The following is a 57,671-nucleotide window of genomic DNA, read 5'->3' on the forward strand; positions in this document are numbered from 1 at the left end:
GGAGTTTAGGGTACAGGCAGCATAATCGGTGCTTTTTCGTTGTCTCATTTTAATAGGTCAGTTCATATAAATCCAGTGCTGTTTTGCATTTAACTATTTCAAGAAGGCAGTAAATGTTTAAATTACTGTCACTTTTCCTTGTTGATCATTTAAAAGCTGAATCATACCTGCAAGCATTTCTTCCGTAAATTTCCCCTGGCTATAATTCACAATGGCTCTTAAAGGTACACTTTCCACCATCGCGTTATTCATTTTTGCTTCATCATCGTTTGCAGACGCATTTTGTTTCTCGCTAGTTTGGCTCAATTTTCCAACAAACTGTTTGGCAATTTCTGATAAAACAGGGTTAGCGAATATTTCTCCAAGGGTAGTATTTCGATCAACTGGCTTTTGAACAAGTACGGAAGATTGAACCTGGATCTTTTCAGATAAAACAATTTCTCGCGAGGACTTTCCGATTAGGACTTCAAATTCTCCCGTCTCGACATGCCAATCCCTCAAATGAACGTTATAGTAAGCAAATGACCGTTTATCTAACACGAAGGTAACCGTTTTTTGTTCTCCAGGTTGTAATTCAACTTTTTCAAATCCTTTTAACTCTTTTTCAGGCCTGCTCACTGTACTTGCTACGTCTTTTACATAAAGTTGAACAATCTCTTTTCCCGGTACACTGCCACTATTTTTTACGATTAGACTTACACTCACCTTTTCTGTATCTTTTAGTTCCTTTTTATCTAGAATAAGATTGCTATATTCAAAGTTTGTATAACTTAATCCATAACCAAATGGAAATAACGGCTCAATTTCTTTTTTGTCGTAGTAGCGGTATCCAACGAAAATACCTTCTTTATATTCAACTTTGTCCCCATCACCAGGAAAGTTTAAAAATGATGGGTTATCGCTTAACTTCTGCGGAAAAGTTTCCGCTAATTTTCCGCTTGGATTTGCATCGCCAAAAAGCAAATCGGCGATTGCCCCTCCTAGTGCCTGACCACCTAAATAGCCCTCAAGTAATCCTTTCACATGATTGATCCAAGGCATGATAACAGGAGCACCATTGCTTAATACAACTACTATGTTCTGATTGACTTTTGCAATCGCTTCTATTAATTGAACATGGTTTTCAGGTAGACGTAAATGCTCACGATCATATCCCTCAGATTCATAGCTTTCAGGAAGGCCAACAAAAAGTACGGCAGTATCTGCCCCTGCTGCCACTTCTTTTGCCTCGTTCATTAATTTTTCGTTTACTGTATCGCTGTCTAGATTATAACCTTGTGAATAGATTACATTCGCATTGCCAGAAATAGATTCAATTTCATCCAAAATATTATCCAGTTTTGTAGGGACGATATGCGAGCTGCCTCCACCCTGGAATCGAGGTTTCTTGACAAATTCTCCAATAACCGCAATGGTCCCTTCTCTTTTTAGCGGAAGAATATGGTCTTCATTTTTGAGAAGGACCATACTTTCTCTAGCAACTTCCCTTGCCAGGTGATGATGGGCTTCACGACTGTATGTCGCATTTTCTTTTTTATGATCAACTGCTTTAAAGATGATTGTAAGCAATCTCTCCACTGCTTTGTCCAATTCTTCTTCTGAAACTTGACCACTTTTTACAGCATTTACAATTTTTTGGTCACCTACACTGTTAGCAGGCATTTCAAGCTCTAGTCCGTTATTTAGGGCTTTTTCACGTTCGTTTACCGCTCCCCAATCCGAAACGACAATGCCTTCAAATCCCCATTCATCTTTTAAAATATCTTTTAATAGATACTCATTCTCTGAAGCGTATTCTCCATTCACCTTGTTGTAAGCAGCCATCAATGTCCATGGTTTTGCCTGCTTAACAGGGCCTTCAAAGCTTGCAAGATAAATTTCACGGAGTGTCCTTTCGTCAATAACAACATCTGTTGTCATTCTACGATATTCCTGGTTATTAGCTGCAAAGTGTTTCAAAGAAGTCCCTATGCCTTGACTCTGGACACCCTTAATATGATTAGCTGCCATTTCTGACGAAAGATATGGGTCTTCAGAGAAATATTCAAAGTTTCTTCCGCAAAGAGGAGACCGTTTAATGTTTGCACCAGGACCAAGAAGAATAGCTACATCTTCAGCCTGACATTCCTCACCTAGGGCAACACCAACTTTATTTATCAATTCCCTGTTCCAGGAACTAGCCATACCAGCAGCAGATGGGAAGCACGTGGCAGGCACGCTGTCATAGATTCCTAAATGGTCTGAACTCCCCTCTTGTTTACGGAGTCCGTGAGGGCCATCCGTAACCATAATGGACGGAATCCCCAGGCGTTCAATTCCTTGCAATCGCCAAAATTCAAGTCCTGAACATAAACTAGCCTTTTCCTCCAGTGTCATTTTGCCGATTATGTCGCTTATATTCCGATTCATTACACACGATCCCTTTCTATGCTTGTATTCGCAATCTACTACTCTCCATTTATTGGCCAACAGTATCTAATTCTCTCTCAAGTGCATTTAACTCATCCACAAGCGCATGTAATCGATCTTCCGTTAACTTCGATAGCGGATGGTACAATAGCTTTTGAATAGGCTCGGCTTTTAACCGGATTAGCTGCCCATGAGGATTAGAGATTCCGGGTACATACGTTTCTAAAATCTTCGTTGTTTCCTCCTGTGCAAGCAGGTCCATTAATCTAGTATTTGAAGAATAAATCGTCTTAAACCCACGTTTATTCTTGTAAGTGAAACGGTAGTTACCGGATCCTATAACAAGTGATACACCCTTCTCTGTCTGGTTAATATCAAAAATACCATCCGCTTTTGTTAAGCCTATACCGTTTTCTTTGACATCCCCTTTTTCTGCAAATGGCAAGATCACCTGTGCGGTCGTATTTACCGGAATTTCTATTTCTACGGTTACTTCCTCATGTGTGATATTCCACGCAGAGACAATACGTCCATACATCGATTCATGTGCGGTACTTGCATAAGTTAGTTCTTTACCACCTATCCTAGGTTGAATACGAATCCGTTTATAAGCCGGCTCAGACTCATCCATGTCTAACCCTGCCACTACTCTGTACATCCAGTCTCCAATGGCCCCATAGGCGTAATGATTGAACGAATTCATATCATCACTCCAGAATGACCCATCTTCTTTAATACCATCCCAATGCTCCCAGATGGTGGTTGCCCCCTTGGTAACAGAATATAACCATGATGGATAGGTTTCTTGCAAGAGTAACTTCACAGCCGTTTCATGATAGCCGTTATTCGAAAGAACCAGGTTTAAATAAGGTGTTCCAACAAATCCTGTTGTTAAATGATAGTCATTTTCTAGAACAAGTTTATTTAAGTCATAGGCTATTCTCTCTCTTATGTTTTCGTCTACAAGATCAAACATGAGGGTAAGCACATGCGCCGTTTGTGTTGTAATGGCCAATCTTCCTAACGGAGTGATAAACTCATCGTTAAAGTATTTTTTTATCCGTTTGAATAGTTCATCATACCGCTTTACATCGTCCCCTTTGTTTAGAACTTTTGCTGTGTCACGTAAAAGTCGGGTTGAGTGAGCATAAAAGGCAGTAGCGATTAGTTCATCCGGTGTAGCACCAAAATAACTGTCTTCTTTGGAGTCCAGCCCAAGCCAATCTCCGAAATGGAAGCCGGTATTCCAAGCAACCTCATTTTCCCCTTGGGCACGGATGTATTCTACCCAAGCTTGCATGCTAGGATATTGTTCTTCGAGAATCCTAGTATCACCATAAATAAGGTATACCGTCCAAGGACAAATAACAGCTGCATCTCCCCAAGCAGCAGATGAATCGCCATCAACCACATTTGGGATCACGGAAGGAACTCCCCCATTCGGGAGTTGGTCTGCCTTTAAATCAAGGAGCCATTTGGTGAAAAATGGGCCGCCATGATAATTGAACAATGCTGTACGAATGAATACTTGCGCATCCCCAGTCCAACCTAACCTCTCATCACGCTGTGGACAATCGGTCGGGACATCCACAAAGTTGCCTCGCTGTCCCCATTTAATATTCTGCTGCAGTTGATTGACCATGGGATTCGAAGTCTCAAAGTTACCTGTTTGCACCATGTCGGTATGAATGACTTCGCCAACAAAATGGGCGAGATCCAGGCCGTTATCCTGGCCAGGATAACCTTCTATTTTCACATAACGGAATCCTTGGAAGGTGAAAGCGGGTGCATAACTCTCCATCCCTTCGCCTTTCGTGATATACTCGACGGTTTGCTTGGCCGACCTAAGGTTGCCGAAGTAAATATTGCCATCCTTATCGAGTATTTCTGCATGCTTTAATATGATTTTGGTCCCCGCCGGTGCATTGACGGTAAATCGAATGCGGCCCACCATATTTTTGCCCATATCTAAAACGGTATCGCCTGCTGGTGTAGTTAACACTGCTTGCGGCTTAATTGTTTCTGTTACTCGTGTAGGATTGTTTTCCTGAGCAACCAAATTCTCCAATGGAAGATCAAGAAGATCCGAACCCTTCCATTTGGAATCATTGAAACCAGGTTTGCTCCAACCCATTTGTTCCAATCGTGCATCATATGTTTCTCCATGATATAGCTCGGAATACAGAATCGGACCTGTGGAAGTCTTCCAGGTTTGATCCGTTCCGATAACCTCTTCTGTTCCGTCGTCATATCGGATTTTCAATTGAAGTATTATTCCTCGCTTTGTGCCGTAATTATTTCGTGTGCAATCCCAAGAGAGATCTCCTTTGTACCAGCCGTCTGCTAACATGGCTCCGAATGCATTTGAACTGCTTGTAAGTAGGGATGTTACATCATAGGTTTGATATTGAATTCTTTTACTATAACTTGTCCAACCTGGTGTAAGTAAATCTTCTCCCACTCGCATTCCATTTAAATAAAGCTCGTATAGTCCGACACCTGTGACATAGATACGAGCTGATTCAATTCCATCTTTTAGATCAAATTCTTTCCTTAGCAGAAAGGCAGGTTCTGAATCTGGATCTAGCTCCTGTGGATTTGGTGTAATCCACTCCGCCTTCCACTCACTCCTTTCAAAAAGGGCGGTTTCCCACCAAGCAATATCACTCCAATTGGATTGTCGGCCAAAATGGTCCCAAACCTTTACACGGTAATAATATCTAGTACCGGATTTCAGCCCGGGTCCTTCGTAAACAATGTGAAGGGATTGCTCCGACTCTAAATATCCTGTATCCCATAAAGGTGTTTCAAAATCTAATTTTAAAGAAACTTGGAGCTGATAAGCCAGTTGAGTCGTTCCACGGCGGTCTGAATGAATTTTCCAGCTGAGTCGAGGTTTTTTCACATCCAAACCGAGTGGATTTTTTCTATATTCACAGGTTACATCATATATTTTCAATTCGTTCATTTGCATAGTTAAAATTCCCTGTCCTTTCCTATAGAAACATAATCTTTCAACAGCGTTTCAGGTATCTGGCTGATCAATTCATTCACAGTCCAAGGCTCATCTGCCTTTTTAATTTCTTTGATAATTTTAGGATCAGAATAAAGAGAAATTCGACCACCGCCAGTAACAGTGAATACCGCTCCGTTTACGTAGGAGGCCTGTTCTGTGCAGAGATATGCTAAGAAAGGAGCAACGTTTTCCGCGGGACCATGTTCCTTCTCGGATTCTTCCACACGATTATCGTTCGGATCCATCTTTATTCCATTTTCCTCCATCATCGTTCTGAGAGTTGCTTTGAAACTCATGTGACCGGGTGAAGCAGCCTGGGGGCAATAAGCGTTTACGGTAATGCCAAACCGATCAAGTTCCTTTGCAGTGGATTTAGTAAGTCCGACAATGCCGGCATTTGCAGCACTATAGGCACTGAGGTTGGCAATTCCCGTCCATGCGTCTGAGGCACAATTGAGAATTCGCCCAAAGCCCTGTTTTATCATATGGGGGATAGCATGGGACATCAGATTGTAAGCACCCTTGAGCTTGGAAACTGTCTGATAATCCCAATCGGATTCTTTCATCTCTACGAAAGGACCGAATCCCATCCCAGCCGCATTGTTAACTACGATGTCAATCCGACCATATTTTTCAATAGCTAGTTGGACCATTTTGCCAGCGGTTTCAAAATCAGAAACATCTCCATAGAAAGGAGTTGCTTCTCCACCTTCCATCATAATTTCCTGTGCAGTACTTTCTGCATCGCCTCTAAGTTCGAGTATCTTTTTCATTTCCTCCGCGTTAAACTCGGGAGTACCTTTTACACCTAGCGAACGAAATGTCTCGTTTACAGAAATGGTATTGGGACTTTTGGGTTTTCGATTATTCGTGATGACCTTAGCACCTTCACGTGCCATAAAAAGAGCAATGCCTCGACCGACTCCCTGTCCAGAACCAGTTACAATTGCGACTTTTCCTTCTAAAGATTTTGTCATGTTACCATCCTACTTTCAAAATATATTTAGTAAAATACCATTTGAATTATCGAACCAATTACCATGACTTGGTCTGATTGATTTATATTTCATTGAATAAACCTCTTACTACATTTGCTCTAACATATTAATATTTTTTCAAAAAACGAGATATTTGTATTTCAATTTTTTTGTTAATATTATAAAATCTTTACAATATTTATTTAGGTCTGTGGATTTCCTATCAACTACAGGGTAAGTAACTTCATACCTCTTAACATCTTCAGTGGAGAAGAAACATAAAAAAATCGTACAATTGGACAGTCCAAAAGTACGATTTGTCATATATTTTAATGTTTAATAAATATCATTATTGAAGCTATAAAGACCAAACAATATTCTTATCCAATTAGTTTTTGTAACAGATTGCATAAAAAAATCCACCATTCATTCAGAGTTTGGTGGATTTGACACACTAGTACACATTAAATCAGTCGCACTAGTGCTATGTAATTTTTAGAAAAAATACTGGTGACTTTTCACTCTTAAATCATAGGTTCAACTTTAAAAAAACACTTACAAAAATCAGCTGAAACCCTTGATATCATTGAGTTTGGTTGGCGGGACTGCGTGGGAATCGAACCCACCAGACCTGGCACGCAGGTCTCAAGCAGTTTTGAAGACTGTGGAGGACACACCTGACTTACACATCTCTAATAGTTCTGAAAATTTATACAGAACGAAATTAGATGAGTAGTTGTACGTCATGGGAAAGATAATTTCGTTTAAATGCAAATCTCCAACACACTAAAAATTGTAATTTATAAATTCTTTAAAATACTGCTCGCATTGTTTTTATATCGTAAACCTGCCTGAACGTAGCGATCAACCATCTCCCTGGTTTTATGACCTGTTTGTTTCATAATTGCAATCTCAGTCATCCCCATCATGGCTGCACTTGTCGACAGCCCACTTCTCAAACTATGTGCTGCAAAGTCCTTTACATCCATACCAAGTTCCCCGATATATTTCTTTAATATGAGTGCTACGGATTTATCACTCAACCTTTCCTTGATATTTCCATGCCGATCAATGGAACATTTGTGTAAGCGTTATAAACTGATGAGCGCGTTTTAATTGCCATTACAACCTCTTCAAGTGCAGCATTACCTGCACGTTCACCAATGCCATTAATCGTACATTCAACTTTATCTGCACCATTTTTAATTGCAGCTAAAGTATTAGCAGTTGCCATACCAAGATCATTATGACAATGGACACTTAAAAGAACTTTATCATTCAATTTTTTCAAACGATCATTTATTTTAAAGATTAATTCACCATACTCTTCCGGCTCGGCATATCCAACTGTATCGGGCACATTAATAATGGTAGCCCCTGCCTTTACAACAGCTTCAATCGTTGCCCATAAATATTCAAAATCGGAGCGAGTCGCATCCTCTAATGAATACTGTACATCTGATAGAAATTTTTTTGCATACTTTACTGCATCAACACCGATATCTAAAATTTGACTTTTTGATTTCCCAAATTTCTTATCCACATGAATGTCTGAAGCGCCTAAAACTATATGGATTAACGGTTTCTCAGCATATTTTATACTATTATAAACAGCATCGATATCAGCCTCTACTGCTCTTGCTAACGCAGTGATGATAATATCGTCTGTATTTCCTACTTTCATGGCAATTTCTTTCACAGCATTAAAATCACCCACTGAAGACGATGGAAAACCAGCTTCGATTATATCGACTTGCAGCTTCTTTAATTGGTGTGCAACTTCTAGTTTTTCATACAGGTTCAGCTTAGCCCCTGGAACTTGCTCGCCATCTCTTAATGTTGTGTCAAACATCCAAATTTTTCTTGTCATTTTCAAAAACACTCCTTTTTTATTAATGTATAAAAAAAGCCCCGTCTCTTTAGAAAATAGAGACGAGGCATTGCTCGCGGTACCACTCTAATTGATTAATCATTACATAATTAACCCACTCATTTTTTTCGGCAGCTATTACCACCTATCTACATAACGGTAGAAAACCGACATCCCCTACTTTTAATGTTCAGGGAGTAGCTCTTGGAAGAGTTCAAAGGCAATAACTACCGATTCTCACCAACCATCGGCTCTCTGAATAGCTTTTAAATCCTTTTACTATTTCCAATCATCGCATATTATTATTTAATTATTTATAATATAAAACCAGTCAATTCGATTTGTCAATTGAATTTTAAAAAAATAAAAAATATTTTGAATTTTGATGTTTCACAATCTAAACCCTTTTCTCCCAAAAGTTTGACGCTCCTGAAATTGATAACCTTTGAGGGTTCGGATCTCCCTTCGTTCTTTCTTGTCAAATACATAACTCAAAATACCATATAGTATCAATATATTTCACGATCGGTCTCCGACCTCACTTCGCCTCCCGCTATGGTCTATGTCCCCTAACTAAAATCAAACATAATATACATATTGACCATACTTTCAATATCTGATTATACATTCTATTATGTATGAAAAAAGAGGATCTACGCCCTTATTTGGATATAGTATCCTCTTCTAATAATAGTCTGTTTAAGTGTACTTTTACGAACGGAGGTACTACAGAAAAATACTGGTAATTTATAACACCCATTTTCCCTCTTCCTGAGAGCGTTACCAAAATTGTACAACAGAAAATACTGGTAATTTATAACACCCATTTTTTCTCTTCCTGAGAGCGAACGTTATGATCGGACTTATTATTGCAATCATCATATTTAATATCATTGCCTTTAAAACAAATAAGAACCTAACAGCCAACCAAATTATACATATTTGGCTATTTACAATAACATTACATCAGACTTTTGAAGTTTTTGTGGATTTAAAATTTCATGGTTATCCTTCTATCACTTTATCAGTTTACAGGGAAAATAAGAATAGCACCTACACACAGTGCAATAATACGGATCAGGTACATAGGTACTGAGAACAACCAGAACTGTGGAAGCTTATATTTACCCATACCTAAAATCATAGCAGGCATACCATCGATTGGCATGTACCCGCCGTTCCATCCAGATACTACAACTGCAACTGCGGCAGCAACAGGATTAAGTCCCAAACTAAGGCTGGTTGTAATAGCAATTGGCGCAAAGATGAATACAGAACCCATATTTGAACCAGTAAAAGTAGCACAGGTGCTAGTTAGAAGTGCGAAAATCAAGATAAGAATGAATGGACTGATATTCGTACCTAATGAATGCGCTACAACCTTTCCGATCATAGCTGTAAATCCAGAGTTAGCCAGAGCGTCAGCAACGCCGATAACACCAGCCATCATAAGGATGACAGGGGCACCCATATTATCACGAACTTCCTTGAAATCAAGTACGTTGATCATTAGTAGAATTGCTCCTGCAAGGCCAGGGATTACATAAGAAGCATTGCCCAATACGTTCATAAGCATCATACCGACAACACTAAGGGCAAATAAAGCGATGGTTAAGCTTTCTTTCCATGCAGGCATAGCCACAATCTCAGCCGTAGCTGCCACTTCATCCATTGCAGAAGATTCCGAAATTGGATGATCCGGCAGAAGACGATAAGCAACCAAACTCCATACTAAGAAACCAAGAGCCAGGATGAAATTCACTACAGCAAATTTCGTCATTGAAAGCCCGTCGTGATAACCTGCCGTTTCTAGTACGCTGACAGTAACACCATAGAAGAGTGCTACATTGAAAGGAATCAATGGGTGGTTAGTAGCAAATCCCAAAGGCATCATCAGTTTGGACGTAGGCATTTTTTTATTGTAAGGAATAGTAGATATCAAAGATAGAATAAGTACATAGTAACCAGTGGCACCGGCACCTGGTAAACTGGCACCAAGCATAACTACCACGAGCAAAAGAGCATAGCTCTTATAACCGCCCTTATTTACCAAAGCAAGCATTGAGGACTGGACCTTACCAATCAAGCTCGTCTTCATTAGTCCCGCCATAACAACCATAAAGCCAGCGATCATGATAACACTTGGGTTCACGAAGCCTGCGAAGGCCTCCTGAACAGTAGACAAACCGGTAACTACTAGCAGAAGACAGGCCAGGACTGGTGGTGCGCCGAAGGCCATCTTGTCTGACATAATCAATCCAATCATCAGGATCAAGATACCCAGGGCAAGAATCATATGCAATGTCATTTTTTACTTCTCCTCTCTTAATAACCAAGTTAACTGGACATTTTTTAACTTGGGTTTGATACCAAAGCCTATCAAACTATAATGATGTGATAAATTTAATATCTAACTTATTTCTCCAGATGTAGGATTGTAAACCCCTTCATTTTCACGTTTTTCACCATATATATCTTCAACTGAAAAACTATTATATTTTACACATATTCTATTCTTATATGCGTATACTAAATGTAAGCGTCCTTGGGCATCTTGATAAATAGTAGGATATTCAAATTGTGAATTATTCGTTTTATTCTCTGCTCCAATGAAACCTTCTGCGTGTTCAATAATTCGACCGATTGGCCAAGTATTTCCGCCATCTTCAGACACTGAAACCACTACGGGATTTCTTAATCCAGGCCATGCAACCTTACCTTTTTGTGGATTATTGGCAGCGTTCGCATTATAAGCAATAGCAATAGCACCGTTATCTAATTTGATTGCACTTATACTCGCATTATTATTTGGTAAGATTGTTGGCTCAGGCACTGTCCAAGAATCTCCAAAATCTTTTGACTCACTTCTATAAATATAATCCGCAAATCTACTTCTCATAAATGCAACTAAATGACCATCTTCTAATTCGATAACATTGGCATGTACTCGTCCGTTACTATCAGGCATGCGTACTTCTTTCCACGTTAGTCCTTCATCATCTGATACTTGAAATACGGTAGGATCGTTTGTAAGACCTAATTCTGAATCTTCACATACCCACGTGCTAAATATCCATCTTCCATTACTTAATACTTGAATAGCTTGTCGAACGAATGTACCAGGCTGGCTAAATAATACTTCCGGCTCTGTCCAATTTTCACCATTGTCGTATGTCTTCTGATATTTAATAATGGACGTAAACTGCATATTATCTTTACCTGGTTGTCGACCTTCCTGAGAAGTATAGATTAACCATATTGATTTATCAGGTGCTTGGAAGAATGATGGGTTTTGCTCACTACGAGTATCATCCTGCGAGACAATTGTCGGTTCATTCCACTCTTGAGTTTCATGATTAAATTTTGATAATACAATGGAAATATCTGGACTACCTTCAAATGAACCTGCAAACCATGCACATAATAAATCTCCATCTTCTAACTTAATAATAGTTGGTGCATGTGCGGTTGAAAAAGGACCAGATGGAATTAAAGAAAAATCAATATTTGTATAATCATCATGAACTAATTTACCGTTTGGAATCGACCTGTTAATGACTAATTTATTGTTACTCATACTAATCACCTAATCACCCTATCTTTCTCATTAAATTTCTATCTTAATTACCGCTTTCTTATATTTCGTCGCTTGATTTATATGTTTTAACGCTTTATGTCCATCGTGAGGCAGACAAATATAGGCCATACCTTTATTGATTTTCATGATTTCTTTCGGACTACCGTTTAATCGAACTACATCCTTTTCCGCATTATATTCTACATCTACTACTAATTGATTAATGGGGGTCCAGGCTACGTATTCCGATCCGTCCAAAACAATTTGAATATCCATATATTTTTTATGTGCTTCAAAGGTTCCTTCATCTATAGGATTCGTAGTTCCTTCCTGAAAGAACAAATAACCACCATCAAAATCAAATCGCTTAGTATAATCTATTTCGACTTCGTTTAATTTCTCTAAACCGTTGGCGAATTTTGGATTTAATGATCTATATTCATCTAAATTTTCTATTAAATCTATTATCACACAATTCACTTCGTTTCTTAATTAGCATTATTTGCTAGCTGTACCGCGTAATCAATTGCATTTTCAAGACTAAGTTCACTCGCAGTCATCTTACCTGCTTGGTCGAATGCTGTTCCATGATCAACTGAGGTTCGGATAATTGGTAATCCCAATGTAATATTTACTCCAGAAACCTCTTTCCATTTATTTTCTTCTTTATCAAATACAAACCCTAAAAGTTTTAATGGAATATGTCCTTGGTCATGGTACATTACCACAACGATATCATACATTCCACCACGAGCTTTTGAGAAAACAGTATCTGCAGGTAAAGGTCCGAATACATTAATCCCTTCACTTTTAGCTACTTCAATAGCAGGGATGATCTCATCAATTTCTTCCGTACCAAACAATCCGTTTTCTCCACAATGTGGATTTAATCCCGCCACAGCAATCCTTGGATTTTCGATACCCAAGTTTAAACAAGCATGATGAGCAATGTTTATTACATCTAATACTCTCTCTTTTTTAACTAAATCGCAGGCATGTCTTAAAGAAACATGCGTTGAAACGTGAACCACCCTTAAATCACCATCAGCTAACATCATAGAAAATTTATTCGTATTTGTAAGCTGTCCATAAATTTCAGTATGACCTGCAAAGTGATGTCCTGCTAAGTTTAACGCTTCTTTATTTAATGGATTCGTAACGGTGGCATCTACTTTCCCTTCAAGGGCTAATTGAATGACTTTTTCCACATAGAGATATGCCGCATTTCCAGCCTCTTTAGACACTTCACCAATCTGTAATTCATTTGCATCTACAGAAGCTAAGTCAATGACATCCATTGTTCCCCATTCATACAATCCATCTTCCGGTGTAGTAATGGCATTTACTTTCAAATTAATCTCTGGGAATTTCTCTAAATAGCTCTCGACAATACTTTTATCTCCAATTAGTAAGGGGTTACATTTTTCATATAAGCCTTTCTTTTGAAAAGCTTTGATTGAAATTTCAGGTCCGATACCTGCAGGGTCACCCATTGTTATCCCGATAATTTTTTTCATAATGTCCTCCTAACTACTTCATTCCTAATTCAATATTTTCATTTAATACTGATTTTAATGCTGTAATTCCTTCATCTGACACTTGATTAAATGGTGCACGGCACTTCCCTACCGGATAGCCTAGTAGTTCAACAGCCGTTTTTACCACAGTATTTGGATTCGCAAACTTAAAACAATCTCTGAAACTTCTGATAGAATCTTGATATTTACGAGCTTCTTCAATATGACCATTAATAAATTGATCGTATATTTGTGCCATAGTAAATGGATAAACATTAGAACATCCTGCAATTCCGCCAGTTCCCCCAGCAAGTAACGTCCATAATATTAATGAATCATTACCTGATAGCACAGAAAAATCTTCTCTATTTCTTGTTCTTTCAATATATTGAAGGATATTATCAAAGTTTCCACTGCTATCTTTGACACCAACAATATTGTCAATGTGACTTAGTTTTTCAACAGTCGCAGGTTGAATAGAATTACCCGTTCTAGCTGGAATATTGTATAAAACAATGGGCATATCCACCGCTTCAGCAACTGTTTTAAAATGATGATAAATCTCTTCTTGAGTGGCTGTTGCAAAATAGGGTGTAATGATTGATAAGTAGTCTACACCCACACGCTTTGCTTCTAGAGACAAGCGAATGGTATCTTGTGTTCCAACTAATCCTGTGGATGCATAAACTGGAACCCTTCCTGCCACTGTATCAACTACTGTTTCCATGATTTTCACTTTTTCTTCTTCACTTAAAATATAACCTTCACCATTCGTACCGAACGTAAAAATACCATGAACACCATTCTCAATAACTCGATTCACCTGATTTACGAGTTCTTCATAGTTAACTTCTTCATTGTCATACATGGGTGTAACAATTGGTGAAATAATTCCTTGTAATTTGTTTTGCACACTATTCACTCCTACATAATTTCTTGATAAATTTTACGAGCATCTTCTGGTGTTACTTCTCTCCTATTATTCACTAGTAATCTTTGAACTTCCATTCCAGCCTCGACTAATCCTTCAAGATCTTCCTCCGGCACATTGAAAGTTTTTAAGCTAGTTGGAATTTCAAGTGTTTTCACAATATTTTCTATTAAATCAATGATATATTTCGATTTTTCATTTACAGTTAATTCTTCATTATTTTCCTTAACCACTCGATCATAGGCTTTAGCTAAGAGGTCTTTAATAACTGGCTCATTAAACTTCATAACTGGTGTTAGAAGAATGGCGTTAGAAACACCATGAGCAATGTGATACTTTCCACCTAAAGGATAGGACAAGGCATGAACAGCGGTAGTCCCTGAAGATGTAATTGCTACCCCAGCATAGAAAGAACCTAATAACATATTACGCTTCGCTTCAAGTGCATCTGGATTTGTGCAAGCTTCAATAATGTTATTCATAATTAAATCTAATGCCTCTAGTGCAAAGGTATCACTGATTGGGTTCGCTTTTTTTGAAGTAAAACATTCAATAGCGTGTGCTAGAGCATCAATACCTGTTGCTGCTGCAATAGGCTTAGGTAAATTTTTTATCATGCTGCTATCTAAAATAACATGGTCCGCAATTAATTCACCATTTACAATACCAACCTTTAAATTCTTTTCAGGTACACCTACAATGCTATTAGGAGTTGCTTCTGATCCTGTACCAGCTGTGGTAGGAATCATTAATGTTGTCACTTGTTTTTTAGCTACTAACGGATCCTCTAGTAAATCTTTTACAGTATAATCATCAGTAGATAACACGGATGCTAATTTAGCGATATCCATAACACTTCCGCCACCAACTCCAATGATAAAATCAGAGTTCTGTGCTTTAAAATGTTCTACAACCTCTTGAGCTTCTATATAAGATGGCTCTGTTGGTATATCAGATAAGATTTCGTACTCGATATTATTCTTTTCTATAATACTAATGACTTCGTTTAGCAATCCAACTTTAAGTATGCCTTTATCTGTAAATATCGTGATTTTTGTCACACCATCTTTGATAATGGTATGGAGGTTTTGCATGGCATCTGAACCTGCAAATATATTTTTCGGCATTTTTAAATTATATTGATTTAACATAATGTGCATCCCCTTTGTCCTTAATCAAGGCATTTAATTTAATAAATAGGTCTTCATCACCAAATCCGCCAGATTTAGTAATGACATAATGTTTTTCATCCTTAAAATCAATATGTCCAAGAACAATTCCTGGGAATAATTCTTTCAGAGGTTTAATTTCAGTAATCCCCAATACTCTCATAGATTGATATAATGTATCTCCACCTGTAAATAATATCGTTCTTTTCATACCATTTGACATAAGATTCTTTACTAGGTATCCGAGTGACTGTCCTATCCTAAATCTTAGTTCATTTCCTTGATCAGGTAGTTGATCTACTTGATCGTTCGATACATTCCCAAATGTTTCAAACATGAAAGGTTGTTCCATTTTTAAATATTGATGGATATTTTCTTGCCCTTTTTCTGTTTCCCAATATTGTTTATCCCAAAGTTGCTCCAACGTTAAAGATATTCTTTCATAACCATTCACTTCCGCAAATACAACTTGCTTTTTTGTTACGGGATTTACACTTCCACATACAATCAATAATGGAAGTTCCATATCGTTTTTAGTGGTATCCCTTTTTTTATAGATTATATTTGCTAATGCTTTAGCAAACCCAGCGCACCCCACCGTTATCTTTAATGCATCATTCAATAACAGCTCATTCCCTTGAGATAACATCTCCTCATCAGATTGACTTTCTATTAACAAAATTCTTTCTTCCTTTGGAGGAATTTCATATTTCTTTGTAATATAAGTTTTTAAATCTGCTTCTTTAAGTAGAAGAGATGGGATATGGCTTTCTGTTACTGGTTCGTACGGATCTTGTCCAAAAACACTTCCATTTACTGGAATGGAATCAATAAGTAATATTCCTTCACAACTAAAGCGATTTTGTTCTGGATACGCCGGAATAAAAGGAATGGTTACATCCTCGAAAACATCACTCAAAGCTCTTAACTCAGAAGCAACATTTCCTCTTAATGCTGAATCAACTTTTTTAAATATATATGGAATATTTTCTTCTTTCGCTTTTAAGGAGATTTTCTTAATAACTTCATAGGCGTCACGTTTATTCAAATATCTTGTTTCAGTATTGAAGACAAGTACTTCTAATTGATCTGTAGTTTCACCAAATTCAAAATCCAAATCAGAGGTCACTAAAGTATTCACACCATAATTAGAGAATTGGACTCCAGTATCAAGTGCTCCCGTAAAATCGTCAGCCATTATAAGTACCCTTATCATTTGATCACCACCTACTTTATACTTGAATTATAGGTTAATATTCTGCCTAAAAAAATACGATAATTATAATTATCGTTACATTTTGAAACTTTTCTATTGGAAACGTTACCGAAATTAAAATATTCGCATTAAACTGTTTAATTATGAAACACTCAAGTGGAATATGTAGGCAAAACAAAAATACTTTACTTAAAGTACCCTGTTAAAAAGGTAGCAAAGTTCGCTTAAAGAATGGAGAAATAAGAAAGGGAAAGAGTCAAATTTCACTCTTTCCCTCAATAATTAGGCTGCTTGTCCTTCTTTAACTTTTCTTGCATTCTTTTGGTTTTTAACATAACCCGCTACAAGTAACAAGATGGTTACGATAGCTAGAATGGCATAGGACATTGCCCCATGTGGAAGATCAACCAAACGATTTAAACTTTTATCTTTTAAAATCATGTCTGCAGCTGTCCAAGTAAGAATACCAGCCCCAATATAGATAATGATAGGATATTTATCCATCAAGTAAACAAGAAATTTAGAACCAATGATCATAAGTGGAATACTTATGGCAATCCCAGCAATTAATAGACCCATATGACCACCTGCAGCCCCGGCAACGGCAACAACATTGTCCAAACTCATGGTTAAATCGGCAACGGCAATAGTAACAACTGCTTTCCAAATAGTGTTATGACTCTTTATGTGAGTATCTTCCTCTTTACCTTGGTCCAGTACTCCCCATGCGATATATGCCAGCAATAAACCAGCAACAACATGAATGTATGGGATTCCCATAATCATCAGAACAACCGCAGCAAGGATAATACGGAAAATAACAGCAAATGCCGTACCACAGAAGATCGCTTTATTTTGTAAATTTTTAGGCAATGATCTTGTTGCCATGGCAATTACTACTGCATTATCACCTGATAGAATGATATCAATCATGATGATTTTTAATATTGTTACAATTACTTCTGTCTCCATTTATTAAAAACCTCTTTCTGTAAATTAATTAGTGTCAGCTTGTCCAAACTTTTTTCGATGTTTGTTCTAGTTGCATAAACTTTTATTACCCCGCATCAATGACTTTTTTTGAACCTTCCGGACGGCTAAAACGCTTCAAAAATGCCCATGCAGCACGGCTTTGGTCATAAATAGCACCGTGTGGCATGTCTTTCATGAGTGTAAAGCAAACTCTTACCTGACCATCAGAGTTTTTATAAAAAAATGTCTGGAAACGGTCACCTTCCGTATATTTGTTTTTCTGAGTGTAATAGTTATCACTATTGTACTCCCCATCTGGGATATATCTCATATGAATACGGGGTTTAGTTTCTATTATATTGCAATTGTTTACTTTAAGCATATTCTCTAGCAAACTGTCTAAATTATCCCATAAAGGGACTTTTTCGTCATTATCACCTGTAAAAATAGAACAGGGGAGCTCATAGCCGCTAGATATTAATTCTTCAAAACTATCGGCAAAAGGTGCACTCCACGGAGAAATTGCCGCAAAAAGTTCCGGATGTTGATTCCCAACCTGACGAGTGATCATACCCCCATTAGAGAACCCAGTAAGATAGACTCTAGTTTTGTCTATTAAATAGGATTGATAAAGCTTTTCTATAATATGGCCAAATACTTCCCCATCTCTATCAAGCAACCATATGTTTAGGGGTGAATCGACCAACACTAAGATAAATTTCTTCGTTTCATCAGCAAGCTTATCCCAGCCATTCTTGGTAGAAAAAATCCAGGAAGGTTCTCCTCTACCGTGAAGACTAAATACAACCGGAAGACCGGCAACCTCTTTCGCCCGCATTCCTTCAGGAAGATAAGTGAAAAAATCGTACTGATTATTGTTAACCGTTACCGAGTCATGTGCAAAGCGATTGGACCGGTTGAAGTCATCCTTGCTAAGAATTGGTTTTAAAGTGCCATCCGGAGCATTCTTCCAGCGAATAAATTTGTTGAAAAATTGATTCATAATTGTCTGGCCGAGTTCTGGCGTAGCCTCAAACTCTCCAATAGAAACTCTAATTTGAACAGCTTCTTCAGTTGAATTTTTATAAACCTTTGTACTTATGCCTTCATAATCAACTACCTCGGCAGGAGCCGTGATTTGGTTACACACAGAAAAATACTCAAGTGCCTCTTTTGTGAAATTTTCGTTTTGACCAAACATCCAAAGGCAAACAGGAATATCATGATTTTTCTTATAATAAACGGAACTAACGTTTCGAACAAGCCAATGGTCAGAAGGGTTCGATTGGGCTATATAGTCGTTTGGTACACCGTTAACAAGAGCAACACCGGCAAAACGGTTTGGATTTGTAACAGTAACATTTCCGGCAAACACTGCACCTTCCTCATAGCCCACCAAATAGACAAGCGTTTCCCAACACCAGACGAATCCATCTCGTCCAGGTATACTTTTATCATTTTTTGATTTAAAGTTTTTCCTGGTTTCATTATAAAATTCCGCAATCATTGTTGGGCTCTGTGCTTGCCAACCATTTTTTGCAATAGGCATAACTAGAACTGCACCATCATGTTCAGCTAATTCAAGCCAGCCGGAGTTAATGGCAAATTTTTCAACAGACTCATATGATTGAGCATCTCGATCAGGCGCACAAACGTAAATGGTCTTTGCAGGAGTATATGAATTGGCTAATGTTGAAATATAATAAAATATCTCGAATTTTCCTGAGTAATTTTTCACCATTTTTATCCTTTCCGAAATAATCTATTATGATTGCGGTTTTTCTTACAATCTATTTATTAAGAACTGATAGGCCATTTGGTCCGCTTCCTTTCCCATCGTTGGGCCATGATTAGCCTGGGAAGACGATAAATATATGGCGTCCGCATTAGAAGACACTTGGGCTTTGTAAAGACTCTCGCTTTGATCAATAGGCACGAGAGGATCCTTGCCACCATGCAAAATCATCATCGGTGGACAATCGGCACTTACGTAGGTAATAGGACTACATTTTTTGGCTAATTCGATATACTTCCAATCTGGGTCACTCGTATCGCCGCTGTCTAGCAATCGATTCAAATCTAATAACGATTTTCCAGGTTCAGTATAGCCAAGGATTTGGGTTATTACAGTATCCATGGATTTGCCTGCATTATCGACTTCTGTTCCAGACAGATTCTTGATTACTTCATTCGCGTCGCTCCTGAGGAGTGCTACTAGGTCAGTTGGAGCATAAAAAATGGCTGCTGCCCTTACTGAACTCGTATATTCTTGGTTACCGCCGACATCTCCTTCCATTTCACTGCAGCTTGCGCTCATTGCAACCATTGCGGCTAGATGTCCACCAGCAGAGTTCCCCAACACTCCAATCCGTTCGGGATCGATATGATATTTCTCTGAATTTGCCTTCAAAAACCGTACTACTCCCTTGCAGTCATGGATACACGCTGGGAAAACAGACTGACTAGCCAAGCGATAGGATGGAGATACAACAGTAAATCCTTGCTCTACCAATCTTATAAGTTCCCGGCAATAGACTGCTTTTTGAGTAACCTGCTTGTATTCTCCATACATCCATCCCCCTCCGAAATAGTAAATGATGCATGGGCCTGGCGTTTTTTGGTTAAGATCTTGATAGATATCCATTTTCAGCGTGTATGGCTCCCCATTATCCAGGATTACCTCCGCAAAGGGAACATCTTCATAGCGCGGCGTGCGCCCCGGTGGACATAAAGGTTTTACTTTAGGCAGTTGTTGTTCCATACCATTTTCCTCCTTATTTCGCAAGCTAGTACCAAATCAATGGCAATAATCGTAAGCAGCCTGTTAAAATTTCCATTTCCATTTATCTTCCCCGTATATAAAAAGGAAAATATAAAAGAGCCCTTTGCCTGCTAATTGGGAAAAGGTCTCGATATGGAAAACTTAACTCCAGTATCAAGTGCTTCCGTTAAATCGTCAGCCATTATAATACCCTTAACATTTGTTCATTATAATTGAATTATAGGTTGATACTCTACCTAAAAAAAATAGGATAATTTTTATTGTTGTTACGTTTTGAAACTTTTCCATCGAAAACGTTACCAAAATTCAAAGATTTGTGGTAAATTGTTTAAATAAGAAACACACAAGGAGGAATGTCTATGCAAAAGATAACAAAAATCCTTGGTATAGCACCATACGAAGAGTTAAGATATGCAATGGAAAATGTAGGATCCACTTTCCCTAATATTTTACTAAATACGTATACTGGTGATTTGCAAGAAGGGAAAAATCTAGCCCTAAAGGCGATTCACAATGATTACGATATTGTGATATCAAGAGGAGGTACAGCTGAGTTAATCAGGAAGAATGTATCCATACCAGTTATAGATGTTTCAATATCTATTTATGACATTTTAGGAGCGATCAAACTAGCAGATAACTACACTTCAAAATTTGCTATTATAGGCTATTCAAGTATTACCGAAACTGCCCATTTAATTTGCGACATATTAGACTATTCCGTGGAAATATATACGATAGATGATTCAAGTGATACTTTAGGCCTTTTAAAATCACTGATGAAAAAAGGGATTAAATTAGTTCTTTGTGATGCAATAACGAATAAACTAGCACTAGAAATTTCTTTAAATACAATCCTGATTACATCAGGAAGTGAAAGTATAAAACAGACATACGAACAAGCAATAGAGTTAAATAACCATCTTCAAAGATTAAAATTACAAAATAACTTACTTACTGAGGCGATTGAAAATTTTAAAAATGACTGCATAATTTTATCCAGTCATTTTGAATTGATTTATTCAAGTTTAGATACAGAAATTCATGACTCAATCTATAATTATTTACTTAATAAAAAAGATACTACTCCATTTAATGAATCACATACTTTTTATCATTCCGTAAACAACACTCTATATAACTTAAAAGTAAATATTTCAAATAAGACAGATGATATTTTTTATATTGTAACTGTTCAAAAATCTGTAACACCTATCATGAATTCTAAATTCGGTGTTACATATGAAGATAAGTCAGAAGTGGAACAAAAATTAAATAATAACTTATATAAAAATCCTATTATCACGAATGATATTTACGATAAAATTAAACAAATTAATTCAACTAATTCTCCAATTATATTACTAGGAGAAAGGGGTATAGGAAAATATATCGTCTCTCAAAGTGTATTCACCAGACAAAATAATAACAATAATATAATGGTAACAATTAATTCTAACTTACTAAATGATACAATGTGGAAACATCTTTTAAACACAAGTAACGGCCCTTTACTTGAGGTTGGTAATACAATCCAGTTTAATCACTTTGATAAAATTTCAAATGAAAACTTTGAAAAGTTAATCACTATTATTGAATCTACTAACTTACACGTAAATAATCGGCTCATATTTATTTGCGAAAAAACATCTGAAGGTATTACATCGAAATTCTATAAAGAATTAATGAATCGAATGAATTGTATAAGTTTTCCACTACCTACCTTAAGAGAAAGAAAAAATGAACTACCGGCTATATTAACGATGTATTTAAATAAGGTGAATATTGAAAACAATACTGATATTATCGGGTACGAGCCCAAAGCTCTGGCTACGCTTTCACAATATAATTGGCCAGGTAATTTCGAACAGTTAAAACAAGTTCTAACCGAATTAGTATGCTTATCTAAATCGCTATATATAACTAGTAATAATGTCAATAGTATTTTGGGCAAACAAAAAATTGTCGAAAATATTTCTTATTCTGAAGCTGGAATGAATATTTTATTTAACGGTAGCAAAACATTACATGAATTTAATATGGAGTTGGTTAAACTAGTACTTGATCAAAATAATGGCAACCAAACCCTAACAGCTGAGCAGCTTGGTATCAGTCGAACAACGTTATGGAGATATTTAAATAAATAAAAAAGGCACTTTGTCAATGGTTTAGTTACAAATTCTTATACATTTATAATGACTGGTTTAAGTTATCCAGCTGCTTTCTGTTCAAAGAAGAGTGACTGGATAATTTTTTTATTTGATGATTAACTGTTAAAGGCTAAAAAAATTTTCGCATGATTATTGTAGATGAATTGAGCCACTTATGCGAAGAAGAGAGCCATCTTTTGCGGGGGAAGAGTCAATATAAAGGAACAACGTCTTGTAGTAGTTAGAATTGTTCTTAAAGTGGCTCCGTTTGGAGTTTTTGGTATAATCGGTTTAACCGTTTCTAAGTTTTTTGTACAGCTTCAGCGATTCCATTAGGGAAGTTAATCGTTACGACTTTTGCTGCGTACTTAATCTTTTTTGCTTTGGGCTAGTAGCGAAATTATTTAAAATCATTCTTTTCATATTGTGTACCTACTTAACTTGATAAGGATGCAATACTAAACTAATATAAACAAGTACAACATTGATTTTTAAATAAGAGGTGTATCTATGAAGCTAGATAAGTTCACAATTGGGCAAGTATTTAAAACCAAATCCTTTAAATTAACAAAAGAAGAGATTATGGGATTTGCAGAAGAGTTTGACCCTCAATATATGCATTTAGATGAGGAAAAAGCGCAACTAGGGAGATTTAACGGAATAATTGCTTCTGGAATCCATACCATTGCCCTTTCATTTAAACTTTGGATTGAAGAAGGTATGTATGGAAATGATGTTATTGCTGGAACTGAGATGAACAATATTAAGTTTATAAAACCTGTTTATCCGAAAGATGAATTACATACTATTGTAGAAGTTATTGACAAAAAAACAAAAAATAACGAAACTGGAATTCTTACTGTCCTATTGTCTACTTATAATAATAAAGAACAAAAAGTATTTGAAGGTGATTTGTCTGTACTGATTAAAAAATAAGATTTTATCAAAATAAGTAAAATCCTCTATATATATTTTTGGGGTATGGTCCAACTTATAAATATCCTTTTTGAGGTATTAAAAGAAGCCTTATAAATTTTATAAGGCCTTTGCTCCTGATGAGAAAGTGTTACTTTTGACGAGTTTCTTCTATTATATTGATACGTTTTAATTTAATGTCGTTTGCTTACTTCTTAGATGATCCTCATAATTAAAATTTCGGCATAGCTTCAACAGCATCCGCCAAATCACTATAGGAATCTCTTAAATATTTTGCAGTGGTCGAAATATTACTATGTCCTGCTAATCTTCGAACTTTTTCAATGTCATTATGGGTTGCTTTTAACATCCATTTGCAAAAGGTATGCCTGAACATATGGGGTGTTAATTTTTTCTTCGGTGGGCTGTAACTTTCAATCATCGCCTGGATTCCACGAACCGTAAATTGGGGTGATCGCTGGCTATAAAACACATAGGATGATTCTTCTACATGAGGTTTTTTGTTTGCCATTTCTGCTCTAAAAAGTAACCAGTCGTACAGTTCTTGCCATAAGATATTGGACATAGGAACAGTCCGAAGCTTGCGTCCCTTTCCAATGATCCGAATACGTCGCAATTCCATATCAAGATCGGTTAGCTTTAAGTTTGAAAGTTCATCTACCCTTAAACCAGCGTATGTTAATAAATAAATAATGGCTCGATCCCGGCGATACTTCTCTTCTGGATCTACCCCTCTGCTTTTGACCGGTGTCTTTCTGACACGATTCAAAAGATCTTCAAACTCTTCTTCTGTCAGCCACATGATTTTTTCAGAATCTTCATCAGCTGATTTGACATTTTTAATTTCAACCATCGGGTTATGCTGCAGTTTCTGATATTTAACAGCCCAGGAATAAAAACTGCGCAAAGCATTTAACCGACGATTTATGGAGGTAATGGCCAATGGTTTCCCTTCTTGTGTATGTAACAACCCATGAATCCATTTTTTAACATCTGTTGCTGTCACAAAAACATCAGGCCGAATATGTAAATCTTCTAAAAAGATAAGGATATCATTCCGATAGGAAATAACGGTTTTTAAAGACTTGTCTTTTTTCTGAAGATAAGTAATATACTCTTCTAGCATATTTTTTCACCTCATAACTTATATGCCGAGTTTAAACCCCTAGACATCATATCAAATCGGGCTAAAATCGAACATTATGTGACAAGTATAACATAAGATTTTGGTAGTTTAAATGAATATAACTCATATTATGTGCTTAGTTTAACGAGTAAGATCGGAAGCAATTTATACATAAAATCAATGGTAGCTTTTATCCTAATAGAATGTCCGGATTAAGAAAAATTTCTGTATACCTGAAACTGAGATTTGTTTTCTTTCCCTTACCTTTATCCATAAGCAAAAGTTATTTTTGATGAGTTTCTTCTATTATATTTATAATTTACACTTTTAAAGATTTCCTTCATTTGAATCACAGACAAATGTGAAAAGAGCCAAAATACGCAAGTAGTGCATAACTTGCATATTTTAGGCTCTTCAATTTTATTCCTTATTGTGTTAAGATTTTTCTCTTGAAAATTGATTAATCTCTAATGGCTACATATTTAAATGTTTCTATTTTCATTTTAGGCGGTTCTGGTGCAAATATCGCATCATCGTTGTGTGAGCCATCAAGCCTCGTTCTTCCATCATTTCGACTAAATCACGAAAACTGAGGCTTGTACCGTAGGTACACGATGATCGTGAAGTATTCGTCTGGAAAACCGGACTTTGAGGCAATGATGTCCCGGTTTTATTAAAAAAGGATGATTAGAAATCTGCCAATCATCCTTATATTTAAAAATTGAACAAAAACTCCTTAATGAAGGTGGTGGTATAACATCTATGCTTAAGGTCAATATATGATTTCAAGCTAAATGTATCCAACATTGTTCTCTCTCCAAAGCTATTTTTCTTCTAAATAGAGAATTTAAACTTAGAATATCCACCAGCTCTATTGTTAATATAAACACTTCTAGATAGTAAAATTAAGATGAAGGGATGGCGATTAAGCTATCCCCTTTTAACTATAATGCTTTCGTTCCCCCGGATTTGCTTTGTGATTGCAGTTCAGCCTCAATTTCAGAAGTTTTTGAGGATTCACTCATGCGCCAGTAGGCGATTAAACTTATGAAGACACAAGCGGCAACGTAAAAAAAGAAGATGGACTCCACTCCTGCATTCTTTAGCCACAATGCCACAAACTCTGCTGTTCCGCCAAATATGGCAACAGTTAAAGAATAAGGAAATCCTACACCAAGTGCGCGAATCTCGGTTGGGAATAGCTCGGCTTTTACGATTGCATTAATGGACGTATAACCGGAGACGATAATAAGCCCCAACATCATTAACAAGAACGCAAAAATCGGGTTCTTGAATTGCTGCATGAACAGGAATATTGGAGCCGTCAATAAGGTTCCAAGAATACCGAATCCCAATAATAGCGGTCGGCGGCCAATTTTATCAGACAGCATGCCGACAAGCGGCTGCAGTACCACAAATATCAATAAAGCAATGAAATTAATCCAGCTAACCGTTACTTTATCAATACCCACTGTATTAATCATGAACTTCTGCAAATAGGTGGTATACGTATAGAAGGCAACCGTTCCCCCAAGGGTTAAGCCTACCACAGTTAGAACTGCCTTCGGATATTTCATTAACACTTTCAGCGTTCCTGCATTCTTACGGGATTCCGTTCCCATCTTCGAAAACTGCTCTGATTCATCCATTGAACGGCGCAGCCATAAGACAATCAATGCTCCAATGGCCCCGATGACAAACGGAATACGCCAGCCCCAGGAAATCATATCGGCATCACTTAATAGTTGCTGAAGAATGATCTGAACGCCAAGCGCCACAAGCTGTCCGCCCACGAGAGTAACATACTGGAAACTTGAATAGAAGCCCCGGCGGCCGCTACTGGCCATTTCAGATAAATAAGTTGCAGATGTTCCGTATTCTCCGCCGAGGGAGATCCCCTGAACAAGACGGGCAAGAACGAGAATAACCGGAGACAGCATTCCGATACTGCTATACCCTGGAGTACAGGCAATAACCAGTGACCCTCCGGCCATGATTCCAACAGAAAGGGTCAACGCCGCCCGGCGCCCAAACCGGTCAGCATAGCGTCCCATTATCAAACTTCCAATTGGGCGCATGAGGAAACCGATGGCAAATACCCCCGCCGTGTTGAGTAATTGGACCGTTGGATTTCCTTGTGGAAAAAATTCCGCTGAAAAATAGACAGCAAAAGCCGAATAGACATACCAGTCATACCATTCAATTAAATTCCCCAGCGATCCTTTGAAAATATTGCTGATAATACGTCGTGACATAGCACGGTCAGTCGATTGTTTCACTTTTTATATCCCCCTTTTCCTGACATCGTGATAAAGATTTCCCCCAAAATGTTTCTGCTTTACACTAAGCGAAAGCGCATTCAATTCTTCAGAGTTTTCCCCCTTTTCGATCTATTGATTTAGACATGTTTTTTTGTTGCAAGTTCCGTGCCAACTTGTACCACCTGACAAAATCCTTCCTTTTTAAGACACTTCTTCCCTGTCAAAAAAATAATCCGGCAAAAAATTCCGCTTTCAACGGAATTTTTTGCCGGATTTATCTCCGAACAGAATATTTTTTCCTCTATGGACGAACCGTTTCATCATAGTATTGCTTAGCCCCCGGATGGAGCGGCACCAACAAGCCTTTCCCTGCCTCTTTTTTACTGATTTGGCTTGCGGCCTCATGTGCCTGTTTCACTGTCTTAAGATTTTCAAATAGACTTTTCGTTAATCGATACACCTGTTCATTCGGTAAATCAGAACGAACCAGGAGGATATTACGAATGGCGACCGTAGGAACAGGCTGTTTATTTTGGTAAACACCCGCGGGAATTTCTGCTTTTTCAAAAAAAGGGTAAGTCGCCGTTAAACGATTAATATCGGAAGGATTGATGGGAACAATGGCCACTTCTTTTGACTTCTGCAAATTTGTAACAGCGTTATTGGGAAGCCCTGACGTAACAAAAGCAGCATCAATGGACTTATTCTTCAATTGTTCGATCGCCTCCGAATAGGAGAGGTATTCAGGCTCGATGTCATGATAAGTGATGCCATGTTCTCCCAAAATCATCTGGGCATTCACCTCAACCCCACTATTCGGGGCACCTACTCCCACCCTTTTCCCTTTTAAATCATATACCGTTTGAATATGGTTTTCTGCAAGCGTTACAATTTGCACATAGTTAAAATAAAGTCCAGCCACTGCCTTAAATCGAAGGGACGGGCCACTGGCCTTAAACCCTTCCTGGCCTTTTAATGCAAAAGAAGCGACATCCGACATTACAAAGGCCAGATCGGCCTTGCGATTTTCCAAAAGGTTCACATTTTCCACTGATCCGTCGGTCGACTGGATGGCAGTATGGTAATCCAATTTCTCTTTATAAACCTTTGCCAATGCTCCGCCAATTGTGTAATACGGTCCGGAAACGCCACCTGTGGCAATGGTTAGAAATTTTTGTTCACCGCCGGAATTCAGATCGTTTCCTTCTTTCGCCGGTGTTGTGGTACACCCCGCAGCAAAAACACTCATAGCCAGAATGGCTGTTCCTATTACCAGTAAGACTCTTTTCATCCCTTATCCCTCAAATAGTTCTTCAGCTTTTCTCGTAAACCGCGCTCACTGATGGCTAATTGTTTCGCTGTTTTCATCCGGTGGCCCTCATTTTTTTCCAAAGTATAAAGGATATACTCTCGTTCGACCTCAGCCATGGAAAGGCCGTCCGCAATGACCAGTCCGCTCTCTTCATGACTCTCCACTTTTGGCGACTTTTCCCGTACCGTTTCCGGGAGATCTTCGGGCTGAAGGACATCACTTTCCGAAAGAACGACCCCATACTCCAACATATTAGAAAGTTCTCTCACGTTTCCAGGGTAGGAATAGTTATACAACATCCTTTTCGCAGCCGAACTGCAGGTTTTCGCCCGAACCCCTATTTTACCGGAGTACAAAGCTAAAAAATGGTCAACAAGCAGCGGAATATCCTCCTTCCGCTCCTTAAGAGAAGGAATTTGAATCGGAATCACGTTCAACCGATAGAAAAGATCCTCCCGGAAATGTCCCTTTTCCACTTCTTCTCGAAGATTCCGGTGAGTAGCCGAAATGATCCGTACATCGACTTTCTTTACCTCTTGAGAACCTAACGGTGTGACCACTTTTTCCTGAATGACCCTTAATATTTTCGCCTGCAAAGCAAGCGGCATTTCGCCGATTTCATCCAGAAAAATCGTTCCACCATCAGATCGTTCAAACAGCCCCTGCTTTCGCTGATAGGCACCTGTGAACGCCCCTTTTTCATACCCAAACAATTCACTTTCCAGCAATTGTTCCGGAATGGCGGCACAATTGATGACGGAAAAGGTACGATTTTGACGGCATCCCTGGTAATGGATCGCCCGGGCCACCAGTTCCTTGCCTGTCCCACTTTCTCCTGTAATTAGGATATTGGAAGGGATATCCTTTAGCTTCTCAATCAATTGGAATACTTTCTGCATGCTTTTGCTTTTCCCAATGATACCTGCGTACGTTTCCTGCTGCCGTACCGCTTCGCTCAATACCTGAATCTGCCGATGCAGCTGCTGATAACTCAGGGCTTGATTCAGAAGTAATTTGACTTCATCTAAATTCAGCGGCTTCGTAAGATAATGGTAGGCTCCTTTTTTGATAGCATCGATTGACGATTCAATCGTTCCATAGGCAGTCATGATGATCACAACCACCTCCGGCTTTCTTTCCTTGACGGTGCGAAGAAGATCCATGCCGTTGGTTTTTCCTAAATTCAGATCAAGCAAAATCCCATCAATTTCGTTTTCTTCAATCAGAGTTACAGCACTTTTTGCATCTAATGCCGTCCAAACTTTAAATTCATCCTCAAGAGCGAATGAAAGTGAGGAACAGATGGACTGCTCGTCATCAATAATTAACACATTCAGCATGAAGTACCCCTTCCTTCCGCAAAAAACAACTTGAAAACCGTTTCTTTTCCCTTGATACTTTTCACTTCGATCCACCCGCCATGCTCCTGCATGATTTTCCGGCAAATATATAAGCCTAAGCCAATTCCCTGGCTTTTTGTCGTATAGAAAGGTTCGAACAACTGATCAACATCCTGCTCACCGATTCCTGTTCCTGTATCAGCAATTTCAAGACACAGCCTTTGTCCTTCCAGCCTGGCTAGAAACGTCAGTCGCTTTTCCTCTGTGTAGGCCATTGCTTCCATTGCATTAAGAATCAAGTTTATAAATACTTGTTTGATGCGGTCTCGATCGATACACACTGCCAGATCTGGAGAAATATCCATCTCAAGCTTGACCGCTTCAGTACGGATCTTTTTTTTGAAAAAATCTGTCACCGAATGAACAATCTCTTGAAGGTTTTCCCATTCCCGCTTCATCGGTTTTTCCTTTGAATAACTCAGTAAATCCTCAATTATCCGGTTCATTCTTTCCACTTCTTCAGGGACATGACGTACCAACTCGGCGCGGTAGCGGGAATCATCCAGTTTTTTTGGAAGCAATTCAACAAAAGTTTTGATAGCCGTAAGCGGATTGCGAATTTCATGGGCAATGCCGGCGACAACCTGGCCTAGTGCCCTCAGCTTTTCCTGTGAAATTAATCGTGCCTGCAGGTTCTTCTGCTCTGTGCGGTCCTGTAGGGAAAGGATTCCTCCCACTTGTTCTCCTGCTCCGTTATTTAGTGGAGCAATATAATAATGGAGAATCCTTCCTGAACCATCGTTCAGTTGAACTTCACCCTGCAGCATGCGCAGTTCTGCCATTAACTGATGAAACGGGAGCTCCGGAAGGCAATCAAGGATGAACGTTTCCGCTATCTCTCCCTTGTTGCCAAGCAGGCTGCGGGCAACATGATTAATCAAGGTAACCCTTCCTTCCAGGTCAAAAGAAAGGATCCCATTATCCACACTATCCAGTACCTCGGTTTGAAAAGCGAGGCTATCAGCCAATGCGATCGTTTGTTTTCTGACCTCTTTTTTCAATCGTTTATTCCAGTAAAAGCTCCCCGCCAGAATGATCACGATGAACCCCAGAAAAGCGAGCAGCCCATACACAAGTGTTCGCCACCAGCCAAGATCCAAACCACTGTACGGTTCAAGATACTGAGAATATAAGCGCTCATAGATCCCATCATGATGGAGATCTACCAATCCCTCATTTAATTCATTCAACAACGTATAATTGCCTTTACGGACGGCAAATGCATAATCCGATGGCGGAACCAGCCCGTTGCGAATTCGATAATTTCGTTGGTTATTGCTTTTCTCAAGGATATACTCGGCAGTCCAACGGTTCCCCAGGAACACATCTGCCCTTCCTAAAAAAAGCATATCCAACGCATCAGGCTGATTAAAGGCAACCAGCATTTCGCTTCTTCTTACGCCTTCCAGCTGCGTGATGACGGTATCTCCCCGCTGAAGCGCTACCACTTTTCCTTTCAAGTTATCCAAGCCGGAAATATCCCGAACCTTTGTCGGGACGACCAATGCATCAGACATGGTTAAATAGGAATCACTGAAGTCAAAATAGGTGCCCCGAGTGTTTGTATATTTCATTCCAACAACCACGTCCAACTGGCCTGCCCTCAGCTTTTGTATCGCATCATCCAACTCCAGAGGAATATATTTTACTTTCCACCTCTGATGTGCGGCGATATGACTGAATAGTTCGATATCAAATCCGGCAGCTTTCCCCTTCTGGTCCACATAGGAAAGAGGGGGCAAACTCTTGTCAAAGCCAACCCGAATGACATGTTCCCCCTTCGCTTCGGCCAGTTCCGGAAAGACCGGGATCAGAAGCAACAGCAATAAAATCCAAAGTCCCACTACATGACGCAAAAAGACCCGCCCCCTGTGATGCAAGCAGTAAAAAAATAAGAACCGCTCCATATCTTTTCTGTCTATTATTCTATCACTCTCATATTAAATCAAACAAATATTGCCGATATACAGTGGATACGTATCTATTATTTAATGCTTTAGCAGAGAGGGGGTCTGTCCCCCACTGCATCTTTTAATCTCTTAATCTTCCTTTTCAGTGATTCAATCATGGCGTCCTGGTGAATAATTTTCTCAACAACAAAACATTTTCTTGTCATCATTTCATATTCTTCTGATGACATCCTATCCCATTCTATAAACTTAGGATCTTCAGCAGCTCCCCTTTTCAAGATCCTCATTTGGTTATAATAGTTCCTTCTTTCCTCAAGCATTGACCTTAACATCTCCAGCAGTGACTTCGTGTGCATTTCCATAAGTTGAGGTGTATTCAGTCTAATATGTTCATGGCTTATAAATTCAGGTTTTTTTAATTGATCTAAACGCTCTCCGTTGACGGAGGGTATTACAAACATCTCACAGAAACCGCAATAAATCTTATCACTCTTGGTAGTAGGGCTTGAACCAAGACTTGATCCGCAAAAGGGACAAGTGCTATTATTCATAATGTAAACACTACCTTTCTAAAAATATTTTAGTGAGGAAAAAGGGCGATCCACGAAATTGCCCTTTGTCAAACTTATTTTTCAACAAAATAATCGTCATATAGCTGCGTCAAAGACGTTTTCCACCAATCTATGACCACAGTTTAACCTTTTAAAAGGCTGTCAGGGATCTCATTCCTTGGCTATTTTTTGTCCTAATTTCCCTTCACTTGCAAGTGTATAACGTGATACGGCCTATTTTGGCCTATTTCTGCAAGTACATCGGTGTAAGGACACGGCCTAAAATAAAAGACCCTAAGGAATATTCCCTAGAGCCGTTTATAGATATTCGAACTATTATTTAACTGCTTCCTTTAACTCCTTGCCAGGTTTAAATGCTGGGATTTTAGAAGCTGGAATCTGAATTTCTTCCCCAGTTTGTGGATTGCGACCGGTTCTAGCTGCACGTTCACGAACTTCGAATGTACCAAATCCAATTAACTGGATTTTCTCATCCTTAGAAAGTGTATTAGAAATCGTTTCAAACAATGCATCTACAGCTGCAGAAGCATCTTTTTTTGATAGTTCTGTTTGTGTTGCAACAGCATTTACTAAATCTGTCTTATTCATATTCATGCCACCTTTTCCCTTTATTATTGGATTATGTAGAGTATAAACCTTTTTGAGTTTTGCTTCCGTGCAAGGCAACGAGAATTTATTTTAGTATAAATTGTATATAAATTTTCATTTCAATTAATTCTACCAAAGTACAGTTATGTGGAATTTACGTAAGGCTCTATGAATGACAGAATCAATTCATGATCCTGCCCATGAATTTGATGGCATCCGTCATGATGCCCTTTGATTCCTTTTCATTCTGGACCAGCTTCAAATACTTTGCGGTCTAAGATTAGGTAGTAAAAATAACAAACAACACTTTTTCCCCGGGAGAAACTCTTCAGGAACTTGTAGCCAATTATCTGGATGTAAATTTCCCATTAAATATGATCGTTGGTGTAGATGATGCTTCGAAAATTTGGAGCTTAAAACCAGGAACAATAAAAAATCTTTGTGCAAACAAACAGGTAAAATGCATGAAAGTCGGGCAAACTTGGGTCCTTTCCAAAAAACAGCCGAATCCAAAGAAATGAATTGAAAAAAATACACAAAAGTTCTCCAAATAACTGGAGAACTTTTTATTATTTTCTTGTAAACCATCTTCATGCCGGGATCATAAGACTGATATCAAATTAGTAAGAGTAATAGTTAATATATCTTATAAAATATAAACTTTAGTATTATGACATCGCATCAATGACTTTTTTTGAACCTTCCGGACGACTAAAACGCTTCAAAAATGCCCATCCAGCACGGCTTTGGTCATAAATAGCACCGTGTGGCATGTCTTTCATGAGTGTAAAGCAAACTCTTACATTACCATCAGAGTTTTTATAAAAAAAAGTCTGGAAACGGTCACCCTCCGTATATTTGTTTTTTTGAGTGTAGTAGTTATCACCATTGTACACCCCATCTGGGATAAATCTCATATGAATACGAGGTTCGGCTTCTTTTATACTGCAATTGTTTACTTTAAGCATATCTTCTAGCAAACTGTCTAAGTTATCCCATAAAGGGACTTTTTCGTCATTATCACCTGTAATAATAAAACAGGGGAGCTCGTAGCCTCTTGATAATAATTCTTCAAAACTGTCGACAAAAGGTGCGCTCCACGGAGAAATTGCTGCAAAAAGTTCCGGATGTTGATTCCCTACCTGACGAGTGAACATACCTCCATTAGAGAAACCAGTAAGATATACTCTAGATTTGTCTATTAAATAGGATTGATAAAGCTTTTCTATAATAGGGCCAAATACTTCACCATCTCTATCCAGCAACCATATATTTAGGGGTGAATCGACCAATACCAAGATAAATTCCTTCGTTTCATCAGCAAGCTTATCCCAGCCATTCTTGGTAGAAAAAATCCAGGACGGTTCTCCTCTGCCGTGAAGACTAAATACAATTGGAAGACCCTCAGCCTCTTTCGCTCCCATTCCCTCGGGAAGATAAGTGAAAAAATCGTACTTATTATTGTTAACTGTTACAGAGTCATGTGCATAGCGATTGGATCCGTTGAAGGCATCCTTGCTAAGATATGGTTTTAAAGTGCCATCCGGAGCATTCTTCCAGCGAATAAACTTGTTAAAAAATTGATTCATAATTGTCTTGGCGAGTACTGGCGTAGCCTCAAACTCTCCGACAGAAACTCTAATTTGAACCGCATCCTCAGTTAAATTTTTATACAGCTCTGTGCTTATGCCTTCATATTCAACTACCTCTGCAGGAGCAGTGATTTGGTTACACACAGAAAAATGGTCAAGGGCCTCTTTTGCGAAATTTTCGTTCTGTCCAAACATCCAAAGGCAAACCGGGATATCTTGATTTTTCTTATTATAGGCAGAACTTACGTTTCGAACAAGCCAATGGTCAGAAGGGTTCGATAAGGCTGTATAGTCGTTTGGTACACCGTTAACAAGAGCAACACCGGCAAAGCGGTTTGGATTTGTAACAGTAACATTACCGGCAAACACTGCTCCTTCCTCATAACCCACCAAATAGACAAGTGTTTCCCAGCACCAGACGAATCCATCTCGGCCTGGTATACTTTTGCTATTTTTTGATTTAAAGTTTTTCCTGGTTTCACTATAAAATTCCGCAATCATTGTAGGGCTCTGTGCTTGCCAACCATTTTTTGCAATAGGCATAACTAGAACTGCACCATCATGTTCTGCTAAGTCAAGCCAGCCGGAGTTAATTGCAAATTTTTCAACAGATTCATATGATTGAGCATCTCTATCAGGAGCACAAACGAATATTGTCTTCGCAGGAGTATATGAATTTGCTAATGTTGAAATATAATAAAACACCTCGAATTTTTTCGAAAAATTTTCCTCCATTTTTTTCCTTTCCAATTATTTACCGGGGGTAATACAAAGCCACCCCCAAAAAATAATTTTCATATTTTTGTAAGTTTTTATCCCTTTAGAACGGGAAAATTAACATTACCTGAAACCAATGCAATTACCATAATCGCCAAAATACCTAAATTAACATAAGTTTCATAATCTCATTATTATCTCAGTATTATATATTTTTTTCTTACAGTCGGTTTTTTAAGAACTGATATGCCATTTGATCAGCTTCATTTCCCATCGTTGGACCATGATTAGCCTGGGAAGACGATAAATACATCGCATCCGCATTAGAAGACACTAGGGCTTTGTAAAGACTCTCGCTTTGGCCGATAGGCACGAGAGGGTCCTTGCCACCGTGCAAAATCATCATCGGTGGACAATCGGCACTTACATATGTAATAGGACTACATTTTTTTGCTAATTCTATATATTTCCAATCTGGGTCACCCGTATCGCCGCTTTCTAGCAATTGATTCAAATCTAATAACGATTTTCCAGGTTCAGTATATCCAAGAATTTGGGTTATCACATTATCCATGGATTTGCCTGCATTATCGACTTCTGTTCCAGACAGATTCTTTATTGCTTCATTCGCATCGTTCCTGAGGAGTGCTACTAGGTCGGATGGAGCATAAAAAATGGTTGCTGCCTTTACTGCACTCGTATATTCTTGGTTACCGCCGACATCGCCTTCCATTTCACTGCAATTTGCGCTCATTGCGACCATTGCGGCTAGATGCCCACCAGCAGAGTTCCCCAACACTCCAATCCGTTCGGGATCGATATGAAATTTCTCTGAATTTGCTTTCAAAAACCGCACTACTCCCTTGCAGTCATGGATACACGCTGGGAAAACAGACTGGCTAGCCAAGCGATAGGATGGAGATACAATAGTAAATCCTTGCTCTACCAATCTTATAAGTTCCCGACAATAGACTGCTTTTTGAGTAACCTGCTTGTATTCTCCATACATCCATCCCCCCCCGAAATAGTAAACGATGCATGGGCCTGGCGTTTTCTGGTTAAGATCTTGATAGATATCCATTTTCAGAGTGTATGGCTCCCCATTATCCAGGGTTACCTCCGCAAAGGGAACGTCTTCGTAGCGCGGCGGGCGCCCCGGTGGACATAAAGGTTTTACTTTAGGTAGTTGTTGTTCCATACAATTTTCCTCCCTATATTAATGATCATAAAAAGTGCTGTTTTAAAAATTCCATTTCATTTATATTTCTTACTTATAAAAAGTAAAAATAAAGAGACCTTTGCCATCTAATTAGAGAAAGGTCTCGCTAAGCATAAGTTTATGCCAACAAAGCCGATGGAGGAACCCATGTATTGACGACTTTGTTTCAGGTTATACCTGACGCTACCCCTTTACGAGTATTCATACTGCCCCTCTAGGAATTGCAAAGGAAGGGCTTTCAATATATTTTAGTATTTTTTAAAGATTAATCTTTTCTATCACTTTATCAGTGTACAGGGAAGATAATTATAGCACCTATACATAGCAATAAAATACGGATCAGGTACATAGGTACTGAGAACAACCAGAACTGTGAAAGCTTATATTTTCCCATTCCTAAAACCATTGCAGGCAAACCATCGATTGGCATGTACCCGCCGCTCCATCCAGATATTACAACTGCAGTTGCGGCAGCAACAGGATTAAGTCCCAAACTCATAGTGGTTGCTATAGCGACTGGCGCAAAGATGAATACAGAACCCATATTTGAACCAGTAAAAGTAGCACAGGTACTAGTTAGAAGTGCGAAGATAAAGATAAGAATAAATGGATTGATATTAGTGCCCAATGAATGCGCCACAACTTTTCCGATCAAAGCCGTAAATCCTGAGTTAGCCAAAGCGTCAGCAACGCCGATAACACCAGCCATCATAAGGATTACAGGTGTACCCATATTATCTCGAACTTCCTTGAAGTCAAGCACGTTGATGGCTAGCAAGAATGCTCCTGCAAGGCCAGGAATTACATAGGCAGCGTTGCCCAACATGCTCATAAGCATCATACCAACAACACTGATGATAAAGGCAGCGATGGTAATGTATTCTTTCCATGCAGGCATAGCCTTAATCCCAATCTCAATCGTAGACGCTACCTCTTCATTTACAGAATCTTCCGCAATTGGATGATCCGGCAGAAGACGATAAGCAATCAAACTCCATGCCAAGAAACCAAGAGCCAGGATGAAATTCACTACAGCAAATTTCGTCATAGAAAGCCCGCCGTGATAACCTGCCGTTTGCAGCACGCTGACAGTAAGACCATAGAAAAATGCTACATTGAAAGGAATCAAAGGGTTGCCGGTAGCAAACCCCAAAGGCATCATCAGTTTGGACGTAGGCATTTTTTTATTGTAAGGGATAGTAGATATCAAGGATAGAATCAGTACATAGTAACCAGCGGCACCGCCACCTACTAAACTGGCGCCAAGCATAACTACCACAAGCAAAAGAGCATAGCTCTTATAACCGCCCTTATTTACCAAAGCGAGCATAGAGGACTGAACCTTACTAATCAAGCTAGTCTTCATTAGTCCCGCCATAACAACCATAAAGCCAGCGATCATGATAACCATTGGGTTTACGAAGCCATCGAAAGCTTGTGGAACAGTGGACAGACCGGTGACTACTAAAAGAAGGCAGGCTAGGATTGGTGGTGCGCCGAATGCCATCTTGTCTGACATAATCAATCCAATCATCAATATCAAGATACCAAGGGCAAGAATCATGTGCAATGTCATTTTTTTTCTCCTCTCGTTTCATAACCAATGTCGAATTTTATTTTTATGAACTGACCCATACTCTGTTTATTATTTGGTAAGATTCTGTCGGATTGTAAACCCCTTCATTTTCACGTGTTTCACCATCATTATTAAATTTTATAGTAAGATTCCTTTAATATTTCCCCTATTCCTATCGATCAAAATAGATTCAATATGGGAATGTGAAACGAAGAAATCTGTCAATACCCCTTTGAATGATAAAGATTCATGATTTTGAAAGACTTTAAAGTAAAAACAATAATAGAAGAAGTGACAAAGGCTGTCTTAGTGGTGGAGACTTCTCTACACAAAAACCAACAATAAGAGTTACAAATTCTTATATGAAGTAGATGACCAACACTTTGACAGCCTCATCATTCTATAAATCTAGTTAAAAATATGATTCCTATCAAATTAACAATTGGTACCATTGTGATTTGATCTTCAGTCATCCAAGCCTAGATCATCAAGCTTCCACCGTTTACATCTAATACAGCACCATTTACATAACTGGCTTTATCAGAAACAAGATATAGAATAGCATCAGCCACTTCTTCAGGTTGTCCAATTCTCCTCAGAGGGGTTCTCAATTCCGCTTGACGACTCAATTTTTCATCAACACTCTGCGTCATTGGTGTATCAATCCTTCCTGGTACGACCACATTTACTCGAATCCCGTAAGGACCATATTCACCAGCAAGTTTTCGACTTAATCCTAAAAGTCCAGATTTACTTGCTGCATAATGTGAAGAAGTTACAGAACTAAAAGTACGTGAAGCTTGTGAACAAATATTTACCACCGCACCTTGTCCTTGTTCTACCATCATTTCCAGAGCAACCTGACTGCAAAGGAAAGGACCAGTTAGATTAATGGCAATCACTTTATTCCAATCTTCAAGCGTAATATCCTTAAAGGGGATCGCACCATTTAGACCCTTTGGTGAGATTCCAGCATTATTAACAAGGATATCTACTCTTCCAAAACGCTCTTTTATTTTTTCTCTTGCATCAGAAACTGATTGAAGATCTGACACATCCATCGGTAGAGCCAATACATCTATATCAAACTTTCTAAGATACTGGGATAACTTGTTTAAACCTTCTACATTAGTGTCACTTAAGACTAGATGATTTCCTTTTTGGGCAAGCTTTTCACTTAATGCTTGCCCAATCCCTCCAGCTGCTCCTGTTACCCAACTAACTTTATTCCTTAGTTCCATTTAGGACTCTACCTTTACGATTTCGTTGTCGACATAGTTTATTCCAAGGTTTTGTAATTTCTCACGAAGCCCGTAAATATCTAAACCAAGTTCCCTTTTTGCAAGACGTTGTCTTACTTTTGCTTCACGATCTTCTCGTGCTTGTGCGGCTAGAGCCATTTTTTCAACATCCTCTTTAGGCACAACTACAACACCATCACGATCTCCAATAATAACATCACCAGGGTTAACAATAGCGCCTGCACATACAACAGGAATATTAACTGAACCTGGAGTGGCCTTTACCGTCCCTTTTGCTGAGAAAGCTTTCGCCCATACTGGAAATTTCATTTCTGTTAATTCAGTTGTATCGCGTACCCCTGCATCAATGATTAATCCTTCAACACCTATTGATTGTGCGGAAACTCCAAGGAGCTCTCCAAACATCCCATCTGTGCTATCTGAAGTTACGGTTACGACTAGAATATCTCCTGGTTGACACATTTCCATTGCCGCATGAATCATCAAGTTATCACCTGGATGACAGGAAACGGTAACTGCTGTTCCACATACCTTTGCAGAATCATAGATGGGGCGAAGGTACGGATTCATTAAACCCTTACGTCCCATCGCTTCATGAATCGTCGCTGTTCCAAAAGATTTTAACTTTTCAACCGCATTCTGATCTGACCGCTCGATATTTTTTACAATAACATGGCTCATACAAGTGTACCTCCCACAGTCGGATAGAGACGTTGATAGGCTTCCGCATACTTGATCTTACTGCCAGAAAGATTGATTGCACTGCCGATGTTTCGGCCGGCTTGCATACCGCGGCGCTTCGCTAATTCGGAATAATACTCCAATAGATGTTCTTGAGCGTTCATACATTCCATTGCTTTTCGTTTACGATCAAACACAGAACTAATATCTAAAAAGGCATTCGGTTTAAAATCACATTGTTCTGGTTGATGCGGCTCAAATAGGAAGACTTGAGGTGCGCCTAATTTTTCATGTTTTGAAGGATAGCCTTCCGCTTGTGCAAGAACACGGCATTCAAGAACAAATTCTGTCGTACGATTATGGTCAAAATTATACGGATCCTCAAGTGAATGTGTCAGGATGATTTCTGGTTGATGTTCTCTGAATTCATTCACAACAATATCCTGTAATTCTTTTGTTGGTTGTAAAGGATAATCCCCTGCGTCTAAGAATCGAATTTCAGCACCTAGAATTCTTGCTGCTTCTTCTGACTCAGAGCGGCGGGTTGCCTTAATTTCTTCTAGTGTTTTACCATCTTTCCATAAACGAGCAGACTCTCCACGTTCGCCGAATGATAAGCAGATAACGCGTACTTGATATCCAAGATCATGATATAAAGCGATTGCTCCACCACAGCGCCAAATAAAATCTGCTGCATGGGCACTTACTACTGTAATTGTTTTTTGTTTATTAGACATGATCTATTCCCCTTTACCATATAGTTTGAATATTCAGATTATTAATTCGATATTATCGATTATAATGATAAGTATACTTTGATTAGTTAATTAACTCTTTAAGGTTTGTAAATGAACATTTTTTTGGATAAATTGAATGACTTGTTTATTGAATTCTTGCGGTGCTTCACTAGGAAGAAAGTGTCCATAAGGCAATACAGCCATTTCAGATTTAGGAATAAGTGAATGTACTTTCTCACCCATACTTAAGTCATTCACTTGATCCTCTGAACCCCACACTACTAATGTTGGTACCTTGATATGAGGCAATCTTCTTTGAAGATTGTATCTAGCCCTATGTAAAGGTTGATTCATATGATTTAAGATTTTTTGATATGCTTCAACGGCATTTGTTATTTTTGTACGTTCATACCATCTTTGAGCCGTTTCTTCAGTATTAATGCTTCCTGGTTCAGTCGTTTGCATGACATGTTGTAAAATTTCTTCGTAAGTAGGCGGAGTAAAGGTGGTCATTGATGATAAAGTTCGAGTTGAAATTCCACCATTTGCTACTAATGTTAAAGTACAAACACGTTCTGGACTTTCATATCCAAAAAGGGCTGCCACCCATCCACCCATTGAATGGCCTACTACGTGTGTTGACGCAGCTCCGATTGCATCCTGAAACTCCCTTACAAAATCCGCTAGATACGAAAACGAATACTCTACCGGAAGCCGGTCTCCATTACCCCATCCCACAAAGTCTGGAGCGTATACATGAAAGTGCTTACTAAGTTCTTCTATATTCTTTAACCAATAATCGCCGCCAGTATAGAAGCCAACCCCGTGAAGCAGGATCAGAGACTCGCCTTGACCTGCTTCTAAGTAATAAGTTGTACCGTGACTTAATTGAATCTGCAGTTCTCTAATCTCCATCTTAATCCTCCTTTTCTAGTATTCTTGTATTTTTAGATTAAGAAAGATTGAGTTTTATATAGAACTAGATTTTGTATCGATTACTTCCAGACTGCAAATGTCATTCCTACTCCTGTACCTGCTGGTGAACGGTAGCCTGCAACATATTCTAAGTAATCAATTTTCTTATCTTCTAAAGCACCCGCAGCCACAATCCAGTTCAAAATCTCACCAGAGGCACCCTCTAATTTTTCTCTTGGAATGGACTTAAGTACTTCCACATCCCCTCTCTTTAGTCCGTCGATAACCACTTCATCTAGTTTTTCATCTAGTTTGAAATGGCTTAGACCACCAGACCCAATGATCGCAACACGTTTATCATCTTCCCAAGATCCAATTGCTCTTCTAAGCGCTTTACCAAATTCATAGCATCGAGCTGGTGTCGGCTTATTCGGCGGGAAGAAACAGTTAACAAAGATTGGAACCATTGGTATCGTTTTATTTGATAAAAGGCGTCGTCTGACAAAAGTATAGGCGTGACCGATTGAACGTCCCTCTAATTGCGTTGTACTTTGAGATACATCAAATCCATCAAGCATCATTTGTTCGATGATATGTGTCCCAAGCCCGCTTTCTGTTGGATAAGTATCCGTTCCCTCTGTTGTATGCCATGCCCAAATGACCGGACGTAGAGATGGATGGAGATCCTCTAATTTCACAGGAAAATCTTTCAATTCTGTTCCATTGAATACCCCGAAAGTTGGCTTGACTTCATTCATAAACAACTCTTCCTGATCATCTCCTATGACAACTAAAATATCAGGATCAGCTGCTAAGATTTCTTTGTTTAGATAATCTACAGCTGCATTACACATTTCGTATTTTTCTTGCCAAAGTTTTTGATCTAAATGCTCTTCGAGAGTTGCAGCAAGCTCCTGTGAACGTTCTTCAAAATTTGTTTCAGGATTTAAGCGATCCCTGTCTGCATGCATCGTCCAAACTTCCGCCGGACTGCTAACTTGTGGACTATGTGACGAACCAATTCCAAGTACAATTTTTGCCAATTTTACCTCGCCTCTTTTACCTATATATTTTTTTAAAACGATAAACATGTTATCTTCTAAATCCCCTGCTTTTAATTGGAATTTTCCATCATTCAGGTAATACCGCGATGATCTCCAATTGTACCACTGCCCCTTGTCTTAATTGGGTAACTTTAGAATGTCGTGCAGGACGACTTTCTGGATTCGGAAACATTTTGATCCACTCTTCATTGACTAAATCTCTAATGCTTTCATCCTGAACCAGTACAGTCATTTTTCCAATATGTTCTGGACTTCCACCGGCAACTCCCATGAAACTGCGAACGTTTTGAAAAGCAAACTTTACTTGTTCCGCTGGATAATCCGGAATTTCCCCTGATACCGGATTATTACCGGCAATAGCCGAAGAAAAGACCATCCTGCCTAGTTTAGCACCCAGTGGTATGGGAGTGTTGCCATGGGCTACCCCTTCAATTTCAATGCTTTTACGATAAGTCATTCCATCACCTCATTGCTTTACGTTTTTATCACTACTGCATTTTCATACTCATAAATGAGTTCAAAATCGTTCAACATTTTTTGTAGATACTCTTAAAATTACTATTTCAATAAATAAAATTTTGAATCTTATAACCATTTCTCGAATGACATACCCGTTAGAGAAACCTTCACATTACGTATTCTTAGGCAGCCAAATCACAATATAATCATCAGGTTTTAAAAAAACGTACTTAGATTCATAACAGTTAATATAGATTGATCAGGGTAAATGCAACGAGAGGCTATTTTCCACTCACCATTGACTTTTCGTAGGACATCTATTCGCTCACCAAAAATTTCTTCGACATTATGATCTGTACCTCGGCTCCGCTTTGTTAAAAAATAACTTTTTACATTGATTTCATTTATATTGGTACCTGGTTCAATGACAATATTAGACACAAAATGACGAATGTGTGATGGCGGATCTTCGGACCAGGCTGAAGTGGTTCCAAATCTTTTGACACGTGTTGTTAAGGATTTCTTACTTTCCTCAAAATATGCCATAGCATCATCTTTGCCAGTCTGATCTTTGGATTCTCTTGTTACACGTACAGGCATCCGATAAACAATGTCATCAGTTAGTAGTTCTATCCATTCTCCGAATTTTCTGTCATCTAATAAATTGGCTTCTTGATTGAGAAAATTGGTTATTTCATAATATACTTCCATATTGTTTTTAACTTCTTTTACTTCCATACTCATCCTATTCACCTCCCCCTAATAACTAAAATTCTTTCAATAATAAAACGCTTTCAACTTATTCATCACGTTCCGCTGATAATAATTCAAGCCAATAATCATGAATCCCTCTTGAAGCAAAGTCCACAAAACAAGTAGGATAAGCAATACCTGGGCCCGGCCATGATTGATCCGGTTCGATTTTGTCCATCCCCATCATATAATTAAGGACATTGTTAAAATTTAAATTACGATCTCGTGCTATTTTCCCCTTACTGGCTTTTGTCACACGAGTCCAAATTTCTGTATCATCTGCTTCCAATGTGCCTGATGGACCGAAAGAAGCCACATAACCTTTATAAGCGTCTTTTTTATACTCTTCCGGAGCAGCTTTATCAATTAATAACCAAGACCAGATTTCTGTTTTATCCAGTGCTATTGGCCTCCAAATGCGCAACGTTAAATAGTTATGCAAATGCCCTTCGCTTCCATGCACAGGACTGTGGAATGCTAGATTTGGAAAACAGTTCCCAACAATAACAACTGTATTTTTATATACTTCTAACTGTTCTTTTGTTAGGTTTTTCTCAAACATTGGCCACATTTCTTTTGGAAGTCCTTGGTATGGAGGTACATTTAGACCATTTTCCGATGAACTAACATTAATCGCATGTCCGTTATTTAATCGAACCTGATGTCCATAACTTGCATAAAGGGGGTCCTGTGGACTGATACCAAGCTCGACAGTTGATTTGTGTGTCGTCGCTACATGATATGGATCTCCACCAAAGTTTTCTGCCGCAATCTTCCAATTGGTATTGACAACCCAACGCTGGGGAGAGCCTATCACTTCCATTCCACCATCACTTCGCGCCAAAAATAAATCGAAATACCATTTGAGTTCACCTAGGTAGTCTTCAAGCGGAATCGCATTTTTATCCAGATTACCGAAAATGAGTCCTTTATAAGTCTCGACTCGAGGAATTTTTCGTAAATTCCACTCTGGCTTAACCATTTTATTACCAAAGACTCTATTACCAGCTACTACCCCCACCAATTTTCCATCTGTATTAAAACTCCATCCATGGAATGGGCAAGTAAATGTCTTTCTGTTACCCATATCTGCCGTACATAAATGGGTTCCACGATGAGAACAAGAGTTTAAGAAAACATTAATTTCTCCTTGTTTATTCTTTACTAATAAGACGGGGTCATCCATCAACCATCTTGTGACATAGTCATCAGGCTCTTTTAGTTCAGATTCATGCCCTAAATATTGCCATGTATAACCAAATACCTTGTCTCTTTCTAATTCGAAGACATAAGGATCACTGAACAGCCATTGCGGATACAAGCCTTGGTCAAACTTTTCTTTAATATCATCTAATCTTTCTTTAGTAAGTACACCATTTGAGTTTTGTTGACTTGTAAGGTTCAATGTAACTCCCTCCATTTATCAAGTTTTATAGCCCTCAGAATTAACCCTACTAGCAGACTTTCAATCTACTTTATACCCTTAACAGTTTCAGTAGCTTGATTAAAGAAAGCTTCTATTAATTCAATAAAATGTTCTGGACTTTTATCCCAGTCTTCACAGGCAGTAAAACTCCCACTTCAAGATTCGAATGAAACAAAGAAGATTATTGGGAGATAGCTGCCCATAAAGATCCGATAAGTTTCGCTAACCATCAACTCCAATTAAAAGGGTAAATTCCCACTTTTGAAATTTTTCGTTCAGTTACCCGTTACCTTAATTAAATTATATTAATTTTCTATGTAGAAAAGTTGCTATAAAAATTAGCTTAATTGCTACTTTAGATTGTCCACTTAAACTAGACAACTTTTTTAAAGTGTTCAAGGTTATACTGAATTGGAGTTAAATACCCCAGTGCTCCATAAATACGAATATGATTAAACAAATGAACATAGTCGTGTAATTCTCTTGTTAGATCTGTTAGGGTATCGAAATGACGGCACCTAACATAATTGTAGCCTATCAATTTTGTCTTGGATTGATGAAGCTACAATAGAGGGGAAGTATAGTAATGCTCCATTAAGAAAATGGCCATTGGATTGTTTTTTTCATAAAGATCATGTAGTAGGAAATACTCTTTGAATTTATCCGTTCAGGTATGTAAGGGGGTGTAAGGCTTCGAATTGACGTAAGAATGTTCATACTTTCAGGGGAACCCAGGTAATGTGGAAGCCCCAAAAATAGGCAAACAAACAGCAGCAGCGGTCTATGCAAGTTTAAAAACGTCCTAGGAGCTAAAAATACTTAAACGGCAGGAAACAAGGGTTAGACTTGACCGAATTCAAAGGATTAGAAGCATGAATGAGTTAGATAAATTGATCTATATCACGAGGACAACGAAGCTTCTTTTTATGGATAACTACTCGTTATGGAAATGGAGAGAAATCATTAGGAGGTATTCGAAAAGCAAGTCATGTGATTAAAAAACTTCTGGTTTAAAAATTATTTATTTAAATTAAATGTTAATATTTACAATAGAAAAGCCCCATCCCCATATCGAGATCGGACTTGTAGAGAATCGTGTATTTCCACTGGTTAATTATAAAAAAAATCCCTATTAACGTTTCTATATTGATTAGGTGACATTCCCTTATGTTTTTTAAACATCTGACTAAAATATGAATCACTACTTACTCCTACCTGCCTTCTTATATATGAAATAGAATAAGAGGTAGTTTTTAATAAGAAACAAGCCTGATTTAATCTTTTTTCGGTTATATATTCTGTAATCGTACACCCCATTTCTTCACGAAAAACTCTAGAAACATGGTAGGGAGATAAGTGAAGATGGTTTGCTAATCTTTCAAGAACAAATTCCTTTTGATAATTATTCTCTATCCATTCAATAATTTTCTCAGTATGTCGTGTTATTCTCTTAGTTACCGGCAACTCAGTAGGGGGTTGTATTAATTCTTTTATGTCTCTTAAAAAGGAAATCAAAAAAATCTTCATTTCTTCCTGATATTCATTTGGATTTCCATTTATTATCCTAAAATGCAATTCCTTTAATTTGCCTTCTAAAAGATCATTTTCAAGAAGGTTAAAAGTTTGTATAGGAAGATTTTCTTTCCATATGAAATGAAAGAAAGAAGATAAGGAAGGTAGATTTTTTAAAATTCCCGTTGCAATCATAGGATCGAACACGAGCCTAGTACGCACATACGGTGTATCTATTGTAATTTTATGGAGTTGGTAAGGTTGTAAATAAATTAAAGTTCCCGGTTGGATAAAATAAATTTTTTTATCCATTAACAGTCGACCATTACCGTTATGCACATAAAGAAACTCTAATCCCTGATGGGCATGGAAGGTTTCCCAAATACGTTCCTTTGATATGTTTTTGTAGTTAAAAAGAAACGAATTTTGACCTAAGTTTAAATTATAAATAAAACTCATAGATAACTCCTTCCAAAACAAATTTTTGAAATCGTTTACAAAATGTGTAAAACTCTTCCTATGCACCAGACAATATTGTTAAACATATTTTATTGAAAATTCTAAAAATAATCAATAGTAGTAGTTAAAATAGAAAACGTAAAAGTTTGCTTTTCTTCTATTTATATAATCAGTAATTAAAAATCAGTAAAAAAGCCCTCACACATCAATGTTCAGGGTACAGTGTTTCTTCGTATTCCTTTACTATCCGGTAAAATGTACTCCTAGGCAAGTTAACCTTCTTCATAGCCTCAACTGCTGTTATCTCATTATCCTTCCATTGTTTATATGCTTGTTCAAACTCTTGAGTAATTTCAGTTTTTGGTCTGCCCATGTGTTTCCCTTGATCTTTTGCAACAGCGATTCCTTCTGCTTGCCTTGTCTTTATTTCGTCACGTTCTTTTTCAGCGAATGCAGTAAGAAGAGTCAGAATGATTTTTTGAATCGCTTGTTTCATAATGTCATCCTGTTCATTGCTGTTATTGATCATAGGCTCTTTGATGAAACGCAGCTGTACACCATTTTCAACAAACCATTCATATTCCTTCATAGTGTCATTCATATTCCGTCCCATACGAGTAATGGAATCAAATACCACTGTATCCCCTTCACGAACCATTTGTTTCAGTAATTGATATTTAGGACGGTCAAAGTTTTTACCGCTGGCCTTATCAATGAATATATCCCGTTCTTCAATGCCTTCCTTTCTCATAGTCTCCAATTGTCTCGCTTCATTTTGTTCTTTTGATGATACACGAACATAACCAAATATTTTCATATGTACTAGATCTTCCTTTTTAGTAATATTTGTTATTTATTAAATTAATAATATATCAATCTATCCCAAATGGTCAATTGCGATTTCGGGATATCCCAAAAATGTTTTTATAACCTTTTAGGACTACAAGAACGTTGATTTTATAGGGGGTATGTAACTATCCCGAAAGGTGTACCTTTTGGAACATACGAAAGTTATCCATCTAAATACGTAAAACAAGGAAAAGTACAATTGTTTATAGTGACATACCTTTTTAAACACATCAATTAACAAATAACCTTAAAGGCTATTTGGGCATGCTTGAGCCCGCATGTTGCTTAATCAAAAAAGTGTTCCGTACCCCTAAAAGGTTTCTTTTTTAATTAAAGTCGTTATATAAGTAAATTAGAACAATTTCATTAATCAGGATTCTAAGCGTGTTAAACACAAAAAAAAGACCTCTTCCTTTCGAAAGAGATCTCCGTTCCCATTAACCATTAATAACTTCAGTACATGACCTTTTTTATACATAAGAAACCCAGCTAAATTTGCCGAACGTGTAAAGGGCAGCTCACCAGCAAGATGAACGAAAAAACCACGATTTTCCCCTGGATTTTTTACTTTGTTATCTTACTTTTTTGAATTTATTTTCATCCAGTAGTTCGATATTTAAAATTTTTAGTGAGAGTAATTCTATTCTGAATGCTCCTATATGCTCGTACATGTAGTCTATAACTCTTTTTAATTCATCTGGATCTAAACCTAATTTATTAAGGGGTGAACCTAAACATTTATTATGGACCATTTTTATTAGATCCTCAATTTTACCTTCTTCATCATACTTGTACTGTTTCTGTAAGGATTCGAAAAGCTTTTGATTTACGAGTTCATAATACTTTTCATTCCCACCTGTAACTGTCGAAATACCTTTTTGTAATATCGTTTTTTTTGTCATAAGTTTATCCCCTAATCAGTCGTTATCCTTTGCTAAACCATCTGAAAATGACTTTTTTCCAAAGTAATTATTAATAATAAATGGGGTTTTTTTCAATCGTACTAAAGATGCATTCCTAATTTTTGTGAGTAATATATCAAGCCATAAGTAAACGCCCCGGCAACCAACTAAACTCCCTCTTCAGCTAAACCCCAGTTTGCCAAATTTAGTCCATGACTGATACTTCTATAACATCCTCGAAATCAATCTGCCGAAATTCACCTTCCAGCAGTTCAATTCTTAGTTGATGCGATATGGGATCTACGTAATGAATGCGACCGGTTAGTTCGGATGTAAAGCCGTTAGACCATATCATTATCTTTACCGACAGGTTAAACTCCATTCCATAACAAATACGTAGGTCGAACTCCTCCTTCTCGTATTCATCAATGATTGGCTTTATAATTCGGTTCTGGTCGATCCAAAGATCCCTGTGTGCCTTAATTATCTCCGGCATCCCAAACGCAAACTGCCATTTCTTTTTACCTCGATCTCGTATTGCCATAAAGCTCACCTCGTTATCATTATAAACGAACAAATGTTTCGTTTGGAAGTAAAAATAAAAAGGACCTTTAGGTCCTAAGTTAATTATTCAAGTAATGCACCCGTTGGTTGAACAAGAGTTCTTTAAATTAAATAAGGAATACTATCCTATAATAAAACACTTAAATTCATGGGGTATTTTAGGATTAGAAACAAATAATTTTTTTCTAAAATAATCAAAGTCATTATAGTATATTTCGTATCTATTAATATAAAATGGACCGCTTATTTTTTTATAACTTGTCTAAAAGACTATTAACCCTATATAAAAAGGCTAAACGATTGACTAGCAAAATTGTGTAAACAAAATGCAAAGATAACGATTTAAGACTCCCAATTTAATCAAGCTCGCTCTTGTGCCGTAAAATCTTGATTGACTACCTTTTTATTATTTAAGAAACGTGAAAATCCAAATGTTGTAATACTTGCAAACACAACACTTAACGCACTGAACCATGTAATTGAAGATAATGATATTTGCCCCACAATTACTCCACCTAAACCTGCACCAAAAGCAAAACCTAATTGCATCATGGATTGGTTTAGACCTAGCAACACATCTGAGGATTCAGGTGATATCGTTGCTAAATTATATTGCTGAGTTGCACCTGATGACCAGGCTGCAAATGACCAGACTGTCAATATAATAAATACTGCAATATTTGAATGTGATATGAATGAAAGCACGACTAAAGATGTTACGTTTACAAGCAACCCTCTTTTTAATGTGAAAATTACGCCTTTTTTATCTGCACTTAAGCCACCTAGTTTAGAACCAAATAAGCTTGCAACTCCAAGAACAAGAAAAGTAATGCTTAAAAGATGATCACTCATACCTACAGTATTTACAAGGAATGGAGATAAATAAGTAAAAATAATCGCGTACCCTGTCATTAAAAAGAAGGTGATTGATAATGCTAAAGCAATTTTTGGTTTTTTGAACATAGCAATTTGTCTCGTTAAAGGGATTGAAGCATCACCATTCATTTTTGGTATTGTATTTATAACAATAAAAATGACAAATAAAACTAATAATGCGATACCGATAAATACAAATTTCCAGCCATACGTAGATGTAATAAAACGTCCAATAGGAACGCCAATGATTAATGATGCGGTAAATCCCATGACAACTGTTGCAATTGAACTTGCCTTTTTATTAGCAGGGGCAATCTTTGCTGCGATACTTAAAACTGTAACGACTGCTACACCTGTACTTAAAGCCATAATAATGCGAGCAATCATAAATAATCCATACCCTGGTACAATCACTGAAAGTAAATTTCCTACAATAAAAACAAATAACGTATAGATCAGTAATTTACGTCTTTCCATTTTAGACGTTAATACCATTAATATAGGTGTACCGATTGCATAGGCTAATGAAAAGACTGTAATTAATTGACCAGCCGCTCCAATTGACACTCCTAGAGCATCTGCCATTTTATCCAAAATACCTGAGATGATGTATTGTGAAGTACCAACTAAAAAACTTATCAATGCTAAAATATAAATCTTTGCTGTATTTGACATGTGAAATTTTCTCCTCAATATCACTATTAATTTCTATATTTCTATAAAAACTGAAATAATATACAAAATGAAAGAATCTATATAAGCTTCATTCTATTCTAGTGCTTTAAATTAATGTACTAAGATGCTTCTTACTATCGTATTCTTCCAATTCTTTACCATTTTTTAAACGATGAATAAAATCAGGATTAGAAATTAATGGACGTCCGAAAGCAGCGACATCAATTATTCCTTCTTCAATCGCCTGATTCGCCATTTCTGGATTTAATGTACCTACCCCAATAATGACACCGTCCCAGTATTTTCGGACTAATTGATGCATCGTTTTTCCATTTGCAAGCACTCGATCAAATTGCATAATAGATGGGTGAACCATTGTTGCACCCGCTTCCTTAAATGCCTCAACAAATGTACGAATAGCCATTTCTGGATCTTCCCACATGTAATTTGGTATATCTGTTTTATGAGCAGAGAATCGGATCATTGTTCGTTCTGTACCGATTGCGTCGATAACTGCTTTAATTACTTCCTTCATGAACGTTAATCTTTGAGCAAGGTCACCACCATATTCGTCTGTACGATGATTTGTTATATCTGAATTAAATTGGTCAATTAAGTATCCGTGGGCACCGTTAATTTCCACACCGTCAAAACCTGCTGCTATTGCATTTTTCGCAGCTTGCGCAAATTGATTGATTACTTCATTAATATCTTCAATTGTCATTTCTTCAGGAACATCATATGGCTTACGGAAACGAGAGACAAGGCCTTCAGCGGGAATAGCTGATGGTGCTTGAGGAGGCAGATTTCCAGCAAGATCGTTATGAGATAAACGACCAACATGCCATATTTGAGCGATTATTGTTCCTCCCTCTTTATGCACAGCATCAGTAACTTTTTTCCATCCCTTTATTTGTTCATCTGAATAAATGCCTGGAATTCCAGGATAGCCTTTTCCACGAGGACTAATGATCGTTCCTTCTGAAATGATTAAACCAACTCCATCGGCAGCACGTTTTCGGTAATATTCAACAATATCCTCTCCTACTACCCCCGTTTGATCGTCTGCAAAGGTTCTTGTTAATGGTGCCATTGCGATACGAGAGCGTAAATTCCAAGCTCCGATTTTTATCGGTTCAAACAATTTACTTTCTAAACCATTTTTTAAATTTCCCCAAGAATTTGTTTCTTTGCTAATTTTACCCATACATTTTTCCTCCGTTCATTTCTTTTATTCGTTATTTCTATAAATACTGAAATTTAAATTAAAATTATTCCGCTTTGAAATTTAAAACAAAGCCGGAGCGTATTGTGCAAGGACTTCTCGTTGTAAACTGTAATATCTGAAGGTTCCCTCTCTACGAACTGCTAATAATCCGCATTCGAGTAATGGTTTTAAATGATGCGTCAATGTTGAATTGGCTGGGACTTTTAATTGATTTGCCATTTCCAGGCAAGCTAACTCTGATTGTTGAGCAAGTAATTTTACGATTTGTAAACGAGTCGATTCACCTAGTGCCTTATAGCTTTTACTGCAATATCATCATTCACCGCTAAAATCCTCCTTTCAGCAATTCTTATTTTAGTATTTATAGAAATATTGTAATTAATCAGAGATGCTCTGTCATAGGATGGTTAGTCAACCATCCTATTTACCTTACCTATTTACCTTACCCATTGAACCACTTGGTCGAGGCTTCTTCTTGTTTTTTCACGTTTTGGCTCATGAATTCTATAGCCGAATGCCACCATAACGGAGACATCAAACTTGCCATCTTCAAGCAATCCTTCATTTTTCAAAATGTCATGCACCTGATTGTAGTTGAAACCTTCAATTGGGCAGGAATCAATTCCGATTTGAGCTGCAGCTGTCATCATATTACCGAGGGGGATATACGTTTGTTTACTTGCCCAGTCAAATAAGTAACGCTCGTTTTCCAATAGATGGAAATCCTCTTGGAACGTTTTCAGTCCATGAATCATTTGTTCTAAAACGTCTTCCGGCATTTGTTGGACATTTTTATAAATGTCTAAAATATAGTCAGAGTCGTAGCGCACATCTGTACGAGCAAGAAGGATGACGAAATGGCTTGCTGATGGCAGCTGTCTTTGTGCACCCCAAGAAACGGCTTTTAATTTTTGTTTCAATTCCTCATTTTCGACCACTAAAAATTTCCACGGCTCAGACCCGATTGAACTTGGAGATAAGCGGCCAGTTTCTAAAATGAATTCAAAATCTTCATCGGAAATCCGTTTTGTCGGATCGAATTCTTTTGTAGCATAACGAAATTGATATGCCTTTAGAATTTCTTGTTTTTTATCTATGTTGTTCATCTATATACACACCTTTCGAAAAATGAATTGCATCATAATAGTAGCTTTACTTTTATTGCTCTAGAATTATTTTATACACTTAGAGTGCAACAATTTTATACTATTCCATTCCCCCTCAATAAACTCTTTAGGTAATTTAAGAATGATCATTCTTATTTGGATAAGGAACTGTTAGCTCTAACTTGTACTGAGTATATCAATTTAAGAACGTTCAGTAAAGAATTTTTAACCGAAAGTTAAAACCATTATTTTCCTAACCACTCAGAACTCTTTAGTATATTGTTTATGGCATCATAAAAATGTAGGTTATGGCATTTAATTTGTACAGTGCCGTAGGCACTGCACAAATTAAAAAAACCACTTGTCAACATTCCAAAATACACATACACTTCCTGTTGGGACAAAGCAGTGCAGGAGGTATTAAGGAGATGTTGGCAGTGGCCGAGATTAATTATATCAGACATGAAGCAAACAGCAAAGGTGATAGTTATTCAGAGATCGGAAAAAGATTAAATAGAGATTATAGAACAGTTAAAAAGTATGCCGAACAGGAAGATTTTAGTCCAGAAGGTAAACCAAAACAATATAGACCATCTCCAGTAATGGATTCAGTAAAACACATTGTGGATGAATGGTTAATGGAGGATTTTAAACAGAAAAAGAAGTTTCGTAGAACAGCAAAAAGAATATGGGAACAATTAAAGGAAGAGTTCAGTTTTAAAGGTTCTGATCGGACGGTACGAAACTATGTAACACAACGTAAAAAAGAATTGTTAAATGAATCGGATAAAGCAGCTTTACCATTAGAAAACAAACCAGGCTCAGCACAAGTAGATTTTGGAGAAGCGCCATTTAAATATCAAGGGGAACAAATTACTTTACCTTATTTAGTTATGTCTTACCCTAATAGCAATGCCTTTTATTTTCAGGTATTCCCTTCTCAAAACAAAGAGTGCTTTCTAGAAGGTATGAAGCGTATTTTTCATCACGGCTGCCGTAAGGAAAGTATTGCCAAATGGGGAACGGCAGTTAACGGAGGAGTTCCAGAACTTCGTTCTTCATTACGGATTTGAGTGTGAATTCTGTAATCCAAATAGCGGTAATGAGAAGGGCCACGTAGAAGCGATGGTGAAATAAGTCAGAAATAACTACTTGCTTCCAGGTCTACACGTCTTGGATTTAGATGAACTAAATCAGACTTTATGGGAGAAAGCTGAGAAAGATCGTGAACGAAAACACTATGAAAAGGAAGAATTAATCTCAGACTTATTTAAAGAGGATCTGAATACATTTTTGGTATTACCAAGTAAGGAATACCAATGTGTAAGATACGAGACGGTGAAGGCAGATAAGTATGGATACATAAAGGTGGAGAAGAACTTTTACTCTACTTCACCAAGGTATGCATTAAATAAGGTCTTAATAAGAATCTCATTCAATACCATAGAAATCTTAACGGAGGAACACGAATTAGTAGTAAGCCATCCAAGATTATATGGACAATATAGGAAGTCAATAAAATGGCAGCCATACTTAAATTTGATGGCCAAACGCCCTATGGCACTTAAATATACGAGTTTTTATGAACAGCCCCCAGATGAATGGCAGTATTATTTGAATGCATGTACGGCTTCTGAGAAGTCAGAGGCTTTGAGATTCCTAGCAAAGGTATTGAAAGACCATGATTTTAGTAGAATCACAGAAGCTTTAACCATCGCCTCAGAGCATGGTCATCCTTCAGTCGAATCAATTAATCAGGTATTTTACCATCTTATTAACGGCCGAGGGATACGTTCTGACATAAGCCCTAAACAATCATTGCCGAGAATGCCGGAAGCAGCAAGAGGTTTAGAACAATATGACCAGCTTCTGAAAGGAGCTGAGTTAAATTGAATACGCAAATCCAAGAGTATGCCAAACGCTTGAAGTTAAGCTGGGTAAGAGAACATTATGATGAGATAAAAGCAGAATCACATGAGGAATATCTACTTCAGCTTTTCGAAAGGGAAATCCAGCAACGTGAAGAAAGAAAGATAAATTCAATGCTTACTCAAGCTTGTTTACCTAAAGTCAGTGAAAACCCTTTTGATTGGAAAGATTTCGTTCTCACTAAAGGATTGAATAAAGAATACTTACTGAACGCCACCCTTATGGAACAGCAAGAGAATCTGATTTTTTATGGTGGAGTTGGTACCGGAAAGACATTTTTAGCAACGCTCATTGGGCTAAATGCCATACATAAGTATGGCAAGCCTATTAAATTTTATACCGTGGCATCATTAGTCAATCAATTATTAGAAGCCAATGAAAAAGGCAATCTGAATAAGCTATTTAAAAAGATTGAAAAGCTTGACCTTCTAATTCTGGACGAATTAGGCTATATTCCTTTGCATAAACAAGGGGCAGAATTACTTTTTCAAGTTATTTCAATGTGTTATGAAAAGAAAAGCATCACATGCATGACATAGATTACCAATACTAATTTGAATCCCCTCCCATTTATCCCATCCTTTTTTGCGTAATAGAAAAAGCCCATCCATGGTAGGAATGAGCCTCAATGTAATTGAAAACCATGGGAATAATTTGATCATTTTAGATGCCAGGCACCTTGCTGTTTCTGAAGGGTTACTGGCATCTTTTTTCCTATGATTAGTCAACCACAAGACCTAGTTACAAATTAGATAAAATCAGAGATTAATATTCAGCCGTCATAAAATATACAATGATTTTTTTTATAAATGGGAAATTATGAATTCCGCATTACCCTATAGCTTAATTCCCAAAATTCAAAGGAAGAAGGAAGTAATACGGTCCCCTATTTTAATAGGATAAAAGGTTTTATTCTTTTCAAGTAATCCTTCCCCTACTCTGACTATAGCAAAAGATGCTTCACAGTCTGTCTATTAGGTAGTCTATACAGACTATTTCTTTCTTGTATATTTAATTCAAACTGCATAAAGAAAATGAGTATTCTTTACTGACAAAGAAATGATAGAGTGCCCCATAAAGGTTGGCATCATTATGAAACTTACAAGCAACAACAATAGGATTTGCAGTATGCATCGGGTTGGCCTTTTTGATTTCATCTATAGTCCATTGAATTCTTTCAATTAAAATGGGCTGAACACTAATTCCTCCACCAATTGCAAAAATTTCCGGATCTAAAATGTAGCTAAGGTTTAATATTTGCGCTGCTAAGTAAAGGCAATATTTATTAAAGATGGCGTTCGCTTCGTCATCGTTGTCCACTATATATTTAAATACCTGTTTTCCATCTGTTGTATCTTCAAGTTTCTTTATCTCTGCAATCTTTCGTACCATTTCAACAGCAGAACAAACCAAACCAAAATATTCGACTTCTTTTGTTTGTGGATTAATTAAATTATTGATATAACTTACCTCTCCAGCAGAAAGATGGACTCCTCGATGAAGTTTTCCATCAATTATGATTCCTCCTCCTACTCCACTTCCAAGTACGAGCACCACCGAATTCTTAGCATCCTTTACACTTCCAAGCCACAATTCCGCTAAAGCCGCACACTTTGCATCATTTTCTATAAACACATCGATATCGTATTTCTTTTCAATTTTATTTTTTAGATTGACTTCATGTAAAAATGGGAATGAACCGCCATTATAAATCATCCCTGTATCTACATCAATGGTACCTGGACAACTGATCGCAATCCCCTTTATATCATTTAATAAATGCTCATCAATAATCGAAAAAATCACACTTTCAAAATCAGTTAAATTTGTTCTTGGAATTGGCTGCTTACCTTTGCTTACAATATTCGCAGCTGCATCCATTAGGGCATACTTAACAAAAGTGCCCCCTATATCAATGACTAAATACATAATAATCACCTTTCTACCAAAATCTTTTAGAATGATCCCTTATAGTTGAAATCTGGAATCGCTGTCCAGCGTTTGCGGAGTTCATGGGCGACATACTTTGGTTTACGTTCACGGGTAAAGATCCCTTTTTTATTTCCCTGAACACGGATAATCCCTTGACTGGTCGCAAAATCTGCGAAGTTCCACACTTGCTCGCCAACAAATTGGTTATATTCATCAAACACTTCATGATTGGCCCGATAGAACTCTACTTGATATTCTTCCGTAAACATAACTGGCTCTACATCGTGCAATCCTGCAACCGTATCGGCACCGTATTCAGTCATCATAAACGGTTTGTTCGGGCATCGTTTAAGCCAGCCATTAAATTCTGCACGAAGTTTTTCTTTTGCTGAAGCGAAATTACCGCCATCAACATACCAGCCGTAATATCGATTAAAGGTAAGGATATCAAGAAGTTCCGCAACTTGGTCTTTTTCTGGTGAAGATTCAATTTGAGTGACAAGAGTAACAGGTCGTTTATGCGGGTCAAGTTCTTTTGCCAGTTCTA

General features: G+C 37.8%; 45 protein-coding genes, 3 pseudogenes and 1 other annotated feature (1 of these 49 running past the window's edge). Of the genes and pseudogenes, 4 read left to right on the plus strand and 44 right to left on the minus strand.

Annotated features, from left to right (window positions below):
* Positions 1 to 117 precede the first annotated feature (117 nt).
* The 15 genes and pseudogenes from AAHB15_RS21345 to AAHB15_RS21415 all read right to left on the minus strand — a co-directional run bounded on the left by AAHB15_RS21345 (position 118) and on the right by AAHB15_RS21415 (position 20,415).
* Positions 118 to 2,409: a glycoside hydrolase family 3 C-terminal domain-containing protein gene (locus tag AAHB15_RS21345; RefSeq protein ID WP_342043277.1), complete on the minus strand. Its 2,292-nt coding sequence runs from the start codon at positions 2,407 to 2,409 to the stop codon at positions 118 to 120.
* Between the two features lie 49 nt (positions 2,410 to 2,458).
* Positions 2,459 to 5,377 carry a family 78 glycoside hydrolase catalytic domain gene (locus tag AAHB15_RS21350; RefSeq protein ID WP_342043338.1) on the minus strand — a complete coding sequence of 973 codons (2,919 nt, stop codon included), beginning with the start codon at positions 5,375 to 5,377 and terminating at the stop codon, positions 2,459 to 2,461.
* An 8-nt stretch (positions 5,378 to 5,385) separates the two neighbouring features.
* Entirely contained in the window at positions 5,386 to 6,402 is a 1,017-nt protein-coding gene (locus AAHB15_RS21355) for an SDR family NAD(P)-dependent oxidoreductase (protein WP_335575159.1), read from the minus strand.
* A gap of 800 nt (positions 6,403 to 7,202) precedes the next feature.
* A complete protein-coding gene (locus AAHB15_RS21360) occupies positions 7,203 to 7,445 on the minus strand; it encodes a tyrosine-type recombinase/integrase (RefSeq protein ID WP_335574985.1) in 243 nt (80 codons plus the stop codon).
* A 32-nt stretch (positions 7,446 to 7,477) separates the two neighbouring features.
* Positions 7,478 to 8,272: pseudogene (locus tag AAHB15_RS21365) on the minus strand (2-isopropylmalate synthase); the annotation flags it as partial.
* Positions 8,273 to 8,327: 55 nt separating this feature from the next.
* Positions 8,328 to 8,574 (minus strand) — a binding site (T-box leader).
* Positions 8,575 to 9,296: 722 nt separating this feature from the next.
* The gene (locus AAHB15_RS21370) at positions 9,297 to 10,580 is read right to left on the minus strand and encodes an SLC13 family permease (RefSeq protein WP_335574984.1); all 1,284 of its coding nucleotides are present in this window, start codon (positions 10,578 to 10,580) and stop codon (positions 9,297 to 9,299) included.
* 102 nt (positions 10,581 to 10,682) lie between these two features.
* Positions 10,683 to 11,849 carry a sialidase family protein gene (locus tag AAHB15_RS21375; RefSeq protein WP_335574983.1) on the minus strand — a complete coding sequence of 389 codons (1,167 nt, stop codon included), beginning with the start codon at positions 11,847 to 11,849 and terminating at the stop codon, positions 10,683 to 10,685.
* A gap of 30 nt (positions 11,850 to 11,879) precedes the next feature.
* On the minus strand, positions 11,880 to 12,320 hold the full coding sequence (locus AAHB15_RS21380) for a YhcH/YjgK/YiaL family protein (protein WP_335574982.1): 441 nt from the start codon (positions 12,318 to 12,320) through the stop codon (positions 11,880 to 11,882).
* A 17-nt stretch (positions 12,321 to 12,337) separates the two neighbouring features.
* Entirely contained in the window at positions 12,338 to 13,366 is a 1,029-nt protein-coding gene (gene pdxA / locus AAHB15_RS21385; protein ID WP_335574981.1) for a 4-hydroxythreonine-4-phosphate dehydrogenase PdxA, read from the minus strand.
* Positions 13,367 to 13,379: 13 nt separating this feature from the next.
* Entirely contained in the window at positions 13,380 to 14,279 is a 900-nt protein-coding gene (gene dapA, locus AAHB15_RS21390; RefSeq protein WP_335574980.1) for a 4-hydroxy-tetrahydrodipicolinate synthase, read from the minus strand.
* 11 nt (positions 14,280 to 14,290) lie between these two features.
* Complete coding sequence (locus tag AAHB15_RS21395) at positions 14,291 to 15,448, minus strand: iron-containing alcohol dehydrogenase (RefSeq protein WP_342043278.1); 1,158 nt, start codon at positions 15,446 to 15,448, stop codon at positions 14,291 to 14,293.
* Positions 15,432 to 16,664 carry a four-carbon acid sugar kinase family protein gene (locus AAHB15_RS21400; protein ID WP_335574992.1) on the minus strand — a complete coding sequence of 411 codons (1,233 nt, stop codon included), beginning with the start codon at positions 16,662 to 16,664 and terminating at the stop codon, positions 15,432 to 15,434. Before AAHB15_RS21400 ends, AAHB15_RS21395 begins: the two co-directional genes overlap by 17 nt.
* Positions 16,665 to 16,964: 300 nt before the next feature.
* A complete protein-coding gene (locus AAHB15_RS21405; RefSeq protein ID WP_335574978.1) occupies positions 16,965 to 17,654 on the minus strand; it encodes a TerC family protein in 690 nt (229 codons plus the stop codon).
* Between the two features lie 85 nt (positions 17,655 to 17,739).
* Positions 17,740 to 19,395, minus strand: coding sequence for an alpha/beta hydrolase family esterase (locus AAHB15_RS21410; RefSeq protein WP_342043279.1), 1,656 nt, complete (start codon positions 19,393 to 19,395; stop codon positions 17,740 to 17,742).
* A 42-nt stretch (positions 19,396 to 19,437) separates the two neighbouring features.
* Positions 19,438 to 20,415 (minus strand): alpha/beta hydrolase fold domain-containing protein, encoded by a 978-nt coding sequence (locus tag AAHB15_RS21415; protein ID WP_342043280.1) that lies wholly within the window; start codon positions 20,413 to 20,415, stop codon positions 19,438 to 19,440.
* A 380-nt stretch (positions 20,416 to 20,795) separates the two neighbouring features.
* Between AAHB15_RS21415 and AAHB15_RS21420 the strand changes: the two genes are divergently transcribed.
* Both AAHB15_RS21420 and AAHB15_RS21425 read left to right on the plus strand, forming a co-directional pair.
* Positions 20,796 to 22,583, plus strand: a complete 1,788-nt coding sequence (locus AAHB15_RS21420) for a sigma-54-dependent transcriptional regulator (protein WP_342043281.1) — start codon at positions 20,796 to 20,798, stop codon at positions 22,581 to 22,583.
* 513 nt (positions 22,584 to 23,096) lie between these two features.
* Complete coding sequence (locus AAHB15_RS21425; protein ID WP_335575937.1) at positions 23,097 to 23,522, plus strand: MaoC family dehydratase; 426 nt, start codon at positions 23,097 to 23,099, stop codon at positions 23,520 to 23,522.
* 211 nt (positions 23,523 to 23,733) lie between these two features.
* On the opposite strand, the gene AAHB15_RS21430 is transcribed toward AAHB15_RS21425, so the two are convergent.
* The 27 genes from AAHB15_RS21430 to AAHB15_RS21565 form a co-directional block, all read right to left on the minus strand.
* Positions 23,734 to 24,648 (minus strand): tyrosine-type recombinase/integrase, encoded by a 915-nt coding sequence (locus AAHB15_RS21430; protein ID WP_342043282.1) that lies wholly within the window; start codon positions 24,646 to 24,648, stop codon positions 23,734 to 23,736.
* 944 nt (positions 24,649 to 25,592) lie between these two features.
* Positions 25,593 to 26,903 carry an MFS transporter gene (locus AAHB15_RS21440; protein WP_446715892.1) on the minus strand — a complete coding sequence of 437 codons (1,311 nt, stop codon included), beginning with the start codon at positions 26,901 to 26,903 and terminating at the stop codon, positions 25,593 to 25,595.
* Between the two features lie 307 nt (positions 26,904 to 27,210).
* Positions 27,211 to 28,200 (minus strand): TAXI family TRAP transporter solute-binding subunit, encoded by a 990-nt coding sequence (locus AAHB15_RS21445; protein ID WP_342043284.1) that lies wholly within the window; start codon positions 28,198 to 28,200, stop codon positions 27,211 to 27,213.
* The gene (locus tag AAHB15_RS21450; protein ID WP_342043285.1) at positions 28,197 to 29,561 is read right to left on the minus strand and encodes a sigma-54-dependent transcriptional regulator; all 1,365 of its coding nucleotides are present in this window, start codon (positions 29,559 to 29,561) and stop codon (positions 28,197 to 28,199) included. Before AAHB15_RS21450 ends, AAHB15_RS21445 begins: the two co-directional genes overlap by 4 nt.
* Complete coding sequence (locus AAHB15_RS21455; protein ID WP_342043286.1) at positions 29,555 to 31,441, minus strand: transporter substrate-binding domain-containing protein; 1,887 nt, start codon at positions 31,439 to 31,441, stop codon at positions 29,555 to 29,557. The genes AAHB15_RS21450 and AAHB15_RS21455 overlap by 7 nt, the downstream gene beginning before the upstream one ends.
* Positions 31,442 to 31,617: 176 nt before the next feature.
* Positions 31,618 to 32,082: a hypothetical protein gene (locus AAHB15_RS21460; RefSeq protein ID WP_342043287.1), complete on the minus strand. Its 465-nt coding sequence runs from the start codon at positions 32,080 to 32,082 to the stop codon at positions 31,618 to 31,620.
* A gap of 336 nt (positions 32,083 to 32,418) precedes the next feature.
* Positions 32,419 to 32,691: an HU family DNA-binding protein gene (locus AAHB15_RS21465; protein ID WP_342043288.1), complete on the minus strand. Its 273-nt coding sequence runs from the start codon at positions 32,689 to 32,691 to the stop codon at positions 32,419 to 32,421.
* Positions 32,692 to 33,359: 668 nt separating this feature from the next.
* Positions 33,360 to 35,018 carry an alpha/beta hydrolase family esterase gene (locus AAHB15_RS21470; RefSeq protein ID WP_342043289.1) on the minus strand — a complete coding sequence of 553 codons (1,659 nt, stop codon included), beginning with the start codon at positions 35,016 to 35,018 and terminating at the stop codon, positions 33,360 to 33,362.
* A 202-nt stretch (positions 35,019 to 35,220) separates the two neighbouring features.
* The gene (locus AAHB15_RS21475; RefSeq protein WP_342043290.1) at positions 35,221 to 36,198 is read right to left on the minus strand and encodes an alpha/beta hydrolase fold domain-containing protein; all 978 of its coding nucleotides are present in this window, start codon (positions 36,196 to 36,198) and stop codon (positions 35,221 to 35,223) included.
* Between the two features lie 307 nt (positions 36,199 to 36,505).
* On the minus strand, positions 36,506 to 37,795 hold the full coding sequence (locus AAHB15_RS21480) for an SLC13 family permease (protein WP_342043291.1): 1,290 nt from the start codon (positions 37,793 to 37,795) through the stop codon (positions 36,506 to 36,508).
* Positions 37,796 to 38,274: 479 nt separating this feature from the next.
* Positions 38,275 to 39,036, minus strand: coding sequence for an SDR family NAD(P)-dependent oxidoreductase (locus AAHB15_RS21485; protein WP_335573865.1), 762 nt, complete (start codon positions 39,034 to 39,036; stop codon positions 38,275 to 38,277).
* Complete coding sequence (locus AAHB15_RS21490) at positions 39,037 to 39,738, minus strand: 4-carboxy-4-hydroxy-2-oxoadipate aldolase/oxaloacetate decarboxylase (protein WP_335573866.1); 702 nt, start codon at positions 39,736 to 39,738, stop codon at positions 39,037 to 39,039. It lies immediately after the preceding gene.
* Complete coding sequence (locus AAHB15_RS21495) at positions 39,735 to 40,475, minus strand: PIG-L deacetylase family protein (RefSeq protein WP_342043292.1); 741 nt, start codon at positions 40,473 to 40,475, stop codon at positions 39,735 to 39,737. The genes AAHB15_RS21490 and AAHB15_RS21495 overlap by 4 nt, the downstream gene beginning before the upstream one ends.
* Positions 40,476 to 40,565: 90 nt before the next feature.
* Positions 40,566 to 41,390 carry an alpha/beta fold hydrolase gene (locus tag AAHB15_RS21500; RefSeq protein WP_342043293.1) on the minus strand — a complete coding sequence of 275 codons (825 nt, stop codon included), beginning with the start codon at positions 41,388 to 41,390 and terminating at the stop codon, positions 40,566 to 40,568.
* Positions 41,391 to 41,470: 80 nt separating this feature from the next.
* On the minus strand, positions 41,471 to 42,433 hold the full coding sequence (locus tag AAHB15_RS21505; protein ID WP_335573869.1) for a DODA-type extradiol aromatic ring-opening family dioxygenase: 963 nt from the start codon (positions 42,431 to 42,433) through the stop codon (positions 41,471 to 41,473).
* An 88-nt stretch (positions 42,434 to 42,521) separates the two neighbouring features.
* On the minus strand, positions 42,522 to 42,911 hold the full coding sequence (locus AAHB15_RS21510; protein WP_335573870.1) for a RidA family protein: 390 nt from the start codon (positions 42,909 to 42,911) through the stop codon (positions 42,522 to 42,524).
* A gap of 218 nt (positions 42,912 to 43,129) precedes the next feature.
* Positions 43,130 to 43,657, minus strand: coding sequence for a 3-phenylpropionate/cinnamic acid dioxygenase subunit beta (locus AAHB15_RS21515; RefSeq protein WP_342043294.1), 528 nt, complete (start codon positions 43,655 to 43,657; stop codon positions 43,130 to 43,132).
* Positions 43,658 to 43,712: 55 nt separating this feature from the next.
* Complete coding sequence (locus tag AAHB15_RS21520) at positions 43,713 to 45,071, minus strand: aromatic ring-hydroxylating oxygenase subunit alpha (RefSeq protein ID WP_342043295.1); 1,359 nt, start codon at positions 45,069 to 45,071, stop codon at positions 43,713 to 43,715.
* A 394-nt stretch (positions 45,072 to 45,465) separates the two neighbouring features.
* The gene (locus tag AAHB15_RS21525; protein WP_342043296.1) at positions 45,466 to 45,633 is read right to left on the minus strand and encodes an IS3 family transposase; all 168 of its coding nucleotides are present in this window, start codon (positions 45,631 to 45,633) and stop codon (positions 45,466 to 45,468) included.
* A 569-nt stretch (positions 45,634 to 46,202) separates the two neighbouring features.
* Positions 46,203 to 47,063, minus strand: coding sequence for an AraC family transcriptional regulator (locus tag AAHB15_RS21530; protein WP_342043297.1), 861 nt, complete (start codon positions 47,061 to 47,063; stop codon positions 46,203 to 46,205).
* A 205-nt stretch (positions 47,064 to 47,268) separates the two neighbouring features.
* Positions 47,269 to 47,880: a recombinase family protein gene (locus tag AAHB15_RS21535; RefSeq protein ID WP_342043298.1), complete on the minus strand. Its 612-nt coding sequence runs from the start codon at positions 47,878 to 47,880 to the stop codon at positions 47,269 to 47,271.
* A gap of 604 nt (positions 47,881 to 48,484) precedes the next feature.
* The gene (locus AAHB15_RS21540; protein ID WP_335573876.1) at positions 48,485 to 48,814 is read right to left on the minus strand and encodes a hypothetical protein; all 330 of its coding nucleotides are present in this window, start codon (positions 48,812 to 48,814) and stop codon (positions 48,485 to 48,487) included.
* A gap of 205 nt (positions 48,815 to 49,019) precedes the next feature.
* Positions 49,020 to 49,358: a YolD-like family protein gene (locus AAHB15_RS21545; protein ID WP_335573877.1), complete on the minus strand. Its 339-nt coding sequence runs from the start codon at positions 49,356 to 49,358 to the stop codon at positions 49,020 to 49,022.
* A gap of 380 nt (positions 49,359 to 49,738) precedes the next feature.
* A complete protein-coding gene (locus AAHB15_RS21550; RefSeq protein ID WP_328050653.1) occupies positions 49,739 to 50,929 on the minus strand; it encodes an MFS transporter in 1,191 nt (396 codons plus the stop codon).
* Positions 50,930 to 51,035: 106 nt separating this feature from the next.
* Positions 51,036 to 52,136 (minus strand): alkene reductase, encoded by a 1,101-nt coding sequence (locus AAHB15_RS21555; protein ID WP_342043299.1) that lies wholly within the window; start codon positions 52,134 to 52,136, stop codon positions 51,036 to 51,038.
* A gap of 81 nt (positions 52,137 to 52,217) precedes the next feature.
* Positions 52,218 to 52,421, minus strand: coding sequence for an ArsR/SmtB family transcription factor (locus AAHB15_RS21560; protein WP_342043339.1), 204 nt, complete (start codon positions 52,419 to 52,421; stop codon positions 52,218 to 52,220).
* Positions 52,422 to 52,594: 173 nt separating this feature from the next.
* Positions 52,595 to 53,263, minus strand: coding sequence for an NAD(P)H-dependent oxidoreductase (locus tag AAHB15_RS21565; protein ID WP_342043300.1), 669 nt, complete (start codon positions 53,261 to 53,263; stop codon positions 52,595 to 52,597).
* Positions 53,264 to 53,691: 428 nt separating this feature from the next.
* Between AAHB15_RS21565 and istA the strand changes: the two are divergent.
* Positions 53,692 to 55,156 (plus strand): annotated as a pseudogene (istA, locus tag AAHB15_RS21570) (IS21 family transposase).
* A pseudogene (locus AAHB15_RS21575) lies at positions 55,153 to 55,728 on the plus strand (ATP-binding protein); the annotation flags it as partial. The pseudogenes istA and AAHB15_RS21575, both read left to right, overlap by 4 nt.
* Before the next feature lie 475 nt (positions 55,729 to 56,203).
* On the opposite strand, the gene AAHB15_RS21580 reads toward AAHB15_RS21575, so the two are convergent.
* Positions 56,204 to 57,121, minus strand: coding sequence for an ROK family protein (locus AAHB15_RS21580; RefSeq protein WP_335571560.1), 918 nt, complete (start codon positions 57,119 to 57,121; stop codon positions 56,204 to 56,206).
* Positions 57,122 to 57,147: 26 nt separating this feature from the next.
* Positions 57,148 to 57,671, minus strand: the 3' portion of a protein-coding gene (gene uidA, locus AAHB15_RS21585; protein ID WP_342043301.1) for a beta-glucuronidase. It continues 1,270 nt past the right edge of the window; the window shows 524 of its 1,794 coding nt (coding positions 1,271-1,794); the start codon falls outside the window, past its right edge; it ends in the stop codon at positions 57,148 to 57,150.

It is taken from the genome of Bacillus sp. OTU2372, assembly GCF_038440275.1.
GTDB classification, from domain to species: domain Bacteria; phylum Bacillota; class Bacilli; order Bacillales; family Cytobacillaceae; genus Neobacillus; species Neobacillus bataviensis_B.

Bases quoted from the DNA above. Each gene is read 5' to 3' on its own strand.
- AAHB15_RS21345 (WP_342043277.1), bottom strand. From the start codon at position 2,409: ATGAATCGGAATATAAGCGACATAATCGGCAAAATGACACTGGAGGAA.
- AAHB15_RS21350 (WP_342043338.1), bottom strand. From the start codon at position 5,377: ATGAACGAATTGAAAATATATGATGTAACCTGTGAATATAGAAAAAAT.
- AAHB15_RS21355 (WP_335575159.1), bottom strand. From the start codon at position 6,402: ATGACAAAATCTTTAGAAGGAAAAGTCGCAATTGTAACTGGTTCTGGA.
- AAHB15_RS21370 (WP_335574984.1), bottom strand. From the start codon at position 10,580: ATGACATTGCATATGATTCTTGCCCTGGGTATCTTGATCCTGATGATT.
- AAHB15_RS21375 (WP_335574983.1), bottom strand. From the start codon at position 11,849: ATGAGTAACAATAAATTAGTCATTAACAGGTCGATTCCAAACGGTAAA.
- pdxA (WP_335574981.1), bottom strand. From the start codon at position 13,366: ATGAAAAAAATTATCGGGATAACAATGGGTGACCCTGCAGGTATCGGA.
- AAHB15_RS21395 (WP_342043278.1), bottom strand. From the start codon at position 15,448: ATGTTAAATCAATATAATTTAAAAATGCCGAAAAATATATTTGCAGGT.
- AAHB15_RS21400 (WP_335574992.1), bottom strand. From the start codon at position 16,664: ATGGCTGACGATTTTACGGGAGCACTTGATACTGGAGTCCAATTCTCT.
- AAHB15_RS21405 (WP_335574978.1), bottom strand. From the start codon at position 17,654: ATGGAGACAGAAGTAATTGTAACAATATTAAAAATCATCATGATTGAT.
- AAHB15_RS21410 (WP_342043279.1), bottom strand. From the start codon at position 19,395: ATGGTGAAAAATTACTCAGGAAAATTCGAGATATTTTATTATATTTCA.
- AAHB15_RS21415 (WP_342043280.1), bottom strand. From the start codon at position 20,415: ATGGAACAACAACTGCCTAAAGTAAAACCTTTATGTCCACCGGGGCGC.
- AAHB15_RS21420 (WP_342043281.1), top strand. From the start codon at position 20,796: ATGCAAAAGATAACAAAAATCCTTGGTATAGCACCATACGAAGAGTTA.
- AAHB15_RS21425 (WP_335575937.1), top strand. From the start codon at position 23,097: ATGAAGCTAGATAAGTTCACAATTGGGCAAGTATTTAAAACCAAATCC.
- AAHB15_RS21430 (WP_342043282.1), bottom strand. From the start codon at position 24,648: ATGCTAGAAGAGTATATTACTTATCTTCAGAAAAAAGACAAGTCTTTA.
- AAHB15_RS21440 (WP_446715892.1), bottom strand. From the start codon at position 26,903: ATGTCACGACGTATTATCAGCAATATTTTCAAAGGATCGCTGGGGAAT.
- AAHB15_RS21445 (WP_342043284.1), bottom strand. From the start codon at position 28,200: ATGAAAAGAGTCTTACTGGTAATAGGAACAGCCATTCTGGCTATGAGT.
- AAHB15_RS21450 (WP_342043285.1), bottom strand. From the start codon at position 29,561: ATGCTGAATGTGTTAATTATTGATGACGAGCAGTCCATCTGTTCCTCA.
- AAHB15_RS21460 (WP_342043287.1), bottom strand. From the start codon at position 32,082: ATGAATAATAGCACTTGTCCCTTTTGCGGATCAAGTCTTGGTTCAAGC.
- AAHB15_RS21465 (WP_342043288.1), bottom strand. From the start codon at position 32,691: ATGAATAAGACAGATTTAGTAAATGCTGTTGCAACACAAACAGAACTA.
- AAHB15_RS21470 (WP_342043289.1), bottom strand. From the start codon at position 35,018: ATGGAGGAAAATTTTTCGAAAAAATTCGAGGTGTTTTATTATATTTCA.
- AAHB15_RS21475 (WP_342043290.1), bottom strand. From the start codon at position 36,198: ATGGAACAACAACTACCTAAAGTAAAACCTTTATGTCCACCGGGGCGC.
- AAHB15_RS21480 (WP_342043291.1), bottom strand. From the start codon at position 37,795: ATGACATTGCACATGATTCTTGCCCTTGGTATCTTGATATTGATGATT.
- AAHB15_RS21485 (WP_335573865.1), bottom strand. From the start codon at position 39,036: ATGGAACTAAGGAATAAAGTTAGTTGGGTAACAGGAGCAGCTGGAGGG.
- AAHB15_RS21490 (WP_335573866.1), bottom strand. From the start codon at position 39,738: ATGAGCCATGTTATTGTAAAAAATATCGAGCGGTCAGATCAGAATGCG.
- AAHB15_RS21495 (WP_342043292.1), bottom strand. From the start codon at position 40,475: ATGTCTAATAAACAAAAAACAATTACAGTAGTAAGTGCCCATGCAGCA.
- AAHB15_RS21500 (WP_342043293.1), bottom strand. From the start codon at position 41,390: ATGGAGATTAGAGAACTGCAGATTCAATTAAGTCACGGTACAACTTAT.
- AAHB15_RS21510 (WP_335573870.1), bottom strand. From the start codon at position 42,911: ATGACTTATCGTAAAAGCATTGAAATTGAAGGGGTAGCCCATGGCAAC.
- AAHB15_RS21515 (WP_342043294.1), bottom strand. From the start codon at position 43,657: ATGAGTATGGAAGTAAAAGAAGTTAAAAACAATATGGAAGTATATTAT.
- AAHB15_RS21530 (WP_342043297.1), bottom strand. From the start codon at position 47,063: ATGAGTTTTATTTATAATTTAAACTTAGGTCAAAATTCGTTTCTTTTT.
- AAHB15_RS21535 (WP_342043298.1), bottom strand. From the start codon at position 47,880: ATGAAAATATTTGGTTATGTTCGTGTATCATCAAAAGAACAAAATGAA.
- AAHB15_RS21540 (WP_335573876.1), bottom strand. From the start codon at position 48,814: ATGACAAAAAAAACGATATTACAAAAAGGTATTTCGACAGTTACAGGT.
- AAHB15_RS21545 (WP_335573877.1), bottom strand. From the start codon at position 49,358: ATGGCAATACGAGATCGAGGTAAAAAGAAATGGCAGTTTGCGTTTGGG.
- AAHB15_RS21550 (WP_328050653.1), bottom strand. From the start codon at position 50,929: ATGTCAAATACAGCAAAGATTTATATTTTAGCATTGATAAGTTTTTTA.
- AAHB15_RS21555 (WP_342043299.1), bottom strand. From the start codon at position 52,136: ATGGGTAAAATTAGCAAAGAAACAAATTCTTGGGGAAATTTAAAAAAT.
- AAHB15_RS21565 (WP_342043300.1), bottom strand. From the start codon at position 53,263: ATGAACAACATAGATAAAAAACAAGAAATTCTAAAGGCATATCAATTT.
- AAHB15_RS21580 (WP_335571560.1), bottom strand. From the start codon at position 57,121: ATGTATTTAGTCATTGATATAGGGGGCACTTTTGTTAAGTATGCCCTA.